Raw genomic sequence first — 47,421 nt, forward strand, 5'->3', positions numbered from 1 at the left:
GGGCAAGTGGCCGGTGTTCATCGACTTCAACACGCTGCCCTATCTGCCGTACGTGATCACGTCACTCCTGCCGCGCCGCGTGGCGAACGCCGCCCACTGGGAGAACTCCGAGTTCGCCGACCTCGCGGGCAAACTCTTCGCCGCGCCCGAACAGCGGCAGTGCTCGATCATGAACCAGATGCACAAGATCGAATACGAGCAGGGGCCGATGATAACGCCCGCGTTCGCGAACGTGCTGCTGCCTTATCGGAGCAAGGTCCACGGACTGGTGCCGGACGTGAGCGGACGCCCGCTCACCTTCCTGACGAACGTGACAGTCGGAAGCTGACCTCCGTGCAATCGACGGACTCACAACGCGCGTCCTTCGGGTGGCTGCTACGCCGCCTCGTCATCGGCGTCATGTATCTCGGACGCCTGGTCCGCGCCTCGTTCATCGACGCGATGGACAGCGAATACGTCCAGACGGCCCTACTGAAAGGGCTCAGCGACCGGCGGATCCTGTTCCGGCACGCCCTTCCCAACGCCATCGCGGCGAGCCTTCCGGCCGCCGGGCTGGTCGCGGCGATCACCATTACGGGTGTCGTCGTGGTCGAGGAGGTCTACTCCTATCCGGGGCTCGGGACGGCGGTGGTCAGCGCGGTGAACGCCCATGACCTGCCCGTCATGCAGGCGTGCATCCTCGTGCTCGCGACCACCTACTACCTGTTCAACCTTCTGGCGGACGTCTTCGCGGCCATGACGAGGACACGATGAGGGAGAAAGCGGTGAATCAGAGAACCGGCCCTTCGACGCTCGGCCGCGTCGCCCGCACCGGGCAGGCCCGCCTGGGGATCGCCCTCCTCACCCTGATCGGGCTTCTGGTCGTGTTCGGTCACTTCTTCGCCCGCCACGCGCCCGACGCCATCGTCGGACGACCATTGGAGGGCCCGGGCTCGCGCTTCCCGCTGGGAACCGACATTCTGGGCCGCGACGTTCTGAGCCGTCTGCTCAACGGTGGCCTGAGCCTGTCGTGGATGGCGATCCTCGCCGCGGGCATCGGCGTTTTCCTCGGCACCCTCGTCGGCCTCACCGCGGCCTACAAGGGAGGGGCCGTCGACGCGCTGCTCATGCGCGCCATGGACGTCCTGCTCAGCTTTCCGGAAATCATCTTCGTGCTTCTTTTCGTGTCCATGCTCGGCCGGAGCACCCTGCTCACCGCGGTCCTCGTCGGGGTGGCGTTCGCGCCCGGCGTCTCCCGCGTGCTGCGGGGCGCCGCCCTTCCGGTGGTCGGCAGCGAATATGTGCTCTGGGCCAGGGCGAACGGGCTGCCGCCGACGCACATCCTCGTCCGGGAGGTGCTGCCCGGCGTCATCTCACCGCTCATGGTGGAGGCCGGAATGCGGCTCGTCTGGGCCATCGCGGCGATCGCCTCGCTGAGCTATCTCGGTTTCGGAATCGCGCCCCCCGCCGCTGACTGGGGCCTCATGGTCGGCGAGAACCAGGACGGCCTTTCGGTCGCCCCGCTCCCCGTCCTGGCACCGATCGCGCTGATCCTCATGATGGCGCTCGGCGGCAACCTGATCGCCGAGTCCCTCTCCAGAACGGTCGGCCGCACGGAAGGGAAAGGCTGAGAATGGCGCAAGAAGTGGAGGTCTCAGGCGTCACCGTGACGGCCGACGCCACGGGGAACGACATCGTCCAGGACGTCTCCTTCACGCTCGGCCGGGGCGAGGTCATGGGCGTGGTCGGCGAGTCCGGCTCCGGCAAGAGCACCCTCGCGCTCGCCCTGCTGGGATTCTCGCGGAAGGGCACGACGATCACCAGCGGACGGGTCGTCATCGACGGCGTCGACCTGCTCACCCTCCCAGAGGGACAGCTGCGCCGCGCGCGGGGAAGCACGGTCGCGCACGTTGCGCAGGACCCGGCGACCGCGCTGAACCCGAGCCTGACCCTCGCCACCCAGCTCACCGAGGGGCTGCGGACGCCGAAACGCGAAGCGCTCCCGCGCGTCCGGCAACTGCTCGACACCGTGGGCCTGCCCAGCGACGACGCGTTCCTGAAACGCCGTCCCCGGCAACTGTCCGGCGGCCAGCAACAGCGCGTCGCCATCGCCATGGCGATCGCCGCCGGACCACGCCTGATCGTGCTCGACGAGCCGACGACCGGACTCGACGTCTCCACCCAGGCCCGCGTGCTGAAGCTGGTCCGCGAACTCTGCCGGGACCACGACATGGCGGCGATCTACGTCTCCCACGACCTCGCCGTGGTCGCCGACGTCGCCGACCAAGTCACCGTCATGTACGGCGGGGAGATCGTCGAAAGCGGGACCGACCGGGACGTTCTCATCCACGGCGCCCATCCGTACACGCGGGCGCTGCTGGCCGCCGTCCCGTCCGCGACCCACCGGCACCGGCTCGTGCCGATCCCGGGCCGCGCCCCCAGCATCGCCGACGAGGCCCGGACGGGCTGCGTCTTCGCGCCCCGCTGCGACCACGCCGTCGCCGAGTGCCGGACGACGCGTCCGAAACTCGTATCCGGGCCATCGGGAACGCTGACCCGATGCCTGCGCACAGACGAAGTGCTGCGAGAACCCCGGGCCATGCCACGTGAGCCCGAGACACGAATGGCTCCCGAAGAGGGCCGCGACGTGCTCTCAGCCTCCGCCCTGAACGCCGCCTACAGCGGCAGGCAGATCCTCTTCGACGTTTCGTTCAACGTGGCCCGAGGCGAATGCCTCGCACTCGTCGGCGAATCCGGCAGCGGCAAGACCACACTCTCCCGCTGCCTCGTGGGCCTCCACGAAGAACAAAAGGGAGCCCTCACCTTCCAGGACCGCCAGATCCCGGCCAAGGCAAGCGAACGCCACAAGGAAACTCGCCGCGAATTGCAGTACATCTTCCAGAACCCCTACGGCTCACTCAATCCTCACCGCAGTGTCGAGAGCAGCCTTCTCGTACCCCTGCGACACTATTTCGGATTGGGCGCCGCCGAAGGCAGAAAGCGGGTGCTGGAGGCGTTGGACCGCGTGGAGATACCGGCACGGCTCGCCGCCCGCCGTCCGGCCGAACTGTCCGGCGGCCAGCGCCAGCGCGTCGCGATCGCCCGCGCCCTCGTCTGCGAGCCGAAACTCCTCATCTGCGACGAGGTGACCTCCGCGCTGGACGTGTCGGTGCAGGCGTCCGTCGTGGAACTGCTGCGCTCGCTCCTGGCCGACGGACTGTCGATGATCTTCGTGACGCACAACTTGGCGGTGGTGCGCAGCCTCGCGGACCGCGTCGTCGTCCTGAACCAGGGCCGGGTCGTCGAGTCCGGTGAGGCGGGCCCGGTGCTCACGGCCCCCGCGCACCCGTACACGCGGGACCTGATCGCCGCCACGCTGGACATACCCGAGCAGCCCCCGTCGGCGCCGTTCAGCGGTCGGCGGAAAACGTAGGCTCCACGAGGCGGCCGACTTACGATGTGCGCATGGCCGAGACCACGCGCCCACGGATTCCCGCCGACGAGAAGCCGCACGAGCCGCACGAGCCGACCGCGACGCCCCGTCCGACGGAGCCGTTGTGGCGCGACGCCCTGGGCCAGTGCCTGCGCGGCCTGCGCCTCGACCGCGGCGAGACCCTGGTCGAGACCGCCCAGCGCGCCGGGGTCTCACCGCAGTACCTCTCCGAGATGGAACGCGGCGTCAAGGAACCGTCCAGCGAGATGATCGCCGCGGTCGCCGGCGCCCTGGACGTGACGCTCGGCGACCTGACGCTCGCCGTCGCTACGGGCCTGCTGTCCGCACCGGCGACCACGGGCCCCCACACCGCGTACGCCCTGGCCGCGTAGCCCACTCCCTACCTGGGGAACGGCTGCTTCTCCTCGATCACGTGGTCGATGAGGCCGTACTCCAGCGCCGTCCGCGCGGTGAACACGCGGTCGCGATCGGTGTCGGCGCGCAACGTCGCGGTGTCCTGCCCGGTGTGCCGGGAGAGGATGTCCTCGATGTCCGCGCGGACGCGGACGACCTCGTCCGCCTGGAGGATCAGGTCCGGGATCGCCCCGCGCCCCTGCCCCACCGGCTGGTGCAGGACGACCCGGGTGTGCGGCAGCGCGGACCGCTTGCCCGGGGCTCCCGCGGCGAGAAGCACGGCGCCTACGGCGACCGCCTGCCCGACACACGTCGTCGCGACCGGCGAACGGATAAAGCGCAATGTGTCGTACACGGCCAGCATCGCGCTCGGGTCTCCACCCTCGCAGTTGATGTAGAGCTCGATATCGGCGTCCGGACTGTCCGCCTCCAGATACAGCAACTGCGCGACGAGAGCGTTCGCGACGCCCGCGTCGACGGCGGTGCCGAGATAGATGATCCGCTCCGTCAGCAGATGCGAATAGACGTCCATGATCCGTTCACCGCGCGGGTGCTGCGCGATGACGTTCGGAATTGTGTAGGTGCTCATCGGACGCCCTCCTCAGCGGGAACGCCGAGCCCGATGGTCCGATGAACCGTGGGCACGACCTCGTCGAAATCGGTGACGACCGTGTCGACGAACCCGTACTCGATCGCTTCTCGCGCCGTGTACCAACGGTCGTGCAGCGAGTCCTCGAAGACCCGCTCCAAGGGCTGGCCGGTGTCCTCGGCGATGAGCCCGAGCACCGTGTCGCGGGTATGCCGCAGGTCGTTGGCCTGCAACTCGATGTCGACGGCGGCCCCGGCGATACCGGCGGACCCCTGGTGCATCAGCACCCGCGCGTGCGGCATGGCGCGGCGCTTTCCGCGCGTTCCGGACGACAGCAGGAACTGCCCGGCGCTGTACGCGATTCCGAGCACCATTGTCGCCACGTCACACGGGACGAGCCGCATGACATCGCGGATCGCGAGCATCGCCGGAACCGACCCGCCGGGAGAATGGATCCACAGCGCGATGTCGCTCGACGCGTCCTCCCGCGCCAGGGTGATCATCTGCGTGGCCAGCAGCGTGCCGTTGTCGTCGTCGAGCGGGCCGTCCAGCACGAGAACGCGCTGCTGGTAGAGCTCACGCCGCACTCGTTCGGCGAACAACGGAATTCTCTGTTCATCGCTCATGCCCCCACCCTGCGCTCCCACGACCACCGCTCACAGCCATATCCGCCTGCGGCAGATCCGCCCAGAGCAGCAAACACCGCTCGTCGCCGACCAACACGATCGCGACCCCCGCAGCGATCGTGCTGGCACTCGGAGCGTCCAGGCTGGCGTCACCTTCTGTAAGCGACCTCGAAGGTAAGAGAGGTTGTCAGGCGGCCGTGGGGACGATCTTGCCTTGGATGTGGCCCTGGGAGGCGCGTTCGTGTGCCGTTCGGGCGTCCGCGAGCGGGAACGTGCTGTCCACCGCGACGCGGAGTGTGCCCGTGTCGAGCCAGCGTCCCAGTTCTGCGAGTTGCGGGCCGGACGAGCGTCGGACGCGGCGACACCAAGGGCGAACGCCACCCCCGTCCCTGAACCCTCGCGGGCGCGGGCGGCTCTGGGCAGGTCGTTACGCTGCACCGATGCCGTTCCCGGACGCCGCATGGACCGGGCATGGAACAGGCATGGACGGCCTCCCGCAAGCTACTCATTGAGAGACGCCTACCCATACGGGGGCGCAGGCGTACGACGAGTAGTCCAGGGGCATGGGAGTGAATCGAAGCGACGGGGAGGGCGGCTCCTGCCGTATTGGACGTGATGCTCAAAGAGCGTCACATTGTCCATGCGCATGGCCTGAAGCTGTAACAGTGGAGTCGGGTGTGGGTGTGCTCGACATCACTGTCGCTGCGATTCCCGAACGCTGCTTCACCCCTGTTCGCGTGCTGGATGCGCCATTTCTCCATGGCGTGTCCGACGCGCTACCTACCGATTTCGACCCCGCGCGAAACCGCCGTGAACACTGACTGGCCATGGGCGGCTTCGATGAGTGATAAGCGATGGATAACTAGCAGGATAAGCACTCAACGAACCGGTTAGTAGGGATCTTCCTCGTTTGCCCAGATGTTGTCTCCTGAAGTTGAAACGCGCCAACCCTTCAAGGAGTGACCGTGTTCGAGAACGAACTGAGGCTTGTAGTTTCCGGAACTCGCTCGACCGGAAAGTCGACCACGGCTGAGGTGCTGTCCATTGCCACGGGCATCCCGCTCGCACGTGCCATGACCGCGCACGAGTTCTTGCACGACCTGGTGCCAGGAAACCAGCTGGCGGAACTGTCGGCGAGTGAGCTGTCGACCCTGGGCATGCGGAGGCTGGAAGAACGCATGCACAAGGAAGCCACTCGGTCCGGTTCCTTCATCGCCGACGGGTCCGTTATCCACGAGTGGATCTACGGTGTCGTCCGGATGCAGATCGGCGTCCATCCGGGCCCGGTGCTGCCGGAGAAGCTGCTCAAGAGCGTCGCTGGCCTGCCTCGTCGCAGGGTGTACAGGCAGTACATGGAAGCGTACGGGACGGTGGCCAAGGCTTATGCGAAGAGCTCCTGTGACGGCTACATCCATCTGCCGGTGGAGTTCCCACTCGTCCCGGACGGGCACGGCCCGGTCTCCGAGGAGTTCCGGAAGCTGTCCGACGAGCTGTTCGTCCAGACCCTCAACGAACTGAAAATCCCCTACCTGGTGGTCGGCGGCACGATCCGTCAGCGTATCGACAAAATCATCGACCTCTTCGGGCTCCCTTTGAAGATGTCGCTCGATGACGCGATCAGTATCGGCAAGGGTCGAGTACGAAGGGCTGCGGAGCTACTCGAAATAAAGACCCGCCCACGTCCCGCGCAAAGGTGCCCCTCGAAACTGCGTCGCATCAAATGTGCTCTCCGCTGACGCCCTGGGAGGCTACACGACCGCGAGCGCATCTGGGCACGCCCGCTGGGAGGGACTCGAACGCTCTCACGCCGATCTCGCACGGGACGCCAAGCGTGGAATCGCCAAATAATCCTCTTCAGTCTCCGGCCGTTGTATTTACTGTCGAATTGGAGGTGATCCACGCTCACGTGGTTCCGTCGACCTGCGGGAGCGGTGTGAAATTAAAGTGCAATTTGTGTCCATGTCCAGAACTGCCGTTCCCGCTGTCACAAGATGGCGTTAAAGGAAGAAACGGACGGTGAATCCCGGCCACATATATGAATTGTGAGTTCATTGGCCTGCGGCGGCACTTGTTTGTACCCGTGTTGCATCTGGCGTCGGTGTCGAGTTGGGTGGTGCTCGACCTTGCCTGCTGGGATGCCGAGAGTTGATGTCGTATGGCCGGAGAATTCAAGATCTTGGGCCCGTTGGAGGTCTGGACCGGTGGGGAGCAGCTGCCGCTGCGGGGCGCCGGGCCGCAGAAGGTGCTGGCCGCCTTGCTGCTGTCCGCGGGCCAGGTGGTGCCGCTGAGCCGTCTAGTGGACGCGGTGTGGCCGCAGGATCCACCCCCCACCGCGGAGAAACGCGTCCGAAATCTGGTGTCCGACCTGCGCAGGCTCCTCGCCGAAGACGTATCGTCCGAACTCGTCGCGGCCGGAGCCGGGTACCGGCTGGAGGTCGGAGAGGACGCCCTCGACTCCGCCGTGTTCGACCGCCGGGTGAGGCGTGCCCGCCAGCTCGCCGCCGACCAGGAACCGGGGGAGGCGGTGGCCGAGTTCCGCGCGGCCCTGGGCCTGTGGCGGGGACCGGCGCTCGCGGGCCTCGACTGCCCGGCGCTGGAGCCGCAGGTCACCAGCTGGGAGGAACGGCGAACGGCGGCGCTGGAAGAGGACATCGAGCTGGAACTCGGCCTCGGACGGCACCACAGCGTGATCAGCGAGCTGACCGAACAGGTGGCCGCGCACCCGCTACGGGAACGGCTGGCCGGGCAACTGATGCTCGCGTTGCACCGAGCCGGTCGGCGGGCCGAGGCGTTGCAGGTCTTCCACGACATCCGCGGAACGCTGGCCGAGGAACTGGGCCTGGACCCGGGCGACCAGCTGCAACAACTGCATCAACAGATCCTGGCCAGTGACCCCGATCTGGAAGCGCCGCCACCGGCGCGGGCCAAGCGCGTCCAGCAACTGCCCCGCGACGTCCCTGACTTCACCGGCCGCGCCACCGAACTGAGCCGGCTCGTCTCGGCCCTGCCGGACGAGGGGGAGACCGGCACCGCGGTGGTGATCAGGTCTATCGACGGGATGGCCGGGATCGGCAAGACCGCGCTGGCGGTGCACACCGCGCACCAACTGGTCGACCGCTACCCCGACGCGCAACTGTTCATCGACCTGAAGGCGCACACGGCCGACGACGAACCCACCACCGTGGCCGCCGCGCTGGACGCGCTCCTGCGCGCGTTGGGCGTGCCGGGGGAGCGGATCCCCGACGACCCGGACCAGCGGGCCGGGCTGTGGCGGGACGAACTGGCCGGTCTCAAGGCGGTGATCGTCCTGGACAACGCCGCCTCCGCCGAGCAGGTCAGGCCGCTGTTGCCCGGCAGCCCCAAAACACTGGTGCTGATCACCAGCCGCCGCCAGCTCACCGACCTCGAGGCCGCCTTCACGCTGTCCCTGGAGGTGCTGCCGCCCGCCGACGCCGCCGCGTTGTTCACCCGGATCGCCGGTGACGCTCGCGCCGCCAGCGAACCGGAGGCCGTCCACGAGGTGGTGCGATTGTGCGGCCTGCTGCCGTTGGCGGTCCGGATCGCGGCCGCGCGGCTCCGCACCCGTCCCACCTGGACCCTCGCCCACCTGGCGGAACGCCTGGGCGACCAGCGACGACGGCTGGGCGAACTGTCCACCGGAGACCGCAGCGTGGCCGTCGCGTTCGCCCTCTCCTACCGGCACCTCGCGCCCGCCCAGCAGCGGCTGTTCCGGTTGCTGAGCGTGCACCCGTCCACCGACTTCGACGCGGGCGTCGCCGCAAAGATCGCCGACATCCCGCTCCAGGAGGCCGAACAGATCCTGGAGAACCTCCTGGACATGCACCTGTTGCAACAACGCGCCGTGGATCGATACCGCTTCCACGACCTGTTGCGCACCTACGCCGCCCACCTCACCCGGGAAGAGGACTCCGAGGCGGACCGGAGCGAGGCCCTGCGCCGCGTCCTCAACCACTACCTCGCGTCCGCGCGTAACGTCTACCGGCTGGAACGCAGCGGCTGCACACTCGCCGACGCGCTGGCGGCCACCGACTCGGAAGGGCTGGCCTTCGCCGACCTGGCCGAAGGACACACCTGGGTGCTGGACGAACTCGACGGCATCGTGGGAATCATCCGCAAGGTCGCCGCGGACCCCCGCCTGCCGATCGCGGTCGCCGCCGACCTGCTGGTCGCCCTGGACCCCGTGGGCGACCTGGCGTTCCTGTGGCCGCGGCTCAACGGTCCCGCCGCCGAGGTCGCCGACGCCGCACGGGCCCGCGGCGAGCTCCCCGCCGAGGCCCGCGCGCGGTACATGCTCGGCGGCGGACTCTGGCAGGTCGACCGGTTCGACGACGGCGAAGCGCAGATCCACCGCGGCATCCAGGTCGCCCACGAGGGAGGCGAAACAGCCATCCTGGACCGTCTCCTCAACGTCTCCGCCCTCCTCGCCCACGCCAGGGGGCACGACGAGGAGGCGCTCGGGATCTTCCAGGAGAGCCTGGCGGCCAGCGAGAGTTCCGGAAACTGGTCGGCGCACCTGGAGGTCCTCAACAACATCGGCAGCCTCTACCGCACCGGGATCGAACGCCCCGAGGAGGCGTTGCCGTGGTACGAGCGCGCGCTGGCGCTCGTGGACCGGGTCGGAGGCCAGCCGTACGCCTGGCAGGCGCTGACGATCAACTGTGGACGAGTCAAACTGGCGCTCGGCCGTCCGGACGAGGCGATCGAGGACTTCCGCACCGTGCTCTCCGCCAGCCGCGCACTGGCGTTCCCCTTCCAGGAGGCGGCGGCCCTACAAGAACTGATGAACGCCGCCTGGCGACTCGGGCGACTCCAGGAAGCCCTGGACCACGGGGAAGCGAGCGTCGCCATCTGGCGCCAACTGGGCCAGGAAACCAGACAGGCCCAGGTCCAAACCTCCCAGGAAGCGATCCGCGCCGAACTGGAAGGCCCTCGTCCAGCCCCCAAAGTACGCCTCCCCTGACCAACCCACCGTGAGCTCCCGAGCAAGCCACACCCCGCCCGCGCCGGACAGTGTCTCGCCGACTGGAGACGCCTTCGTGATCGCCCGCGCACGGGTGGACAGGTAGGCGCCACAGCCGCGACGAACGCCGAAGCAGCAAGCGCCGCGCCGACGCCTTGGACCAGCCACCCCGCGATGAGCGTCCCGGCACCAGTAGCCAACCCGCACGATTGCGCTGGTCAGGACGCTGGGTCACGTGACGCTCGAAGCGACAACCTATGGCTGAAGAGTCGGCGGCGGCCCGAGGATCTCGATGTGGTGGCGTGCGGCGGTGTGGCCGAGGGCGGCGGGATCGATCGGTCCGGGGTCGGGGAGGCGGCGTTCGAGGGCCGGTGTGCCGACGTCGGCGGCGAAGTCCTCGAAGCCGGACGGTGTGCTGATTTGCAGGCAGCGCAGCGGTTCCTCCGAGCCGACGACGAACGTGTGGGGCAGGCCGACCGGCAGAAGGACGAAGTCTCCAGGTCGGGCCGTGAGTTCCTCCCCGTCGCACAGGAAGCGGGCCGTGTCGGACAGGACGTAGAACATCTCGTCCTCCTCCAGGTGCCGGTGCAGGGGCGGAGTGAACCCGGCCGGGTTGAGGAACTCGGCCACGGTGAGCCGACCCCGGGTCTGCGCTCCCGCGGCCTTGACGGTGACGAGGTTGCCGAGGAACCACATCGCCCGTCCCTCATCGCTTCCCAGGACGTACGGACGATCGACGGACGCCATGGCCGCCTCCAATTTGGTGAGACGCTGTCTAGTCAATAAGACGCTAGTATGCCGGTTTATGGGCGTCAACAGCAGTTCGGCAGGCCGTGGACGGCGCCGCTACGACTCGCCGCTGCGTGACCAGCAGGCCAGGCAGACCCGGCGGGCGATCGTCGCGGCGGCGACCCGGCTCTTCATCGCCCGCGGCTACGCGGGCACTTCCCTCGCCGACATCGCCGCGGACGCCTCGGTGGCGCGCCCGACCGCCTTCGCCGCGTTCGGGTCCAAGGCCGCGTTGCTCCAGGAGGTGGTGGACCAGGCGCTGGCGGGCGACGACGAGCCGGTGCCGGTCGCCGAGCGCCCCTGGTTCCGGCCGGTCCGCGAGGGGCGGACGCCCGAGGCGGTCCTGCACGCCTACGCCGAGGTCTGCCGCGTGATCGGCGGCCGTGCCGCGGACGTCTTCGAGGTGGTGCGCCAGGCCGCCGACGAAGGTCCCGAGTTGGCCGCCCTGTGGGAGACGACGCAGCGCAACCGGCGCGCCGGAGCCGCCATGGTCATCGACCGGTTCGAGGAACTGACCCCCCTGCCGCAGGGCCTAGATCACGAGCACGCCGTGGACGTCGTCTGGATGTTCAACGACCCCGCCCACTACCGATCCCTCGTCCGAACACGTGGCTGGAGCGAGCAGGAGTACACCACCTGGATCGCCGACCACCTCCACCACGCCCTCGCCGAACCTCGCCGGGCAGTCGGATCGGGCGCGACGCCCTGAAACGAACATGCCAGCGCCTCAATGACTCCAGGCGGGTGCACGTTCGAGGTGAAGGGCGCGTCCGGCGGTCAGCGCCTTCGCCGCGTGGTCTGCGGTGATGCCGGTCAGCCCCGTTCCGAGCAACAGCGCGCGGAGGCTGAGGACCTGCGCCGCCATCATGGCGACGACCCGCTCACCGGACGTGAGGTAGGGTTCGCAGCCGGGGTCGGCCAGATCGTCGGGCTCCAAGCGGCGTCCGCCGACCAGTTCGGCGACGAGTTCCTCGATGCGCGCGCGCAAAGGAGGAGGCGCCTCGTCTGCGGCCCAGCGCAGGTACCTCTGCTCACGTAGGCCCATGGCCACCACGACGATCTCCGCCATCCGCCGGACGACCGGATCGGGGTCCAGCAGCCGGTGCGCCTGACAGACGGGAATGCAGGTGCAGACCTTGTTGCACGTACAGATCTGCCCTCCGCCGCCGCCACCGTCTGGCGGGTCGTACGTCGGCGGGTCGTACGTCGGTGGGTCGTAGGTAGGAGTGTCATAACTGGGCGTTTCGTCGTCCGGCGGCTCGGACGAGGCGTCGTCCGACGGATATGGGGAGGAGCCGGGACCGGAACTGGGTCGTCGTCCGTCAGACCCCCTCGGCCGGCACGCTCGTCAAGGCCGACGCCACCATCACGCTGTACTCGAAGAAGATCGGCGAGTAGCGCGGCGCGGACAGCGGAACGTGCGCCGCCGCGTCGCGCCCACACCTACGCGCGTCCAGCAACCGGGCGTCCGTCCATCCCACTGTCACAAGCGTGCCGCGTGGCCTCGTGTGTGGTCATGGTGCCGCCGGTGGGTGTCGAGAAGCGTGTTCGTGCAGGTGAGCGGGACAGAACAGGGTTGGCGAACCGCAGTTGACGCCCAGCATCGAGGTGCCGCTCTTGCGCTCTTGGACGCATGGCGCCGAGCCACAGGTCGTACGCTGGTCGGCGATGGGAAAACGAGGCGTGGAGGGCGCATATCAGGGTGCGCTTCGGGCGTTCCAGAACCCGATGCTCGATCTGCTCCACCGGACCTACGCGCCGTTCGTGGTGACGGTGCTGGCGATGATGTTCACGCCGGAGCGGCCGACGGTGGCGGTGGCGGATGCCCATGCGGAGATCGCCGACGCCCTCGACCGGTTGCGGGCGGCGGGATACGGCGACGAGGGCGACCAGCCGTTGCCCGCGGGGAACGCCCGTGACCTGTGCAGGCAGTGGGTGCACGCGGGCTGGCTGGTGCGGCAGGTCTCTGATGACGTCGAGGTGTACCGGCTGTCCGCGCACGGCGTCGGCGCCCTCGAAGTGGCAGGCAGGGTCGGCGGTGGACGGACGAGGGTGTCGGAGTCCCGGGTCCGGACGCTGCTGGAGGCGGTCGAGCGGCTCGCGCAGGACGCGGACCCGGACGTGATGGCCCGGATGGCGCGGCTCCAGACGGAGATCGACCAGCGTCAGCGCGAACTCGACCATCTCGAACGGGGCGGCATCGTCGACACCGTCGGCGACGACCAGTTGCTCGAAGCGGCGGAGAACGTGCTTCATCTGGCGCGGGAGCTGCCCGCTGACTTCGCCCGCGTCGCCGAGTCGATCAAGGCCATGCAGCGGGACGTCGTCGCCGACCTGCGGCAGGACGTGCGGCCGACCGGGGAGGTGCTGCGCGAGTATCTGGAGCGCGGTCGGCAGATCATGGACGCGACGCCGGAGGGCCGCGCGTTCGCCGGGGCGTTGCGTCTGATCGGCGACCCGGCGCAGATCGACGACCTGTGGAACCTGCTGCGGACCGTGCTGCGGCACAGGTTCACCGAGCTGATGCCGGAGCCGCGACGGCGGGAACTCGCCGAGATCGCACGCCGGATCGAGCAGGGCGTCAAGGAGGTGCTGGCCGCGCAGCGGCAGGCGTCGCACGTCATCACCACCCAGGTGCGCGACCATGACCCGATGCGCGACCGCCAGGTGGACGAACTGCTGCGGGACGTGATGTCGGGGTTCCACATCTGGGTGCCGAGGTCGCGCCGTGGCACGGTCGTCGCCCCGCTGCGCCGCCTGCCGGTGGCCGAGGTGCGGCAGTTGCGCCGGTCCCTGAGCGACCTGCGTCCGCCCGAGCCGCCCACGCCGCTGCGGGAATGGGACGAAGGGGAGGACATGCCGGACGCGGACACCAGGGCATGGGGCGGTCCCCAGTACGCCGAACTGCACGCGCATCTGGCGGCGTTCGCGGGGGACGCGGACGGCGTCGACGTCGCGGCCGCGTTCCGCGCGGCGGCCGAGCGGATACGGCGGCCGGTGGATCTGCTCGGCCTGCTGGAGATCGCTCATGGTTTCGGCATGACCGACACGGCCGAGGTCGCGGTGGTCGACGCGGTCCGGCCGGACCAGACCCGGCGGCGCCTCGCGTTCGGCGGAGTGCTGGCGGCGAACCCGGCGGCGTCCCGCACGACGGAGGCGTCCGGCGCCGTGGACGAGAGGCCGGGGAACGACGGTGAGTGAACCGGACGGCGCGGACGAGGACTGGTCGACCGGCGAGGCGGCGGGCTTCATCGACCCGGTGGCGATGGAGGACGACCCGTCCGAACTGTTCGCCGGTGACACCGGCACGCTGGACGTGGACGTGCGACGGTTGCTGGTACGGCTGCTGCAACGCAGGTTCCTGCTGGCCGAGAAGAACCCGGGGCAGTGGCGCACGTTGCTGGAGAACCAGCAGCTCATCGAGTCGCGGTTGCACGACCTGTTCGTCCGGCTCGTCGTCGACCACGACCGGGGAATCGCCTACAAGCAGCAGGTGCGTTCGGCGGAGACGGACGTGCCAATCCTCCTGAAGGACGACCCCTACAGCCGCGCCGAGACTCTCGTCCTGGTCCATCTGCGGACCGTCTTCCAACGGGAACGCGGCACCGGGGAGACGTCCGCGCGGGTCGACATCGAAGAGCTGGAACAGACCGTGCTGACCTATTTCGATCCAGACGACCACAACCTGGCCCGCGGCCAGCGCGACATCCGCAACGCGGTGCAGCGGCTGTCCAGCGAGGGCCTGCTCGCGGAGGAGTCCGCGGGCCGGTACCGGATCACGCCGCTGGTCGAGGTCGTCTTGAGCACCGAGAAGCTCACCGAGCTGAGCGGGTGGCTGCGAGAACAGAACGGCGAGGCCGCGCTATGAGCATGATCGACACACTGTTCGGGCTGATCCCGGCGGCGTCGCGCGGGCAGCAGTGGGTGGCGGGGGACCTGCAACTGGTCAACTGGGGCGGCTACGACGGATATCACCGCATCCGGTTCGCCCCGGGGGCGACGCTGTTCAGCGGCGGTTCAGGGTCGGGCAAGTCGACGCTGATGGACTCCTACATCGCGTTGCTGATGCCGCACACCACGCCGTTCAACGGGGCGTCCAACGGCGGGGTCGTCGGCCGACCACGGGGCAAGGACCAGCGCAACATCCTCTCCTACGCGCGGGGCAAGCTCGACGAGTCGCGGACGGACGGCGAGACGAGGGTGCGGGTGCTGCGCGGGGACGCCCGCGACACCTGGTCGGCGATCGCGATGACCTGGGTGGACCGGAGCGGCGTGATGTTCACCGCGCTCCGGGCCTGGTACGTGCCGTCGTCCGCGCGCACCCTCGAGGACGTCGTGGTGGTCCGCGCCGTCCGCGACGACGCCTACGACCTGCGCGAGCTGGACGGCCCGGCGGGCGGCAGGTTCGCCCGCGAGGCCGTCAACGCGACGGGGCTGACGTGCTTCGGCACCGACCGCGACTTCACCGCCCGGCTGCACACCACGCTCGGCATCGGCGCCGCCGGGGACGGGCACAAGGCGGTCGGGCTGCTCGGCAGGATCCAGGCCGGCCAGCAGATCACCACCGTCGACGCGCTGTACAAGACGATGGTCCTGGAGGAGCCGTCCACCCTGACGACGGCGGACGAGGTGGTGCAGCAGTTCGACGAGCTGTCCGGCACCCGGGAGCGAATGATCACCGCCCGCCGGCAGGTGCGGGCGCTGACCCCGATCCGCGAGTACCGGAAGGCCATCGACGACTCGGCGGCGCGCCTGCGGGTAATCGAAGCCGTTGGATCGTTCACCGACCCGGCGTCCCCCGCGGCGCTGTGGCGGTACGAACGCCGGCTCGACCTGTTGCGCGCGACGGAGGGGGACCTGAGCGAGCGGCGCCGCAGGGCCGAGCAGGAGGTGCGGGAGACGGCCGCGCTGGTCGGCGTGGCGGAGTCCCGGCGGGACGCGCTGCTGGAGACCCTGCGCGCGTCCGGCGGCGACCGGCTGGAGACCGCGCTCCGGGAGATCGGCAACGTGGAGCGGCGGCTGGCCGACGTCGAACGCGGACGGGAGCGTCTGGACCGGGCCCTGGAAACCATCGGCGTCACCGTCTCGACCGGGGACGACTTCGCCGCGCTGGTCGACAAGGCGCGCCGGGCGCTGGCGGACTCCCAGGCCAGGAAGGCCGCCCAGAACGAGTTCGCCAGGGCTTCGGCGGAGGCCACGACCGCCCAACGCGAACTGGCCGACCTGCGCGCCGAGCACACGGCGGTCAAAGCCCGCCGGGGCAACATCCCCACCGACCTGCACACCGCCCGTGACCTCCTGGCCGACGCAGCCGGGCTCACCCCGGACGACCTGCCGTTCGTCGGCGAACTGATCGAGGTGCGCACGGAGTTCGAACCGTGGCGGGAGGCGTTCAACCTGGCGCTCGGCGGGTTCGCCACCCGGATGCTGATCGACATCGGGCGGTTGAACGCGTTCCGCGAGGCGATCAACACGGTGAAGCTTCCCAGGCGCATCCATTTCGAGGGCGTCCGCACCGGCACGCACGACGAGATCGGGCTGAACGACAAGAGGCTTCCCGGCCGCCTCGACTACCGGCCGTCGCCGTTCACCGCCTGGCTCAAGAGCGAACTCGTCCGCGGCTTCGACTTCGTCTGCGTCGAGACGCCCAAGCTGCTCATGCAGCACTCGAAGGCGCTCACGATCACCGGCCAGACGTCGCAGGGGGGCCGTGGCGCGCACGGCGGCCACGGCCGGGCCAACCTGCTGGGATTCACCAACACCAGGCTGCTCGCCGACCTGGACACCCGCATCGGCCACGCCCGCGAGCGCCACGACGACGCCGTCGCCCAAGCGGCGAAAGCGGAGCTGACCCTCAACTCGTTCGAGGAGCGACGCACCGCCTACCGAACCGTGACCGAACTGTCCTGGGAGCAGGTGGACGTCGAATCCGTCTCCGCCGAACGGGATCGCTGGGAGAAGGTCATCGCCGAGGTCCGCGCGGGCAACCCGGAGATCGACCGGCTCCAGGAGGAGGCGGACGAGCTCAAACAGGAGGTCAAGGACCTGACCGAGCGCATCGGCGGGCAGAAACGAGAGGTCGAGCACCTCGATGCGTCCTGGAAGTCGATCGTCGACGAGGTGGACGGCGCCCAGCGGGCACTCGACACCGCGGCGGCGACCGGCACCGAGGTGAGCGCGGAGCACCGCGAGTACCTCGCGAAACTGTTCGACGACGCCCCCGACGGCGCCGACCCCGCTGCCGCGCTGAGGGAGTTCGACGCCGCGCACCGTCGCGGCTCCGAACGGATGCGCGCCGACCGGACGTCCGCGGAAGAGGAGATCGGCCGGTCGCGCAAGGCGCTGCGGGACACGTTCTCGACGTTCGTCGAACGCTGGCCGAACCCGAATCTCGGCACCGAACCGGAGGACTCCTACCGCGACTTCGACCGCCTGCTCACCGATCTGGAGACCAGCGGCCTGCACGAACTGGAGAGCGAATGGCGCGACAGCCTGCTCAAACTCTCCGGCAACGACCTGACCAGCCTGGACAGCGAGCTCGCCGCCGCCGTCCGAGAGATCCGCGACCGGATCGACCCGGTCAACCGGATCCTCGCCGAACTCCCGTTCGCCGACGACGGCCACCGGCTGCGCATCGACCCGCAGGAAAGCCATTCGGCGGTGCGCGCCCGGTTCCGCAAGGAACTGCGCGACGTGCGCGCCGTCATCGGCAAGGCGGCCACGGACGTCGACAGGGAACGCGCCTACCACCGCATGGCGAAGGTGATCGACCGCATCCGCCGCACCGCGCCCGACTACGCCGACCTGATCGACGTACGCAACCACGTCCGGATCAGCGCGGAGAAATGCGACCTCGACGGCGAGCATGTCGCGATCTACGACCACATCGGGGAGAAGTCCGGCGGCGAGTCCCAGGAGCTGGTCGCGTTCATCGTCGGCGCCGCGCTGCGCTACCAGTTGGGCGACGCGGGCGCCGAACGCCCCCGCTACGCCCCCGTCTTCCTGGACGAGGCGCTCATCAAGGCGGACGCGCACTTCACCGGCCGGGCCATCGGCGCCTGGCGCGGGCTGGGCTTCCAACTCGTCATCAGCGCCCCCAACGACAAGCACAGCGCGATCGAACCCCACGTGGACGCCGAATACCTGATCCTCAAGAACACCGAGGGACAGTCGTGGGCGAAACCCATCGTGGCGGTGCCCGACGCATGACTCCCCGGCTGGTCACCCCCGCCGAAGCGGTCGAGTCGCTCCGTCGTAAGGTCCACCGGAAGTGGGCCACGGCCGTGTGCGCCGACCTCGGCATCGGCGAACCGGTCACCTTCTCCGTCCCGCTCCGTCCCGGGGTGTCGACCGGCAGCGCGGTGGCGCGAACCGGGCACGCCGCCTGGCACGAGTGGCACATGCGCTGGCGCGAGTTCGCCGACCGGTGTCCCACCGGCGTGGAGATCGTCCGCAGGCCGGTGTCCGTCCAGGGTGTGACGGACGACTATCCCGCCACGCTCGTCACGAGCCTGGACGCCGCCGTCGCCCTGGTCTCCGAATCCGGGCCACCCCCCGTGGACATCGGCCGGGCCCGCGCACTCGCGAGGTCGCTGCGCGCCACCGGCGCCGTCCTCTCCCAGGCCACCGTCCGCGCCGCCTACCAACTCGCCGACGATGACACCGAGGTACTGCTCAGCGCGGTGGCCTGGTTACGTCGAAACCCGGACGCGAGTGCATGGACCGCACGCCAACTCGCGGTCCCCGGCATGCACACCAAGTGGCTCGACACCCACGGCACGTTGCTGCGCGACGTCGCCGGACGCGACGTCCGGAACGAAGTCCGATCCCGTCCGGCCGTGCTGCACCTGACCTACGTGGACCCAGGTCACCTCGCGTCGGGACGTCGCAGACACGACGCGTGGACCACCGGCGACACACACGACGTCGCCTACCGGCCGCGAATCGTTCTCGTCGTCGAGAACCGCGACTCCCGGCTCTGGTTCCCACCCGTGCGGGACACGATCGTGGTCGAGGGGAGCGGCAAAGCAGCCGCGGCCCTGCTTGCGAACGTGCCGTGGATCCGCGCTGCCGACCACATCGCCTACTGGGGAGACATCGACGCGGACGGATACGCGATCCTCGACCGGTTCCGTGCCGCACTGGCAAAGCCCGCACCGGACGACGCGCCACCGAAACCGGTCACCTCGATCCTGATGGACGCCACCGACCTGCACACCTACGCCCGGCACGGCGTGAACCACGACAAGTCAGGCCGCCCCCTCGGCCCGTCCGCAACGGTCCTCCCACACCTCACCGAAGCCGAAGCGACCGCCTACAACACGATCGCAACCGCAGGCCCCACCCCATTCCGCCGTATAGAACAAGAAGCGATCCCCCTGCCCAACGCCGCAACCCGCCTCCTGGCCGCCTTCCCAGAACCGCACCCATAACCAGCCCCGGCGGGGGCGCCAGGGGTCACGCCAAGCAGTGTGGCGTAGTGGTCGAGGGACACCACGCGGCGGGGATGGACACCACTGTCAGCTTCGGGCGGGGGCGGGCCTACGGCCAAGTCGGTTGGGGCCTGAGCGGTCTGGGCTCCGACAGCGCTGGGGCGGTCCGGCTGGTACCGGGCCGCCGTCGCAGCGTGACCGCGCGGGTGGGTGCCCGGGTTCCGTGGCCCCTACGCAAGTCGGCGGGCGCCGGACCCCTTAGGGGGTGCGGGCGTGTGGTGGAGAGCACAGAACAGGGGTTTGCAGGCGGCGGTGCGCACGTGAGAATTCCCGCAACGGCCCGACTGCGTGAGGGGGAACAGTGCAGGTGGGGAGCGAGACGTGGCCTCCAAGGCTGCGCCCGGTGGCCGGGCAGCGGGGGCTGCGCGACGTCTTCGGAAACTTTCCCAGCGGGGTGGTCGGGCTCTGCGCGCTCGACCCGGACGGGTCCGTCGCGGGCATGGCGGTCAGCTCGTTCACCTCGGTGTCGCTGGACCCGCCGCTCGTGTCGGTCTGCGTGGCCGACTCGTCGCGGACGTGGCAGCGGGTGCGCGGCGCCCGCACCGTCGGGCTGAGCGTCCTCGGGGAGCGTGACGGGGCGCTCTGCCGGGCGCTCGCCGGTCCGGCGGACAGCCGGTTCGACGGCGTCGACTGGACGGCGGGCGACGGCGACGCGGTGTTCCTGCGCGGCGCGGTCGCCTGGCTGGAGTGCGCCGTCGCCGCGGTCGTGCCCGCGGGCGACCATGTGATCGTCCTGCTGGAGGTGCGGGCGGCGAGCACCGTCCCGTGGGAGCGGCCGCTGGTCTTCCAAGGCGGCAGGTTCTGGACGCTCAGCGAGGGCGGCGGCCGGCTCGTCGACCGGCTCGACGGCGCGCTGCTGGACGAGATGGTGGGCCTCGCCCAGCACGGGGACGTCGCGCGGGTGCTGGCGCTCCCGCGCTGGCAGGTCTGGCGGACGGGCTGACCCGCGAGGGGCGAGGGGAGGACGGTCGGACGGTCGGGGTCAGGCGGGGGTGCCGAGGGCCTTGGCGAGATTGGGGCGGCGGGACACGTTGAGCTTGCGGTAGACGCGGGTGAGGTGCTGCTCGACGGTGCTGACCGTGATGAACAGCTCGCTGGCGATCTGCCGGTTGGAGAAGCCCGCCGCCGCCAGCGAGGCGACACGCTGCTCGGCGTCGCTCAGCTCCGTGGTGGGGCTGGCGATCCGCAGCGGCTTCTCCCCGCCGTCGCGGTCCGGGGCGCCGCCGGGCAGCGCCGCGGCGAGCGGCTCCAGCCCGCACTTCTTGATCAGCGGGCGGGCGCTCCGGGCGGCGTCGCGGGCGCCGTCCTCGTCGCCGAGCGCCGTCCGGGCGAGGCTCAGCTCGGTGAGGGTGGTGGCCAGCCCGACGCGGTCGGTCGTCCCCTCCAGGGCGGAGACGGCCTCGGCGAGCAGGGCGGCCCGTTCGTCCGGGGCGGCGAGCTCGGCCAGCACCCGCAGCGAGGCGCCGCGGGTCCGGGCGTCCCAGGACATGGTCCGCGCCATCTGCTCCTCCACGAGCGTGCGGGCCCGGTCGGTGCGGCCGAGGCGCAGGGAGGCGCGGGCCGCCTCGCCGCGCCAGGGGACGAGCGCGGGCTGGTCGTTGCCCCAGTCGCGCATCAGGTCGCCGCAGGAGCCGAAGTCGGCGAGCGCGGTCCGATGCTGCCCGATCGCGGCGTGGTAGTGGCCGCGCGCGAACATGTAGTAGAGGCCCGGCAGTGTCTCGAACATGCCGTCGGGCAGCGGGACCCGCAGGAACTTGGCCGCCTCGTCGTAGCGGCCGCGGGCGGTGGCGATCTGGATCGAGCTGGACAGCGGCAGGCCGAGCGCCATCCCCCAGCTCCGGTTGGACAGCAGGGCCAGGGAGCGCTGCGCGTGCCCCTCGGCGGCCCGCAGGTCGCCGCGCCGCACGTCGATGATCGAGCTGGTGGTGGACAGCAGCGCCTGCCAGGTCAGCGATCCGCGCCGCTCGGCCGCCTTCAGCAGGATGTCGATCCACGCCGCGGCGTGGTCCAGCCCCTCGGTGTAGACGAGGACGGCCAGCGCGGTGAGGGCGGGCACCAGGACGGAGTCGTCCAGGCGGGTGCTGAGCAGCACCTGCTCGGCCGCGATGAGCAGGTCGTCGTCCATCTCGCCGCCCGTGATCACCGCGACCTCGACGGAACGGTCGTCGGGCGGCGCGCCGCCGAGGTCGGCCAGCAGCGTCGGATACAGCCAGGAGCGGAACCGGGACGCCCAGCCGGTCGCCGCCAGCCGGTCGGTGCCGCCGGTGAGCAGCGCGCGTGCCTGCTCCCGCCGGCCGTGCCACAGCAGGTAGGTGACCAGGTCCTCGGTCTGGCGGTCGGTCAGTCGCCCGGCCGCCGCGGCGGCCCGCAGCTCGGGCAGCAGCCGGACGACCTGGAGCGGGTCGACCTGCCATTCGGTGCTGGCCAGCTCCGCGGTGAGCTGGGCCTCGTCCCCGTCGTGCGCGCTCGCGGCCTGGCGGGCCAGCCGCAGGTAGCGGATGGCGCTGGTGAAGTCGCCGTCGTGCTGCTCGTGGTCGGCGGCCTGGCGGAGCACGTCGATCATCCAGCCGGCGCCGACCGTGCCCGCCTCGGCCAGCGGGCGGGCCACCCGCGCGGCGGGCTCTCCGTCCTCGCGCAGCGCGCGGGCCGCGTGCAGGTGCATCGTGGCGCGCTCGCGGGCGGGGACCTTGGCGTACAGGGCCTCGCGGGCGGCCTCGTCGCGGAAGCCGCCGTCCTCCAGGAGGCCGATCGTCTCCAGGCTCTGTAGCGCCAGCGCGATGTCGGCCGGGTCGGCGTCGAGCATCCGGCCGAGCAGGGCGGGCGTGGGCGTGGCGTCCCCGCCGAGCACGGCGACGGCCCGCGCGCAGTCCACGACCGCGGGATGGGCGCGGTGCAGGCACTGCCAGACGGCCTGGACGTAGTCGTTGCCCGCCACCGCGTGCGGCCTGGCCGGGCGGGCGGCGCGGGCGTCGGCGACCAGGGCGTCGAGCAGCAGCGGGTTGCCGCCGCTCAGCCGGTTGAACGACTCCAGGCAGTCGTCCGGGACGGCGGCGCCGAGCCCGCGGGTCACGATCCCGGCCACCGCGGGCGCGGCCAGCGGCCGCAGCCGGATGTGCCGGCAGTGCGGCTGGCTGCGCAGCTCGGCGGTGAAGGACGCGCGCTCGTCCAGCGAGCAGGACGACAGGGTCAGCACGACCACGATCGGCGACGTCTCCAGCCGGCGGGTGAGGTGGAGGAGGGAGCGCAGCACCGCCTCGTCGGCGTGGTGGACGTCGTCCACGCCGATGACCACGGGCGCCTCGGCGGCGAGCTCGTGCACCGGCTTCCACATGCGGTGCAGCGCCGAGCTGGACGGGGCCGGGTCGCCGTCCGCGGGGAGCTGCGCCGGCGGCCCGGACGCGGCGGGCAGCCGTGGGTGTCGTGCTAACTGCCCGAACAGCTCCGGAACACCGTTCTCGGTGCGCGCCGCGGTGGCGCTGATGAACACCGCCCCCTGCTTCTTCGCATGGTCGGCGAACGTCCGCAGCAGGGTCGTCTTGCCGTAACCGGTGGGCCCAGTGATCACCGCCACTCGGCCCCTGCCCTCCAAGCTCGCGGAGAGAAGGGCGGACAGCACGGCCAATTCCGCTTCACGTTCCACGTTCAAGTCACCCCCGTGGTGGCATGAGAACAACTGGAGTTGTCGTTCTGCGGGGATTGACGCTGAGTCTCTCACCGGCTCGGCGGGACCGGCAAGGACGGCCGCCCTCGGATCGGGAGGTACCCTCCGGCGGGTGGTGGGGCGGCCAGGTATCATTTGCCGCCCGCGCGAATCAGCGGTGCTGCCGCCGCACCTCGTCGAGCCGTGCCAGCCCGTCGAGCGCCACGTCGGTGTCGAGCCCGAAGTCGATGAGGCACGCGAGGTCGTCCACGCCGATGTCGGCGAGGGTGGTGACCATCTTCGCCGCGTCCTGGACGGTGCCGAACAGTCCTCCGGTGTCGAAGTAGCGGTCGAACGAGCGGGCGACGAGGAAGTCCAGGTCGGCCGGGGTCAGCCGGTCCAGGTCGATGCCCGGCATGTCGGCGCTGATCGCCCGCGCGAACAGCCCGATGGAGCTTCGCAGGTACGCGCTGAACGGGTCGCGCACCAGCTCCCTGACCTCGTCGCGGTCGGTGCCGATGTAGGTGTGCAGCATCAGCGCGACCGTGCCGCGGTCGCCGCCGTGGTGCGCGGCGTGCGCGTCACGGTAGACGCCGATCTTGCCGGCCAGCGTGTCCAGGTCCTGTCCCAGCAGGTGGGTGAGGATGCCGACGCCCAGCTCACCGGCCTTGCGGAAGGTCTCCTCGGAGCCCGCGCTGGTGAGCCAGACGGGCAGCTCCGGCTGCACCGGCGGCGGGTAGATCCGCACCGCCGAGGTGGCACCGCTGCCGTCGGTGAACTCCAGCTCCTCCTGCCGCCACAGCCGCCGCACGGCGTCCACGGTGTCGATCAGCACCCGCTTGCTGTCGCGGAAGTTCTCCGCCCGCAGCGTGAAGTCGACGGCGTTCCACCCGGACGCGAAGGAGATGCCGACCCTGCCCCCGGACAGGTTGTCGACGACCGACCATTCCTCGGCGATGCGCACGGGGTGGTGCAGGGGCGCGACGACGCTGCCCGCGCGGATCGCGACGCGCTCGGTGATGGTGGCGAGGGCCGCCGAGGTCACCGCCGGGTTCGGGTAGAGCCCGCCGAAGGAATGGAAATGACGCTCCGGTGTCCAGATCGCCGTGAAATCGTTCGCGTCGGCGAACCTGGCCCCCTCCAAAAGGAGCTGATATCTGTTCTCTGCGGCGATTCCGGTGTCGGCGAAATAGAACAGACCGAAGTCCACGGCTATGCCCCCTTGAAGATGGATCGCTATTTTCCGACCGGCCGCCCGTGATTATCGGCTGCCGAATCGAGCGCTTCTCACTCGCCGCTTCGCAAGATAACTCGTCGATCGACTCGACGAACCCCTATGCCACCCCCTATCCGGGACCGCGGTACCCCCTATTAGCGCTCGGTCGATTGTTGTGGTGCTGCTCGACATATTTCTGTTCACGCTCATTCACGTTTCGGTCACCGGCGGCGTCCGGCGGCGAATCGGCCGGACCGCCCGGGCGGGCGGTCCGGCCGATTCCGGAGCGGCGGACCCGTCGGGGTCAGTCCGCGACGCCGGTGCCCAGGCGCGCGTCCTGCGGGTCGTCGGAGGCCGCTCCGGTGTGGGCCGCGGCCGGGCTCTTCTGGCCGCGGGGCATGAGCAGGATGGTGATCGCGGCGCCCAGCAGCGCCACACAGCCGCTGGTGATCGCGGCCGCCCCCATGCCCGTGCCGAACGCGTCGGTGGCCTGGGCGGCGAGCTGCTGGCCGTTCTGGCCGAGCCGCGCGGTCGTGGCGAGCGCGCTGCCCAGCGAGTCGCGCACCTGCGACCGGTCGTCGGCCGACAGCCCGGCGAGCGACGGCAGCGCGCCCTGGTAGGCCGAGGTCATCGCGGTGCCGAGCACCGCGACGCCGATGGCGCCGCCGACCTGTAGGGCAGTGTCGTTGACGGCGGACGCCGTGCCGGCCTGGCGCGAGGGCGCGTTGGAGAGGATGCCGTCCACCGACGGCGGGATGGAAAGGCCGATGCCGAAGCCCATGACGGCCAGGCTGACCAGCACCGTCGTCTCGGCGGTGACGTCGGCGGTGGACAGCGCGAACGCGCCCGCCGCGATGATCAGCAAGCCGGTGATGATGGTCAGCTTGTCGCCGATGGCCTTGACCACGTAGGGCGCCAGCGGCGAGGAGATGATCAGCGTGCAGATCGCGAGGATGCGCAGCCCGGACGACAGCGGGTCGTGGTGCCGGGCGATCTGGAAGTACTGGGTGAGGACGAACAGGCTGCCGAACAGCGCGAACGCCTGGCAGGTCAGGGCGGCGGCGGAGCCGCTGAAGCGGCGGTTGGCGAACAGCGACAACGGCAGCATCGGGGTGCCGGTGCGCGCCTCCCAGGCCACGAACGCGACGAGCAGCACCACGCCGGCGATCAGCCCGACCAGGGGCTGCGCGCCCGTCCAGCCGTGCACCGGGACCTCGATCAGCCCGTAGACCAGCAGGACGAGCCCCGCGACGGCGAGCACCGCGCCCACCGGGTCGAGCCGGTTCGGCCGCTCCGTGCGCCAGTAGGGGATCAGCAGCATCCCGGCGGCCAGCGCGATCGCCACGACCGGCACGTTGATCAGGAAGATCGAGCCCCACCAGAAGTGGTCCAGCAGCAGCCCGCCGATCACCGGGCCGAGGGGGATGCCGATCCCGGCGGCGCCCGACCAGACGCCGATGGCCTTGGCCTGCTCCTCGGGCGGGAAGATGTGCTTGATGATCGCCAGGGTGGCGGGCATCACCATCGCTGAGCCGAGCCCCATCCCGGCGCGGAAGCCGATCAGGGTGGCGGGCGTCCCGGCGAACGCGGCGGCGACGGAGAAGCCGAGGATCAGCACCAGCCCGCCGAGCAGCATCGGTTTGTGCCCGAGACGGTCGCCGAGGGTGCCGGCGAGCAGCAGCAGCCCGCCGAAGGTCAGCGTGTACGCGTCGACCGACCATTGCATCTCCCCGACGGTGGCGCCGAGATCACTCTGGATCTTCGGCACCGCCATGGCGATCACCAGGGCGTCGAGCCCGCTGATCACGAGGCAGAGACTGAGGGTGGCCAGGGTCAGCCATCGGCGTCGATAAACGGTGGCGGCATCCATGACTGGCGGATCTCCTGACGGACGTTAGTGCGGGATTCGTTTGGTCGTTCGGGTCGTTCGGCCGTTCGGTGGTGCTGACGTGCATGGTGCTGACGTGCATGTCGTGCATGTCGTTCACGGCGTCCCAGCGGGCACGGGTTCGGGGGTGCCGAGCCCGCGGACGGTCAACTCCACCAACTGGCGCAGCCGCCGGTGCAGCTGGTCGGGCGTGCCGTCGGCCTGGCTGATCCCGACGACCGCGTCCAGCAGCAGGTCGGCGCACTCGTAGGCGGTCATGCCGGGGGCGAGCTGGTCAGGCCCGCCGGTCGCGGCGGCGAGCAGGTCCGCGACGAGGGCCGCGAACCGGTTCTTGAACGACAGCATCAGGTCGGGGGCGATCACCCCGGCCTCGGTGAGCAGCTCGGCCCGGTGCCCGGCGCCGACCGAGCCGAGCACCGTCCGCAGCTTGATCGCCAGGGCCGCGTACAGCTGGTCGGCCAGCGAGCCCTCGGCCGCGGCCGCCTCCCGCGCGCTGCGCAGCACCTCGTCGAGCATGTGGGTGCCCATCGCGCGGAAGACGTCCTCGCGCCCGCTGAAGTGCTGGTACAGCGCGGGCCGCGAGATGCCCGCCGCCTTGGCGATCATTTCCATGGACGTGCGCCGGTAGCCGTAGCGGCCGAAGACCGTCATGGCCGCGGTGAGGATCTCGACGCGTCTGTCCTCGGCCGGCTTCTTGCGTGTCATAGTGACATCCTGACGTCAGAATGTCACTATGTCAATCATCGTCCGGCGGCGGCCGGGATCCGCAGGCCGCGCAGCCCGCCGTCGATCACGTGCACCGTGCCGGTGGTGGCCGCCGACAACGGCCCGGCCAGGTGGCAGATCGCCTCGGCGACCTCGTCGGCGGTGATCAGCCGCCCGTTGGGCTGCCGCGCGTGCACCGCCGCCAGGGCCGCCTCCGGGTCGGGCGCGGCCGCGAGCTCGCGGCGCACCCACGGGGTGTCGACCGGGCCGGGCGCCACGCAGTTCACCCGGATCCCCTCGGCCAGCAGGTCGGCGGCCATCGACAGGGTCAGCGAGTACACCGCGCCCTTGGACGCGCCGTAGACGGCCCCGCCCGGCATCCCCACCAGCGCGGTGATCGAGCAGGTATTGACGATCGCCGGGTTCCGCCCGGCCCCGGCCGACTCGCGCAGCCACGGCATGGCCGCCCGGCTGACCCGGACGAGCCCGAGGACGTTCACCTCGAAGACCCGCCGCCACTCGTCGAGACCGTTGTCCTCGAACGAGCCCCTGGCGAGCGTCCCGGCGTGGTTGACCAGGACGTCGATGCCCCCGAGCCGCTCGGCCGCGGTGCCGACGGCCGCCGCGACGCCGTCGTCGGCGAGGTCGCCGCGCACCCCTATTAGGGGGTCGGCGGCGGCGGACGGGTCGAGGTCCACACAGGCGACCTCGGCGCCGCGCGCGGCCAGCGTGCGCGCGGTGGCGAGGCCGATGCCCGAGCCGCCGCCGGTCACCACCGCCGTCGCCCCGGCGAACGGGCGGGCGTGGTCGAGAGCGGCGGCGGTCATGTCCGCCGGCCGGTCACGGGGAAGCTGCCGAAGATCCCGGCCTTGGTCTTGCCGGTCATCTCGTCGCCCGCGACCTGGACGGTGAACGTCAGCGTGATCCGCATCGGCTTGCGCACCTTGAGCTTCCAGGACGCGGTGTCGCCGTCGAGCGTCCCGCCGATGATCTCCGGGACCACCTCGCGGCCCTCGGCCGACCCGGTGCCGGTCAGCCCGTCGTCGTCCGCCTTAATGTCGAAATCGAACTCCTGCTTTCCCATGGCGCTGTCGAGAGTCAGATGCCAGGTGCCGTCGACGCCCATTCTCTCCCCTTAATTCATGCTCGTTCCAGGCGGACTGAATTGAGTCCGGCAGGACGGAGCGTAGGTGCGCCGGGGGAGGTGGCAGAAGCCCCTACTGGCCCCTACCGGTGCGACAGGACGTCAAATCGCGGCAGGCTGCGACGTGGATAGGGGTTCCGGTTCGCGGAACCGGATGCGAGCCTTGAGCTCGATTTCACGCATGCCAATCGGATTAAATCAAGAGGGGACATGGAACATCCTGCGGCGTACAACGTCCTTCGGGGTTCCACCACGGGGGACCTCATTCTCGCATCCGACTTCTCCGCCACCACGGGCCGAACCGTGGGATCCTTCAGCGACCTGATCCCCAAGGTCGAGACCGGCTGCGCCGTCTGGGAGACCGCGCCGCCCGACCCCGCCGACAAGACGGCGCGCGACCACCTGGACCGCTGGACCGCCGACGTTCGCGCGTCGGGGCACAGGGTGACCGCCGTGCTGGGCTACTGCGTCGGCAGCGTGTTCGCGGCGGGCCTCGCGGCGCGCGTCGCCACCTGGCAGGACGCCCCGCGGCTGATCGTGTTCGACCCGGAGCGTCCGCACCCGGAGCTGCTGCACCGGCACTACTACGACGCGATCGGCGCGCTGGCCGGGTTCATGGGGCCGGGCCGCCCCGCCACGGCCCGCGCCGACGGCGACCGAGCCCTACGTGACATATCTAACATGCCGGATCTGGCCGTCACGCTGAGCGATCTGGTCGTCGCCTACGGCGAACCGGCCCTCACCGGTGTCGGGCTCGCCGCCGACCGCACCGCCGAGCTGCTCGGCGGCTTCCGCGCCTTCCTGTCCTACCTGGTGTCGGCCGCCGAGCTCGACCCGCGCGAGGGCTGGGCCACCGCGACCGCCATCACCTCGGCGACCCCGAACAACGGCCTCAACACCCTGCCGCCCGGCGAACGGGACGGCACCGTCGCGCGGGAGGTCGTCTTCGACCTGCCGCACGCCGAACTGCTGCGCGACGCGAACGTCGTCGCGACCGTCAGCGACCTGCTCGGGGAGGTGGACCGGTGACCGCGCCCGTCCAGAACGCGCCCGCCGCACGACCCGCCACCGTCCGGGAGGAGGCGCTGTGGCTCCTCGACCGGATGGTCCCGGGTGTGCCCAACAACCTGGTTTTCGCCTTCCGCACCAAGGGACGGCTCTCGCCGCCCGCCGTCCGCGCCGCGCTCGCGGCGCTCCTGCGCCGCCACGAGTCGCTGCGCACCGGCTACCGCGCCGAGGGCGCGAAGCTGACCCGCACGGTCCTGCCCGTGGAGGCGGCCGACCCCCCCGAGGTGGCTCGGCTGGCGTCCACGGGGGGCGAACCGGAGGACGAGTTCGCGCCGTTCGTCGCGCGGCCCTTCGAGATGACCGGCGCGCCAATGCTGCGGGCGGGCCTGCTGGCCGGGCCGGACGGCGACGCCCTGTGCTTCGTCGTCCACCACCTGGTCTTCGACGCCACGTCCATCCCGGTGTTCGTCGAGGAGTTCGCCGCCGCCTACGAGTGCCTGGCCGCCGGGCGCCCGCTCCCACCGGAGCTGGCCGCCGTGGCGCCCGCGCTGCCCGACCCGCCGGTCCGGGCGGAGAGCGAGGAGTACTGGCGGAAGCGGTTGGCCGGGTACGCCGCCGCGCCCGCCGCGCTGCGCTGCGGGCGCGCCGACGTCCCGGCGCCGACGCTGGCCGGTGACCACCTGGTCCGGGCGCTGCCGGAGTCCGCGGTCGCGGCCGTCCGCCGTCTCCAGCGCACGGTCCGCGCGCCGGAGACGGTCGTGCTGCTGGCGGCCTACCTGCTGATGCTCGACGCGCACGGCGCCGGGCCCGACCTCGTCGTCGGCGTCCCTGCCGACATCCGGCCGCGGGACGCGTCCCGCGCGATCGGCTACCACATCAACGTGCTGCCCCTGCGGATGCGGCTGGACCCGGGCGAGAGCGTCCGGGACTTCGTGCGCCGCACCCGCGACGGGTACTTCGACGCGTTGACGCGCGCCGACGTCCCGGTCGACGAGCTGACCCGCCGCACCCGCCGCACCCGCGACACCTGGCGGAACACGCTCTTCCAGCACGCCTTCAACTATGTGAAGGGCTTCGGCGTCCCGGCGTTCGCGCTGGCCGGCACCAAGGCCGAACCGCTGCACCTGGAGAACGGCTCGGCGAAGTTCGACCTGGAGTTCTTCGTCATGTCCGCCCCGGACGGCATCCGAATCCGCGCGGTCTACCGCTCGGAGCTGTTCGACCGGGACGACGTCGAGCTGATGTTCGAGCGCTTCGAGCACCTGCTGCTCGCGCTGGAGCGCGACCCGGACGCCGCCGTCGGCGCCCTGCGGGCGTGGGGCGAGCGCGACCGGTCCGTCATCGGCGCGGCCAACGACACCGCCGCGGCCGACGCCCCCGCCGTGCTCACCTCCGTGCACGCCCGTGCCGCCGCCGACCCGGCGGCGACCGCCCTGGTCGACGGCGACCGCGTGGTCACCAGGGGCGGGCTCTGGACGGGCGCGCTCGCGGTCCGCGACGCGCTGGACGGCGTCGGGCCGGGCGACATCGTCGCGGTCGCGGCCCCCCGCGGCCCCGAACTGGCGGCGGCCGTCCTGGGCGTGTGGCTGACGGGCGCCGCCTACCTGCCGCTCGACCCCGACCACCCCGCCTCCCGGCTCGCCTACCAGGTCGACGACTCCGGCGCCGGGACGCTGCTGTGGTCGGGGAAGCGGCCGGACGTCGAGATCCGGCGCGCGGTGGAGGTGCCGCCGGTCCCGGCGACGGGCACGCCCGGCCCCGCCCCGGACGAGGCCCCGGACGCCCTCGCCTACCTGATGTACACCTCGGGTTCGACGGGACGCCCGAAGGGCACCCTCGTCGGCCGCCGCGCGCTGGCGAACCTCGTCGCGCACTTCGCGGACGAGCTCGGCACGGGCGACGGCCACGCGGTGGTCTGGCTGACCACGTTCGCCTTCGACATCTCCGGCCTCGAACTGCTGGTGCCGCTCGCCTCGGGCGGTCGCGTCGTGGTCGCGCCCGACGAGGCGCGGCTGAACGGCCGGGTCCTCGCCGACCTCGTCACCCGGCACCGGGCCGACGCCGTCCAGGCGACGCCCACCACCTGGCGGGCCGTGCTGGACGACGCGGGCCGGGCCCTCGCCGGACGGCAGGCGCTGTGCGGCGGCGAACCGCTGCCGCCCGAGCTGGCCCGCCGCCTCCTCGACACCGGCTGCGAGCTGCACCACGTCTACGGCCCGACCGAGACGACGATCTGGTCGACGTCGGCGGCGCCGGTCGGCCCCGTCGACCGGCAGGTGGACGTGGGCCGCCCCATCCGCGACACCCGCGTCCACGTCCTGGACGACCGGGACCGGGAGCTGCCGATCGGCGTGCGGGGCGAGCTGTGCGTCGCCGGCGCCGGGCTCGCCGACGGCTACCACGGCCGTCCCGAGCTGACCGCCGAGCGCTTCCCCGACGTCCCCGGCCTCGGCCGCGTCTACCGCACGGGCGACACCGCCTTCTGGCGCGCGGACGGCAGCCTCGTCCTGCTCGGCCGCGGCGACCGGCAGATCAAGCTGCGCGGCAACCGGATCGAGCTGGGCGAGGTCGAGGCGACGCTCGCCGAGCACCCCGCCGTGCGCGCGGCGGCCGTCGTCCTGCACGGCGACCCGAGCGAGGACGGAAGGCTGGTCGCCTTCGTCACCGCGACCGGGACGCCGCCGGAGCCCGAGGAGCTGTGGCGGTGGGCGGGCGAGCGGATGCCGCGCTCGATGGTCCCCGCGCGGTTCACGGTGGTCGAAGCGTTCCCGACGACCGCCAACGACAAGGTCGACTATCCGGCGCTCACACGGCTCGCGGGGCAGGAGGAGGCGGCGGCGGCCCGTCCGGCCGCCGCGCGTTCGGACGCGGGCGACGCGGGCGACGCGGGCGACGCGGGCGACGACGAGCTGGTGACGGAGCTGCTCCGGCTGTGGCACGACCTGCTCGGCGTGCCCGACCCGGAGCCCGGCACCAACTTCTTCCTCAGCGGCGGCGACTCGCTTCAGGGCGCGCTGCTCGGCCAGCGGGTCGAGGAGCTGACGTCGGTGGGACTGCCGCTCGCCGAGATCTTCGGACATCCGACGCCCCTGGCTCTGGCCGCCCGCGTGCGGTCCGAGCTCGCCAAGCAGGACCCGGCGCACGAGTGACCGGATCCGGTGGAGGAGACGACGCATGAAGTACCAGGTTCTGGGGCCGGTCCGGCTGGTGGACGGCGGTACCTCGCACATCATCCGGGCCCAGAAGATCGAGACCGCCCTCGCCGCGCTGCTGGTCTGCCCGAACCGGGTGGTGTCGACCAAGCAGCTGATCAGTGAGATCTGGGACGAGGAGCCGCCGCTCCGGGCGGTCGCGGCCCTGCACGTCTACATCTCGCAGCTCCGCAAGCTGCTGTCGCGGTTCGGCGCGCCCGCCGGACCGATCGTCACCCAGGCGCCCGGCTACCTGCTGCGCGTCGACCCCGCCGACGTCGACTACCTGGTGTTCCAGGAGCACGTCAGGACGGGCCGGACGCTGCTCATGCGGGAGCGCTGCGAGGACGCCAAGGCGGTGTTCGAGCGCGCTCTCGGCCTGTGGCGCGGGCCCATGCTGAGCGGCCTCACGCTCGGCCCGGTCGGCCGCAGCCTCGTCGCCCGGGTCGAGGAGACCCGGGTGGAGTGCCTGGAGATGGACGTGGAGGCCAGGCTGATACTCGGCCGCCACCGCGAGGTGGTGAGCCCCCTGTACGGGCTGATCAACGACTATCCGCTCAACGAGGTCTTCTACGAGCAGCTCATGCGCGCCCTGTACGGATCGGACCGCCGCGCCGACGCGCTGGGCGTCTACCGCATGGCGTGGGAGACCCTCGACCGGGAGTTGGGCCTCGAACCGGGGCGCAAGCTCCGTGAGGTCCAGCGGACGATCCTGGCGCGCGACGCCGGAAGGGTCCGTGTCGCCGGCTGACCGCCTTCCTGTGGGAGTGGGCCGTGGGCCCGGGGAGATCCCCGGGCCCACGGCCTTTTCCTCGCTCATCTCGTTCAGTGCCCGTCGTTCTTTCAGTGCCCGTCGTTGTCGAGGAAGGCGAACATCTCCTCGTCACTCGCGGCGGTGAAAGGCTCGTCCGTCCGGGTGTCGGCTGATGTGCCGTCGATCCTTGCCAGGAGGTCGCGGAGGCGGCTGACCGCGGTGTTCCGGATGTCTCCGTTCTCGGGGACGGCCGCCAGTGCGGCCTCCAGCCCGGCGAGCGCTGCCAGCGGATCGCCCGCGCCGTTCGTCGTGGTCGCGGTCGTGTGGCTGTTCAGGCGCTCGTGGAGGAAGTCGCCCAGCTCGCGGGTGGTCGGGTAGTCGAACAGGAGCGTCTTCGGGAGGCGCAGGCCGGTCGCCTTCGACAGCCGCCGGTGCAGGTCCAGTGCCATCAGGGAGTCCAGGCCCTGGTCGAACAGGCCGCGGTCGGGCACTACGGCGGAAACGCTGTCGTGTGCCAGAACTTCGGCCACCATTCCCGCGATGAGGTCGGCGAGCACCTTCGGCCGGTCTTCGGGAGAGCGTCCGCTGAGCCGTTCCGTCCACTGGGTGCCGTTCGCCGCGCCCCGTCGTGGGGCGGTCCGGCGGGACGGGAACAGGTCGCGCAGGACGGCCGGGATGCCGGCCGGGCCCGCCCCGTTGAGGGCGATGGCGATCAGTTCCGTCCGTTCGGTGGTCAGCGCCGCGTCGAACAGCGTCAGCCCGTGTTCCGTGGTGAGCGGGTGGAGGCCGGACCTCGCGAGCCGTGCCCGGTCCGCCTCGGAGAGGGATGCCCCCATTCCCGCTCGCTCCCAGAGGCCCCAGGCGATGGACGTCGCCGGGAGGCCGGTGTGGTGGCGGTGTCGGGCGAGAGCGTCCAGGTAGGTGTTGGCGGCGGCGTAGTTCGCCTGGCCCGGGGTGCCGAGCACGCCGCTGGCGGACGAGAACAGGACGAACGCGTCCAGGTCCAGGTTCCTGGTCTGCTCGTGCAGGTTCCAGGCGGCGTCGACCTTGGGACGGAACACCGCGTCCAGATGCTCGGGCGTCTGGTTCTCCAGGAGCGCGTCCCGCAGGACGCCCGCGGAGTGGACGACGGTCTTGAGCGGACGGTCGTCCGGGACGGCGGCGAGGAGTTCCGCGACCGCGCCGGGGTCGGCGGTGTCGCACGCCGCGACGGTGACGTGCGCGCCCAGGCTTTCGAGGTGTCGCTTGAGCTCGGTCGCGCCCGGGGCGTCGAGTCCTCGCCTGCTGGTGAGCAGGAGGTCGGTGGCGTCGTGTTCGGTGATCAGGTGTTCGGCGACCAGGGCGCCGAGGATCCCGGTGCCACCGGTGATCAGGACCGTGCCGTTGGACGCCGCCGCGCGGCGCGCCTGGCCCGTGGCGGGAACGGGGGCGAGCCGGGGGATCAGGACGTGTCCCTCGCGAAGCGCGAGCTGCGGCTCCCCGGTCGCGAGCGCTTCGCGGAGCGCCCGTGCGGAGGCGGGATCGCGGTCGATGTCCACCAGGACGATCCGGTCGGGATGCTCGGCCTGCGCGGAACGGACCAGCCCCCACAGGGAAGCGTGCCCGAGCCGGGGAGCCTCCGTCGCGACGGCCCCGGAGGTCACGATGACGAGCCGGGCGTCGGGGTCGTGGTCGCCGGTGAGCCAGGCGCGCAGGTCTTGGAGGACTCGCGTCGCCGTCGCCCGCACGGCGTCCGGGGTCTCACGGGCCGTCTCCGGGACGATCAGCAGGGCCGTGCCTGACGGGGGCGCGTCCGCCAGGCCCGTCGTGGTGGTCGCCTCCTCGATCTCGGCGGCGATGTCGTTGCCGGGCTCGGACGTCACGACCGTCCAGGGGCCTCTCGGGTGGGGAGTGGTGGCCGCTGGAGCCGCGACCCATTCCTGTGCGTACAGGACGTTCGGGGTGCTGCGCGACGCGGCGGTGGCCAGCGCTTCGGCCGGCAGCGGGCGGATGGTCAGCGCCGCGATCGTCGCCACGGGCGCACCGTCCGGAGCGCTCAGGGTGATCGCGAAGGTGTCGTCGGCCGTCCGCTCGATCGCCGCCTGGACGTCGGTCGCGTCCATAATGTGCAGTTCCACGCCCGACATGGTGTACGGGACCGACAGGCTTTCCGGCTCGGCAGCGTCGTCCAGCGCCAGCGGGTGGAGGACGGCGTCGAGCAGCGCCGGGTGCAGCCCGAACCCCGCACCGGCCGTCTCGGTCTCGGTGTCGAGCCTGACGCGGGCGTAACGCGTGGCGCCGTGCTCCCACAGCTCGCGCAGGTTCTGGAAGGCCGGTCCGTAGTCGTAGCCGCGGGCCGCCAGGGTGGCGTAGGCGTCCGAGACGTCGAGGGGAGTCGCGCCGGAAGGCATCGGCGGGACGGGCTCGGTCTCGGATTCGGCGGCGGTGAGGACGCCGGTCGCGTGTCGCGTCCATCCCTCCTGGTCGCCGTGGCGGCGGGAGCGGACGGTGAGCGTCCGGTCCCCGTCCTCGCCGGGCGCGTCCACGGTCACTCGCAGGTCGCGGGCCTCGTCCGGGGAGAGCGCCAAGGGCGCCTCGAACGTCAGCTCCGCGACGCCGGGACGCCCGGTGAGACGTCCCGCGTGCAGCGCCAGATCGACCAGGGCCGAGGCGGGGAGGAGCGGCGTTCCGTGGACGGCGTGGTCGAGCAGCCACGGATGGGCGCCGGGCGAGAGCCGCGCCGTGAACACGACGCCGTCATCGGGAAGCTCCACGGCCGCGCCGAGAAGCGGATGCTCGGCGGCCGTCAGCCCCAGCCCCGACGCGGTCCCGGTCTCCGCCTCACCCGTCAGCCACAACCGGCGGCGCTGGAAGGGATAGGTCGGCAGCGGCTCGTCGAGCTGCTTACCGGACGGCTTCCAGCCGACGAGGCCGGGGACGTGTGCGAGCGCGTTGTAGAAGGCGGTGGTGTCGGTCTGTTTGGGGTTGAGTGTGGGTTGGATGGTGGGTGTTGTTGGGAGTGTTTGGTGGGTGAGTGTGGTGAGGGTGGGTCGGGGCCCGATTTCGAGGTAGAGGGCGGGGTGCTGGGTCTGGTCGAGATGGGAGATGCCGTCGTGAAAGCGGACGGTGTCGCGGATGTGGCCGGTCCAGTAGGCGGGGTCGTTGAGTTGGTCGGGTGTGGCGGTGGTCGCGGTGCGGTTGGAGGTGATCGGAATGGTGGTGGGGTGGTAGGTGAGTCCGGCCGCCACTTTTTGGAATTCGTCCAGGATCGGGTTCATCAAGGGGGAGTGGAAGGCGTGGCTGACTTTCAGCCATTGGTACTTGATTCCGCGCTCATCGAGTTCGCTGGTGATCTGTTCGAGCGCGGTGCGCTCTCCGGACAGGACGGTGGAGTTCGGCGAGTTGGTCGCGGCAACCGAGATCGTGTCGTGCTTTTCGGTTATGGGTTTTAGGGTTTCTTCGGTGGTGTGGGTGGTGAGCATGGCGCCGCCTGTGGGGAGGGAGGCCATGAGGCGGGCGCGTGTGGTGATGAGGGTGGCGGTGTCGGTGAGTGTCCAGAGTCCGGCGAGGTGGGCGGCGGTGAGTTCGCCGATGGAGTGTCCGATGAGGTGGTCGGGGGTGATGCCGTGGTGTTCTAGTAGCCGGTACAGCGCGGTTTGCAGGGCGAATAGTGCGGGTTGGGCGTAGCGGGTGTTGTTCAGCAGTTCCGCATCGTCACCGAACACCACGGTCTTGAGGGGCCGGTCCAGGTGTGGGTCGAGTGCCTCGCACACCGCGTCGAATGCTTTGGCGTAGATGGGTGAGGTGGTGTAGAGGTCGTGTCCCATGCCGGGGTGTTGGCTGCCTTGGCCGCTGAACATGAACACCACGCCGCCGTTGTTGTCCTGGACGGCGTTCGTGACCAGGGACGGATGAGCCTCACCAGCGGCCAATGCGGTGAGGGCATCGGAGAGAGCGGACCGGTCGGCACCGCCGACGATGATTACCGCGCGGTGGTCGAACTGAGCACGGGCCGCGAGTGATGCCGCCACGTCCGCCGGGGTGAGGTCGGGCTGCTCGGTGAGGTGGTCGCCCAGTCGCGTGGCGGCGTCCCGCAGTGCCTCGGCAGTCTTGGCCGACAACGGGACGGCGAGAACGGACTCGGGACGTTCGGCCGACTGGCTCGCGCTGCCGGGTGCGGCTTCCAGAATCAGATGCGCGTTGGTGCCGCTGATCCCGAAGGACGACACCGCCGCCCGACGCGCACGCCCCGTCTCAGGCCAGGGGCGTCCCTCGTCCAGGAGGGCGACGTGCCCAGAATCCCAGTCGATGTGGGTCGAGGGCTGGTCGATGTGCAGGGACGCGGGGAGCGTCCCGTGCCGCATGGCCTGGACCATCTTGATGACGCCCGCGACTCCGGCGGCGGCCTGCGTGTGTCCGATGTTCGACTTGATCGATCCCAGGTGTAGAGGCCGCTCGGCACTGTGGTGCTGCCCGTAGGTGTTGAGAATCGCCTGGGCCTCGATCGGGTCGCCCAAGGTGGTGCCGGTGCCGTGCGCTTCGACCGCGTCGACCTGGTCGGCGGTGAGACCGGCATTGGCGAGGGCCTGCTCGATCACACGCTCCTGCGACGGCCCGTTCGGTGCGGAGAGCCCGTTGCTGGCGCCGTCCTGGTTGATCGCCGAGCCCTTGACGACGGCGAGGATGTGGTGGCCGTTGCGCTGGGCGTCGGAGAGCCGTTCCAGCAGCAGGACGCCGATGCCCTCCCCCCAGCCGGTTCCGTCGGCGGAGGCGGAGAACGACTTGCAGCGTCCGTCCGGGGACAGGCCGCGTTGGCGGCTGAATTCCAGGAACACCGAAGGCGTGGCCATCACGGTGACGCCTCCGGCGAACGCCATTTCGCATTCACCAGAACGCAGAGCCTGTGCCGCCAGATGCATCGCGACCAGCGACGACGAGCACGCCGTGTCCACCGTCACCGCTGGACCCTGGAAGCCGAAGGTGTAGGCGATCCGTCCGGACGCGATGCTCCCCGCGCTTCCGCTGACCAGATAGCCCTCCAGGCCACCGGACGAACGGGCGACACGGGAGCCGTAGTCGTCGTACATGACGCCCGTGAAGACGCCGATCTGGCGGCCGCGCAGGGCGGCCGGGTCGATCGCGGCGCTTTCCATCGTTTCCCAGGAGGTTTCCAGGAGCAGCCGGTGTTGCGGGTCCATGGCGAGGGCCTCGCGCGGGCTGATGCCGAAGAAGGCGGGGTCGAAGTCGCCGGCGTCGTACAGGAAGCCACCGTGCCGGACGTAGGACTTCCCGGTTCGCTCCGGATCCGGGTCGAACAGGTCGTCGCCCCAACCCCGGTCCGCCGGGAACTCGCCGACCGCGTCCGTCCCGGAGGCCACGAGCCGCCACAGGTCGCGCGGGGAGCGGACGCCGCCGGGGTAACGGCAGGCCATGCCGACGATCGCGATCGTCTCGTCGGACGAGGTCCGTGTCGAGCGCGGGACGGCGGCGGTGCGCCCGGCGCCGCTCAGTTCGTCCCGCAGGTGGGTGATCAGTGCGCTCGGGGTCGGATAGTCGAAGACGAGCGTCGTCGTGAGCCGCAGGCCCGTGGACTTGCCGAGCAGGTTGCGCAGTTCCACGGCGGCGAGGGAGTCGAAGCCGAGTTCCTGGAAGGAGACGTCGAAATCCGGGGCGGCGTCCGCGTCGAGCCCGAGCACCGCGACGATACGGGTGCGGAGGATCTCGGCCAGCAGGCGTGTCTGCTCGGCCTCGGGCAGCCCCGCGACGCGGCGCGCGAGCCCCGTGCCGTGACCGGTCGTCCGGCGACCCTTCCGGCGTGGCGTCCCGTCCGTGAGGGGCGAGACGAGAGGCGCGGCCATGTCGATCGGCGTGGCGACGAGGTGGGGCTCGGCGGAGCCGAGCGCGGCGTCGAGAAGCGCGAGACCTTGCTCGTCGGTGAGCGGTGTGATGCCGGACCGGCGTAGCCGTGCGTGGTCGGTTGCGGTGAGTGCGCTGGTCATGGCGCTGGTGTGTTCCCAGAGTCCCCAGGCGATGGAGGTCGCGGGGAGTCCGGTGTGGTGGCGGTGTGCGGCCAGGGCGTCGAGGTAGGTGTTGGCGGCTGCGTAGTTGGCTTGTCCGGGGTTGCCGAGGGTGCCCGCGGCGGAGGAGAACAGTACGAACGCGTCGAGATCCAGGTCGCGGGTCTGCTGGTGCAGGTTCCAGGCGGCATCGACCTTGGGCCGGAACACGGCGGCGAGCCGTTCGGGTGTCTGCCTTTCCAGTGGCGCGTCGTCCAGGACGCCTGCCGCGTGGACGACGGTCCTGAGGGGCTGGTCGTCCGGGATACCGGCCAGCAGTTCGGCCAGTGCGTCGGGGTCGGCGGCGTCGCAGGCCGCGATCGCGACCTGCGCTCCCAGACCTTCCAGGCGTTCTTGGAGTTCGGCCGCGCCCGGGGCGTCCAGCCCGCGCCTGCTGGTGAGGAGCAGACGAGCGGCGCCGTGCTGGGTGATGAGGTGTTCGGCGACCAACGCGCCGAGGGTTCCGGTGCCGCCGGTGATCAGGACGGTTCCTTCGACGGAGTGATCCCGGGGCGTGGACGAGGCCGCCACCAGGCGCGGGGCCACGAAGCCGTCGTCGCGGCGCGCGAGTTGGGCCAGTCCAAGCGCGAGGGCGGCGGCGACGACCTCGTCGGACGCCCGGCCGTCGCCGACGTCCAGCAGGACGATCCGGTCCGGGTGCTCGGACTGGGCCGCGCGGACGAGCCCCCAAACGGGTGCCTGCGCGAGGTCATAGGCTCCGGGCCCTGCCGCGCCGTGGGTGACGACCACCAGGCGAGCATCCGCGGGACGGTCCTCCGCGACCCACCGCTGAACGGAGTCGAGGACGAGTTCGGAAACGGCGAGCGGCGCCCCACCGGACGGGACGTCCAGCATTTCGTGCTCGGTGACCATTCCTCCGGCGTCGCCCGTGACCGGGACCCACTCGATGCGGAACAACGAGTCGTCGCCCCGCTCGGTGAAGGCGCGGCGGAACTCCTCCGCGGAAACCGTGCGCATCGCCAGTCCGCTGACGGACGCCACGGGTTCCCCGAAGAGGTCGGTGACGTTCACCTCCACCGACCCCGGCCCGTTCACCGCGACGCGGACCAGCAACTCCGTGGCTTCGGACGGGGAGATCCTGACATCGCGCCAGGAGAAGGGCAGCGGCGTCTCTCCGTCGCCCATGCCCTGGATCGCGAGCGGGTGCAGCGCGGCGTCCAGGAGGGCCGGGTGGACGCCGTGACCGGAGGTGGCGAGGTCGGGCGACAGCCGCACCCGGCCGTAGAAGGTGGAACCGTCGCGGTGCAGGTCGTGCAAGTTCTGGAACGCGGGCCCGTAGTCGTAGCCGTGCTCGGCCAACCGCTCGTAGATCCCGGTGAGATCGACGGGCTCGGCACCGGCCGGTGGCTCCGTCACGGGCACGTCCGGAAGTTCCCCGGCCTGGGCGAGGACACCGGTGGCGTGCTCCGTCCATTGGTCCGCGCCGTCGGTACGCGCGTGCATGCTGATCCCGCGGCGCCCCGCCCCGTCCGGAGACGTGACGCTGATGTGAAGGTCGCGCGGACGGCCGGGAGTGAGGAACAGCGCCGCGTGCAGCGTGAGTTCTTCGAGCGAGGCGCACTGGACGGCCTGCGCCGCGTGAAGCGCCAGATCGACGAACGCGGTGCCCGGCAGGAGCGCGGTCCCGTGGACGGCGTGGTCGGCGAGCCACGGCTGTGTTTCGAGGGAGAGCCGGGCGGTGGCCTGCCAGCCCCCGTCGGGGAGCGTGGTCGTGGTGGCCAGCAGCGGGTGTTCCGCCTCTTCGAGACCGAGGTTCGCGACGTCCGCGGCTTCCCCTGACGTGCTGGAGAGCCAGAACCGCCGCCGCTGGAACGGATACGTCGGCGGCGGAGTCTCCAGCGGCGGCCGAGCGGGCGTGGGCACCGCCTGGACACGGGTGGCCACATGGGCGAGCGCCGTGTGGAAGGCGATGCTGTCGGGCTGCTGGTGGTGGAGCGTCGGCTGGATGGCCGGGCCGGTGGGGAGTGTTTGGTGGGCGAGCGTGGTGAGGGTGGGCCGGGGCCCGATTTCGAGATAGAGGGCGGGGTGCCGAGTCTGGTCGAGATGGGAGATGCCGTCGTGAAAGCGGACGGTGTCACGGATGTGCCGGGCCCAGTAGCCGGGATCGCCGAGCTGTTCGTCGGTGACGGCGGACGCGGTGCGGTTGGAAATGATCGGAATGGTGGTGGGGTGATAGGTGAGCCCGGCTGCCACCTCTTGGAATTCGTCCAGGATCGGATCCATCAGCGGCGAGTGGAAGGCGTGGCTGACCTTCAACCACTGATACCTGATCCCCTGCTCGTCCAGGACCCCGGCGATCTGTTCGAGGGCGGCGCGATCTCCCGACAGCACGGTGGAGCCCGGCGCGTTCGTCGCGGCGACCGCGACGTCCTCATGCCCTTCCACCAGCGGCAGGAGGGCGTCCTCGCTCGTGTGGACGGTGAGCATCGCGCCGCCGGAGGGAAGCGCGGCCATGAGGCGGGCACGGGCGGTGATGAGGGTCGCGGTGTCGCTCAACGTCCACAGCCCGGCCAGGTGGGCGGCGGTGAGTTCGCCGATGGAGTGCCCGATGAGGTGATCGGGAGTGACGCCGTGGTGCTCCAGCAGCCGGTACAGGGCGGTCTGTAGCGCGAACAACGCGGGCTGCGCGTAGCGGGTGTTGTTCAGCAACTCCGCGTCGTCCCCGAACACCACGCTGGCGAGCGGCTGGTCCAGGTGCGCGTCGACCGCCTCGCACACCGCGTCGAACGCCTCGGCGTAGACGGGTGACGTGCTGTGAAGCTCCTGCCCCATGCCCGGGTGCTGGCTGCCCTGACCACTGAACATGAACACCACGCCGCCGCTGCCGTCTCGGGGCGTGCCAGTGACCAGGGACGCGTGCGCCTCATCGGAGGCCAGGGCGGTGAGCGCCTGGACGAGAGTCGCCGTGTCGTCATTCCCGGCCACGATGACGGCCCGGTGGTCGAACGACGTCCGTTGTGAAAGCGCCCCCGCCAGCTCGGACGGAGTGGTCTCCGGACGATCCGCGAGGTGGTCGCCCAGCCGAGCGGCGGCGTCCCGCAAAGCCTCGGGAGTCTTCGCCGACAAAGGCACGGTGACCACGGGACCAGCCGACGCCTCGACAACGCTCTCGTCCGATGTCTCGGGCCCGGCTTCCAGGATCAGATGCGCGTTGGTCCCGCTGATCCCGAACGACGACACCGCGGCCCGGCGCGGCTCCCCCGTCTCCGGCCACGGGGCGCTGTCGGCGAGCGGCGTCACGTGCCCGGTGTCCCAGTCGACATGAGGCGACGGCTCGTCCAGATGCAGCGACGCCGGAAGCGTCCCGTGCCGCATCGCCTGCACCATCTTGATGACGCCCGCGACTCCGGCGGCGGCCTGCGTGTGGCCGATGTTCGACTTGATCGACCCCAGACGCAAAGGCAGCTCGGCGGTGTGGTGCCGCCCATACGTGTTGAGCAGGGCCCGCGCCTCGATCGGATCACCCAGGCTGGTGCCCGTCCCATGCGCCTCGACCACGTCGACCTGTCCGGCCGACAGCCCGGCGTTGGCGAGAGCCTGCTCGATCACACGCTCCTGCGACGGCCCGTTGGGCGCGGACAACCCGTTACTGGCACCGTCCTGGTTGATCGCCGCGCCCTTCACGACGGCGAGCACGCGGTGACCGAGACGTTCGGCGTCCGACAGCCGCTCCAGCAGCAGCACGCCGGCGCCCTCGGCGAAGCCCGTCCCGTCGGCGGCGGCGGCGAACGGCTTGCAGCGTCCGTCCGACGAAAGACCGCGCTGGCGGCTGAACTCCAGGAACATGCCGGGTGAGCTCATCACCGTCACGCCCCCGGCGAGCGCCAGCTCGCACTCGCCCGAGCGGAGCGCCTGCGCCGCCAGGTGGATCGCGACCAGGGACGACGAGCACGCCGTGTCCACCGTCACCGCCGGGCCCTCGAAGCCGTAGGTGTAGGAGACCCGGCCGGAGATGGCGCTGCTGATGTTGCCGGTGAGCAGGTAGCCGCCGACCTCCTTCGGGCCCTGGTGCATCCGGGGCCCGTAGTCCTGGGAGACCGCGCCGACGAACACGCCCACGGGACGGCCGCGCAGCGTCGTCGGGTCGATCCCGGCGTTCTCCATCGTCTCCCAGGACGTCTCCAGCAGGAGCCGCTGCTGCGGGTCCATGGCGAGGGCCTCGCGCGGGCTGATGCCGAAGAACTCGGCGTCGAAGTCGCCCGCCTCGTACAGGAAGCCGCCCGACCGGACATAGGACGTCCCCGGACGGTCGGGATCCGGGTCGTACAGGCCACCGCTCCAGCCCCGGTCGTCCGGGAACGGGCCGATCGCGTCGACCCGGTCGCGGACGAGCCGCCACAGCGCGTCCGGCGTGTCCGCGCCGCCGGGGTAGCGGCAGCCCATCGCGACGATCACGACGGGATCGGTCTCGTCGACGCGGGCGGTGACGGAGACCGGGGCGGGGGCGCCGCCCGCGACCTCCTCGATCAGGAAGCCGGTGATGGCGTGGATCGTCGGATGGTCGAACACCAGTGTCGTCGGCAGCCGCATCCCGGTGCGCGAGTTCAGCCGGTTGCGCAGCTCAACGGCGGTGAGCGAGTCGAAGCCCAGCTCCCTGAACGCGCGCCGGTCGTCGAGCCCGCTCGGGTCGGCGTGTCCGAGGACGACGCCGACCTGCGCGCGGACCTCGTCCAGCACCCGCGGGTACCGGTCGTCGGCGGGCAGCGCGGCGATCGTCTCGGCCCAGGTCGCGTCGGCCGCCGCGGCGCCGGAGGCGGCGGCGCGGCGGCGGGCGGCCGGGGCCAGGTCGCGCAGCAGCGGCGACGGACGGTGCGCGGTGGTCGCCGTCGGCAGCGGCGTCGCGACCAGATGCGGGCGGCCGAGCTGGACGGCGGTGTCCAGCAGCGCCAGCGCGTGCTCGTCGCTCAGCGGGGTGAGCCCGGCGCGCCGGAGCCTGGCGAGGTCCGCGCCGGTCAGCTCGCCGGTCATGCCGCTGCTGTGCTCCCACAGTCCCCACGACACCGACGTGGCGGGCAGTCCGTGCCGGTGCCGCTGGTGGGCGAGGACGTCGAGGTAGCTGTTGGCGGCGGCGTAGTTGGCCTGGCCGGGGTTACCGAGGACGCCGACGGCGGAGGAGAACAGCACGAACGCGTCCAGGTCCAGGTCGCGGGTCCGCCGGTGCAGGTTCCACGCGGCGTGCGCCTTGGGGCGCAGCACCTCGGTGAGGTGGTCGCCGGTCAGCCCGGTCACGGGCGCGTCCCGCAGCACCCCGGCGGCGTGCACGACGGCCGTCAGGGGATGCGCGTCGGGCACGTCCGACAGCAGGGCGTCCAGGGCGTCCGCGTCGGCGACGTCGCAGGCCGCGACGGTAACGTGCGCGCCGAGTTCTTCCAGCTCCGCCGCCAGTTCGGCGGCGCCCGCGCTGTCCGGGCCGCGGCGGCTCGTGAGCAGCAGCCGCCGCGCGCCGTGCTCGGTGACCAGATGCCGGGCCATGAGCCCGCCGAGCGTGCCGGTGCCGCCGGTGATCAGGACCGTGCCGTCCGGGTCCAGCGGCCGCGGCGGAGTCAGCACGACCTTGCCGATGTTGGCGCCCTCGCGCAGATGGCGCAGGGCGGCACGCGCGTCGAGCAGGTTCCAGCACCGCACCGGCAGCGGCCGCAGAGCGCCCGAGGCGAACAGAGTCATCAGCTCGTCGAGCATTTCCCGGACGCGCTCCGGCGGCACCGCCAGGAGATCGAACGCCTCGTAGACGACACCGGGATGTTCGGCGGCGACGGCGGCCGCGTCCCTGATGTCGGTCTTGCCGATCTCCACGAAGTGGCCGCCGCGCGGCAGCAGCCGCAGGGAGGCGTCGGCGAACTCGTGGGCGAGCGAGTTCAGCACGACGTCGAACCCGGCGCCGCCGGTCGCCTCCTGGAACTCCTGCTCGAAGACGAGGCCGCGCGAGTCGGACGTGTGCGCGTCGTCCAGGCCGAGTTCCCGCACGGCGTCGCGTTTCGCGGCGCTCGCCGTCCCGTACACCTCGGCCCCGAGGTGCCGGGCGAGCTGCACCGCCGCCATCCCGACGCCGCCGGCCGCCGCGTGCACGAGCACCGACTGCCCGGGACGCAGCCCGGCGATGTTCACCAGGCCGTGGTAGGCGGTGAGGAACACGATCGGGACGGACGCGCCCTGCTCGAACGTCCACCCGTCCGGCAGCGTCGCCAGGTGGCTGCGGTCGGCGACCGCGACGGGCCCGAAGGCGCACTCGAACAGGCCGGTCACCCGGTCGCCGGGCGCGAGGCCGGTGACGTCAGAGCCGACCTCCAGCACGACGCCAGCGCCCTCCAGGCCGAGGCCGGTCTCGCCCTCGCGCATGGCGAGTGTGACGAACACGTCCCGGAAGTTGACCCCGGCCGCGCGCACCGCGACCCGCACCTGGTGCGGGAGGAGCGCGACGTCCCGCGCGTCGGACGGGACGACGACGAGATCGTCCAGGCTGCCCGTCCGGGCGGAGGTGTCCAGCCGCCACGCGGACGGCGCGGCCGGGAGCGGCCCCCGCGAACCCGCCCGGACCAGCCTCGGCCGGTACACGCGGTCGCCGCGCACCGCCAGCTGCGCCTCGCCGAGCGCGTGCGCGGCGGCGACGGCGGCGGAGATCCCGGTGGTGCCGGACGCCGTGGCGTCGAGGAGGTGGAACTGGTCCGGGTGCTCGTTCTGCGCGGTGCGGACCAGGCCCCACACGGCGCCGTGCGCCAGGTTCAGCTCGTGGTCGTCATCCGGCGTCGCGTGCGCGTGGCGGGTGCAGACCGTGAGGGTGCCGGTGTGCAGGTGCGGGGCGTCCAGCCATTCCTGGACGAGGGCGAGCGCCGTGGCCGAGGCGGTCTCGGCGGCGTCGGGGCAGGTGCCGTCTTCGTCCAGGTCGTCGCCGGGCGACGCCGCGAACAGGACGGGCAGCGCCACCACGTCGGCCGGGGCCGGGAGCGTCCCTTCCGCGACCGCGGCGCTCAGCTCCGCCAGCGTCCCGTAGCCGTTCTCGGCGTCGCCGACGAAGACCGGCGTCCCGGTCTCCGCGGTCGTCGTCTCGGCGGGCCGCCATTCCAGGAGGAACAGGTCTTCGCCGACGGCGCGGGTGGGCGCCGCGGCGGCCGCGAGGTCGGTGCTCAGTGGGCGGAGCGTCAGCTCCTCGACGGTGAGGACGGGCCGTCCCGCCTGATCGGCGGCATGCAACGCGATCGTTCCGGGCCTCAGTGTCGTCAGCCGGACGTGCAGCGTGTCCGCCTCGACCGCGTGCACCCGGACACCCGACCACGAGAACGGGAGGCTCACCGGGCCGTCCTCACGCAGAACGGTCGCCGCCAGCAGGGCGTGGAGCGTGGCGTCCAAGAGCGCGGGGTGGACGCCGTAGCCGGTGACGGAAGTGTCGGGGGCGAGCTGGACGCGGGCGTGCAGTGTCGCGGCCCGCTCCCGCATCTCGCGGAGGTTCTGGAACGCCGGGCCGTAGTCGTAGCCGCGCTCGGACAGGGCTTCGTAGGTCCCGGCGAGATCTGTGGGCGCCGTGCCCTCCGGGGGCCAGGCGGCGTCGTCGTCCGGGGCGTCCCCTTCCGCCGGGGACAGGACACCGCTCGCGTGCAGGCCCCAGTCGCCTTCGCTGTCGTGCGGGCGCGAATGCACGCTGATCTCGCGAACGCCTTGGTCGTCCGGTGCGGTGACGTTGATGTGCAGGTCGCGGGGTGTGTCGGTGGTGAGGGGCGTGTGGAGGGTGAGTTCTTCGAGGGTGGGCGTGTTGAGGGCGTGGGCGGCGTGGAGTGCCAGGTCGAGGAACGCGGTGCCGGGCAGGAGCGGGGTTCCGTGGACGGCGTGGTCGGCGAGCCATGGCTGCGTGTCCAGGGAGAGGAGCCCGGTGGCCTGCCAGCTCCCGTCGGGCAGCGCCGTGGTCGTGGCGAGCAGCGGGTGCTCGGCCGCGCTCAATCCGAGCCCGGCCGCGTCCTTCGCCGCTGGGGCCGGGCTCAGCCAGTACCGCTCACGCTGGAACGGATAGGCGGGCAGCGGGACGGCGGGCCGCTTCGGCTCGACGTGCCAGGTCGGCTTGGCGGCATGGGTGTGGTGTGTGGCGAGTGAGGTGAGGAATTGGTGGTATCCGCCGTGGTCGCGGCGGAGGGTGGGGTGTGCGGTTGCGGGTGGGGTGATGGTGGCGTGGATGGCGGGGGTGAGGATGGGGTGGGGGCTGGTTTCGATGAAGGTGGAGTGGTGTTGGGTTAGGTGGGTGAGGGTGGGGTGGAATTGGACGGGGTTGGCGAGGTTGTCGTACCAGTAGGTGGCGTCCAGTCCGGTGGTGTCGGTGATGAGCTGTGCGGTGAGGGTGGAGTGGAACGGAACGCTGCCCTGCCGCGGGGTGATGCCGTTCAGGCTGGTGATGAGGTGGTCGCGTATGGGGTGCATGTGGGGGGTGTGGGAGGCGTAGTCGACCGGGATGGTGCGCGCGTCGATGTTGTGGGTTTTGCAGTGTGCGGTCAGTGTTTCGGTGTGGGTGGTGGCTCCGGCGACGATGGTGTGTT

29 protein-coding genes and 1 pseudogene (1 of these 30 cut by a window edge) are annotated in these 47,421 nt (G+C 71.2%); 17 read left to right on the forward strand and 13 right to left on the reverse strand.

Features of this window, described 5'->3' with window-relative positions; genetic code table 11:
• The 5 genes in view from ABD808_RS01345 to ABD808_RS01365 are tightly spaced (at most 32 nt apart) and all read left to right on the forward strand, a layout consistent with a single transcriptional unit that may run on beyond the window.
• Nucleotides 1–328 carry the final stretch of an ABC transporter substrate-binding protein gene (locus ABD808_RS01345; RefSeq protein WP_344888208.1) on the forward strand. Its footprint begins 1,205 nt before the window's first position, so only the last 328 of its 1,533 coding nucleotides appear in the window; its start codon lies beyond the left edge, outside the window; it ends in the stop codon at nucleotides 326–328.
• A gap of 5 nt (nucleotides 329–333) precedes the next feature.
• A complete protein-coding gene (locus tag ABD808_RS01350) occupies nucleotides 334–753 on the forward strand; it encodes an ABC transporter permease subunit (protein ID WP_344888211.1) in 420 nt (139 codons plus the stop codon).
• A gap of 11 nt (nucleotides 754–764) precedes the next feature.
• On the forward strand, nucleotides 765–1,610 hold the full coding sequence (locus ABD808_RS01355) for an ABC transporter permease (RefSeq protein WP_344888214.1): 846 nt from the start codon (nucleotides 765–767) through the stop codon (nucleotides 1,608–1,610).
• Nucleotides 1,611–1,612: 2 nt separating this feature from the next.
• Nucleotides 1,613–3,412: a dipeptide ABC transporter ATP-binding protein gene (locus ABD808_RS01360; RefSeq protein ID WP_344888217.1), complete on the forward strand. Its 1,800-nt coding sequence runs from the start codon at nucleotides 1,613–1,615 to the stop codon at nucleotides 3,410–3,412.
• A gap of 32 nt (nucleotides 3,413–3,444) precedes the next feature.
• Entirely contained in the window at nucleotides 3,445–3,804 is a 360-nt protein-coding gene (locus ABD808_RS01365; RefSeq protein WP_344888222.1) for a helix-turn-helix domain-containing protein, read from the forward strand.
• A gap of 8 nt (nucleotides 3,805–3,812) precedes the next feature.
• Here ABD808_RS01365 and ABD808_RS01370 read toward each other — a convergent pair whose 3' ends face one another.
• The 3 genes and pseudogenes from ABD808_RS01370 to ABD808_RS01380 all read right to left on the reverse strand — a co-directional run.
• Nucleotides 3,813–4,415 carry a ClpP family protease gene (locus ABD808_RS01370; protein ID WP_344888225.1) on the reverse strand — a complete coding sequence of 201 codons (603 nt, stop codon included), beginning with the start codon at nucleotides 4,413–4,415 and terminating at the stop codon, nucleotides 3,813–3,815.
• On the reverse strand, nucleotides 4,412–5,041 hold the full coding sequence (locus ABD808_RS01375) for a ClpP family protease (protein ID WP_344888229.1): 630 nt from the start codon (nucleotides 5,039–5,041) through the stop codon (nucleotides 4,412–4,414). The genes ABD808_RS01370 and ABD808_RS01375 overlap by 4 nt, the downstream gene beginning before the upstream one ends.
• 187 nt (nucleotides 5,042–5,228) lie before the next feature.
• Nucleotides 5,229–5,384: pseudogene (locus ABD808_RS01380) on the reverse strand (zinc-binding dehydrogenase); the annotation flags it as partial.
• A gap of 334 nt (nucleotides 5,385–5,718) precedes the next feature.
• Between ABD808_RS01380 and ABD808_RS01385 the strand changes: the two are divergent.
• From ABD808_RS01385 to ABD808_RS01395, 3 genes are all read left to right on the forward strand, one after another.
• Nucleotides 5,719–5,862: a hypothetical protein gene (locus ABD808_RS01385; protein WP_344888232.1), complete on the forward strand. Its 144-nt coding sequence runs from the start codon at nucleotides 5,719–5,721 to the stop codon at nucleotides 5,860–5,862.
• A 144-nt stretch (nucleotides 5,863–6,006) separates the two neighbouring features.
• The gene (locus tag ABD808_RS01390; protein ID WP_344888237.1) at nucleotides 6,007–6,777 is read left to right on the forward strand and encodes an AAA family ATPase; all 771 of its coding nucleotides are present in this window, start codon (nucleotides 6,007–6,009) and stop codon (nucleotides 6,775–6,777) included.
• 449 nt (nucleotides 6,778–7,226) lie between these two features.
• Nucleotides 7,227–10,022 carry an AfsR/SARP family transcriptional regulator gene (locus ABD808_RS01395; RefSeq protein WP_344888241.1) on the forward strand — a complete coding sequence of 932 codons (2,796 nt, stop codon included), beginning with the start codon at nucleotides 7,227–7,229 and terminating at the stop codon, nucleotides 10,020–10,022.
• 255 nt (nucleotides 10,023–10,277) lie between these two features.
• Here ABD808_RS01395 and ABD808_RS01400 read toward each other — a convergent pair whose 3' ends face one another.
• A complete protein-coding gene (locus ABD808_RS01400; RefSeq protein ID WP_344888245.1) occupies nucleotides 10,278–10,769 on the reverse strand; it encodes a cupin domain-containing protein in 492 nt (163 codons plus the stop codon).
• 58 nt (nucleotides 10,770–10,827) lie between these two features.
• Here ABD808_RS01400 and ABD808_RS01405 point away from each other — a divergent pair, with 58 nt between their 5' ends.
• Entirely contained in the window at nucleotides 10,828–11,520 is a 693-nt protein-coding gene (locus ABD808_RS01405; protein WP_344888247.1) for a TetR/AcrR family transcriptional regulator, read from the forward strand.
• Between the two features lie 18 nt (nucleotides 11,521–11,538).
• Here the strand turns inward: ABD808_RS01405 and ABD808_RS01410 are convergent, their stop codons facing one another.
• Nucleotides 11,539–11,880 carry a hypothetical protein gene (locus ABD808_RS01410; RefSeq protein WP_344888249.1) on the reverse strand — a complete coding sequence of 114 codons (342 nt, stop codon included), beginning with the start codon at nucleotides 11,878–11,880 and terminating at the stop codon, nucleotides 11,539–11,541.
• Between the two features lie 253 nt (nucleotides 11,881–12,133).
• Complete coding sequence (locus ABD808_RS01415) at nucleotides 12,134–12,292, reverse strand: hypothetical protein (protein ID WP_344888252.1); 159 nt, start codon at nucleotides 12,290–12,292, stop codon at nucleotides 12,134–12,136.
• A gap of 187 nt (nucleotides 12,293–12,479) precedes the next feature.
• Here ABD808_RS01415 and ABD808_RS01420 point away from each other — a divergent pair, with 187 nt between their 5' ends.
• The 5 genes from ABD808_RS01420 (at nucleotide 12,480) to ABD808_RS01440 (ending at nucleotide 20,246) form a co-directional block, all read left to right on the forward strand.
• Nucleotides 12,480–14,012 (forward strand): DUF3375 domain-containing protein, encoded by a 1,533-nt coding sequence (locus tag ABD808_RS01420; RefSeq protein WP_344888255.1) that lies wholly within the window; start codon nucleotides 12,480–12,482, stop codon nucleotides 14,010–14,012.
• Nucleotides 14,005–14,679 (forward strand): DUF4194 domain-containing protein, encoded by a 675-nt coding sequence (locus ABD808_RS01425; protein ID WP_344888258.1) that lies wholly within the window; start codon nucleotides 14,005–14,007, stop codon nucleotides 14,677–14,679. The genes ABD808_RS01420 and ABD808_RS01425 overlap by 8 nt, the downstream gene beginning before the upstream one ends.
• Complete coding sequence (locus tag ABD808_RS01430) at nucleotides 14,676–18,020, forward strand: ATP-binding protein (RefSeq protein ID WP_344888261.1); 3,345 nt, start codon at nucleotides 14,676–14,678, stop codon at nucleotides 18,018–18,020. The genes ABD808_RS01425 and ABD808_RS01430 overlap by 4 nt, the downstream gene beginning before the upstream one ends.
• Nucleotides 18,017–19,243, forward strand: a complete 1,227-nt coding sequence (locus tag ABD808_RS01435) for a Wadjet anti-phage system protein JetD domain-containing protein (protein ID WP_344888264.1) — start codon at nucleotides 18,017–18,019, stop codon at nucleotides 19,241–19,243. Before ABD808_RS01430 ends, ABD808_RS01435 begins: the two co-directional genes overlap by 4 nt.
• Nucleotides 19,244–19,646: 403 nt before the next feature.
• A complete protein-coding gene (locus ABD808_RS01440) occupies nucleotides 19,647–20,246 on the forward strand; it encodes a flavin reductase family protein (RefSeq protein WP_344888267.1) in 600 nt (199 codons plus the stop codon).
• A 39-nt stretch (nucleotides 20,247–20,285) separates the two neighbouring features.
• Here ABD808_RS01440 and ABD808_RS01445 read toward each other — a convergent pair whose 3' ends face one another.
• The 6 genes from ABD808_RS01445 to ABD808_RS01470 form a co-directional block, all read right to left on the reverse strand.
• Nucleotides 20,286–22,943 carry an AAA family ATPase gene (locus tag ABD808_RS01445; protein ID WP_344888270.1) on the reverse strand — a complete coding sequence of 886 codons (2,658 nt, stop codon included), beginning with the start codon at nucleotides 22,941–22,943 and terminating at the stop codon, nucleotides 20,286–20,288.
• Nucleotides 22,944–23,115: 172 nt separating this feature from the next.
• Nucleotides 23,116–24,153 carry a MupA/Atu3671 family FMN-dependent luciferase-like monooxygenase gene (locus ABD808_RS01450; RefSeq protein ID WP_344888273.1) on the reverse strand — a complete coding sequence of 346 codons (1,038 nt, stop codon included), beginning with the start codon at nucleotides 24,151–24,153 and terminating at the stop codon, nucleotides 23,116–23,118.
• A gap of 310 nt (nucleotides 24,154–24,463) precedes the next feature.
• Nucleotides 24,464–26,029: an MFS transporter gene (locus ABD808_RS01455; RefSeq protein ID WP_344888276.1), complete on the reverse strand. Its 1,566-nt coding sequence runs from the start codon at nucleotides 26,027–26,029 to the stop codon at nucleotides 24,464–24,466.
• A gap of 114 nt (nucleotides 26,030–26,143) precedes the next feature.
• A complete protein-coding gene (locus ABD808_RS01460; RefSeq protein WP_344888279.1) occupies nucleotides 26,144–26,752 on the reverse strand; it encodes a TetR/AcrR family transcriptional regulator in 609 nt (202 codons plus the stop codon).
• 35 nt (nucleotides 26,753–26,787) lie between these two features.
• Nucleotides 26,788–27,579, reverse strand: coding sequence for an SDR family NAD(P)-dependent oxidoreductase (locus ABD808_RS01465; RefSeq protein ID WP_344888282.1), 792 nt, complete (start codon nucleotides 27,577–27,579; stop codon nucleotides 26,788–26,790).
• Entirely contained in the window at nucleotides 27,576–27,878 is a 303-nt protein-coding gene (locus tag ABD808_RS01470; protein WP_344888285.1) for a hypothetical protein, read from the reverse strand. Before ABD808_RS01470 ends, ABD808_RS01465 begins: the two co-directional genes overlap by 4 nt.
• Before the next feature lie 228 nt (nucleotides 27,879–28,106).
• Here ABD808_RS01470 and ABD808_RS01475 point away from each other — a divergent pair, with 228 nt between their 5' ends.
• The 3 genes from ABD808_RS01475 to ABD808_RS01485 are packed head-to-tail and all read left to right on the forward strand — an operon-like array spanning nucleotide 28,107 to nucleotide 32,846.
• Complete coding sequence (locus ABD808_RS01475) at nucleotides 28,107–28,925, forward strand: hypothetical protein (RefSeq protein ID WP_344888288.1); 819 nt, start codon at nucleotides 28,107–28,109, stop codon at nucleotides 28,923–28,925.
• Complete coding sequence (locus ABD808_RS01480; protein ID WP_344888291.1) at nucleotides 28,922–32,053, forward strand: non-ribosomal peptide synthetase; 3,132 nt, start codon at nucleotides 28,922–28,924, stop codon at nucleotides 32,051–32,053. Before ABD808_RS01475 ends, ABD808_RS01480 begins: the two co-directional genes overlap by 4 nt.
• 25 nt (nucleotides 32,054–32,078) lie before the next feature.
• Nucleotides 32,079–32,846 carry an AfsR/SARP family transcriptional regulator gene (locus ABD808_RS01485; protein ID WP_344888294.1) on the forward strand — a complete coding sequence of 256 codons (768 nt, stop codon included), beginning with the start codon at nucleotides 32,079–32,081 and terminating at the stop codon, nucleotides 32,844–32,846.
• Between the two features lie 92 nt (nucleotides 32,847–32,938).
• On the opposite strand, the gene ABD808_RS01490 is transcribed toward ABD808_RS01485, so the two are convergent.
• Nucleotides 32,939–47,413, reverse strand: coding sequence for an SDR family NAD(P)-dependent oxidoreductase (locus tag ABD808_RS01490; RefSeq protein WP_344888330.1), 14,475 nt, complete (start codon nucleotides 47,411–47,413; stop codon nucleotides 32,939–32,941).
• Nucleotides 47,414–47,421: the final 8 nt, after the last annotated feature.

Origin of the sequence: Actinomadura meridiana, assembly GCF_039537545.1 — a bacterium.
In the GTDB taxonomy this organism is placed as follows: domain Bacteria; phylum Actinomycetota; class Actinomycetes; order Streptosporangiales; family Streptosporangiaceae; genus Spirillospora; species Spirillospora meridiana.

Excerpts from the sequence above, each read along its gene's own strand:
- ABD808_RS01360 (WP_344888217.1), top strand. The coding sequence starts at position 1,613 with ATGGCGCAAGAAGTGGAGGTCTCAGGCGTCACCGTGACGGCCGACGCC.
- ABD808_RS01365 (WP_344888222.1), top strand. The coding sequence starts at position 3,445 with ATGGCCGAGACCACGCGCCCACGGATTCCCGCCGACGAGAAGCCGCAC.
- ABD808_RS01370 (WP_344888225.1), bottom strand. The coding sequence starts at position 4,415 with ATGAGCACCTACACAATTCCGAACGTCATCGCGCAGCACCCGCGCGGT.
- ABD808_RS01375 (WP_344888229.1), bottom strand. The coding sequence starts at position 5,041 with ATGAGCGATGAACAGAGAATTCCGTTGTTCGCCGAACGAGTGCGGCGT.
- ABD808_RS01400 (WP_344888245.1), bottom strand. The coding sequence starts at position 10,769 with ATGGCGTCCGTCGATCGTCCGTACGTCCTGGGAAGCGATGAGGGACGG.
- ABD808_RS01405 (WP_344888247.1), top strand. The coding sequence starts at position 10,828 with ATGGGCGTCAACAGCAGTTCGGCAGGCCGTGGACGGCGCCGCTACGAC.
- ABD808_RS01410 (WP_344888249.1), bottom strand. The coding sequence starts at position 11,880 with ATGGCGGAGATCGTCGTGGTGGCCATGGGCCTACGTGAGCAGAGGTAC.
- ABD808_RS01420 (WP_344888255.1), top strand. The coding sequence starts at position 12,480 with ATGGGAAAACGAGGCGTGGAGGGCGCATATCAGGGTGCGCTTCGGGCG.
- ABD808_RS01430 (WP_344888261.1), top strand. The coding sequence starts at position 14,676 with ATGAGCATGATCGACACACTGTTCGGGCTGATCCCGGCGGCGTCGCGC.
- ABD808_RS01435 (WP_344888264.1), top strand. The coding sequence starts at position 18,017 with ATGACTCCCCGGCTGGTCACCCCCGCCGAAGCGGTCGAGTCGCTCCGT.
- ABD808_RS01455 (WP_344888276.1), bottom strand. The coding sequence starts at position 26,029 with ATGGATGCCGCCACCGTTTATCGACGCCGATGGCTGACCCTGGCCACC.
- ABD808_RS01460 (WP_344888279.1), bottom strand. The coding sequence starts at position 26,752 with ATGACACGCAAGAAGCCGGCCGAGGACAGACGCGTCGAGATCCTCACC.
- ABD808_RS01465 (WP_344888282.1), bottom strand. The coding sequence starts at position 27,579 with ATGACCGCCGCCGCTCTCGACCACGCCCGCCCGTTCGCCGGGGCGACG.
- ABD808_RS01470 (WP_344888285.1), bottom strand. The coding sequence starts at position 27,878 with ATGGGCGTCGACGGCACCTGGCATCTGACTCTCGACAGCGCCATGGGA.
- ABD808_RS01475 (WP_344888288.1), top strand. The coding sequence starts at position 28,107 with ATGGAACATCCTGCGGCGTACAACGTCCTTCGGGGTTCCACCACGGGG.
- ABD808_RS01485 (WP_344888294.1), top strand. The coding sequence starts at position 32,079 with ATGAAGTACCAGGTTCTGGGGCCGGTCCGGCTGGTGGACGGCGGTACC.